We start from the raw sequence: 43,419 nt of genomic DNA on the forward strand, positions 1-43,419 counted from the left end.
GGGGGGGGGGGGGGCGGGGCGGGCGGGTGGGCCGCGCGGGGGGGGCGGGCCCGGCGCGGCCCCCCCCCCCCCGCGACCGCACCGGGGCACTGCCGCGGCGCTGCGCGGTGCCCACCCGTGCGGGGGGCTACGCGCGGGGGCTACGGGCGGAGGCTGATCGTCTCGCCGCGGGTGACGGGGCGCAGCTCGCCGGGCACCCGCCGCTCGGCCACCTCCCGCACGAAGTCGCCCAGCGGGCTGGCGAACCGGTCGTAGTCGTCGAAGTGCACCGGCACGGTGACCGGTGGCCGGAGCAGCTCGACCAGGTCGGCGCCCTGGCGGCCGTCCATGGTGACGGTGAAGCCCAGCGCCCTGGTGCCGCCGAGGTGCGGGATCAGGACGTCGAGCGGGCCGCAGCGCTGCAGGACCTCGGCCAGGTAGGGGCGGAACAGCGTGTCGCCGCTGATGTAGCCGCGCCAGCCGACCGTGCCCTCGCGGACCAGCTCCAGGACGCTGCCCATCACCGGGGGCAGCACCTTCGCCAGCAGGCCGGGCCCGTGCTCGCCGGGCACGGAGGTGATCCGCAGCGTCTCGGCCCCGCGGGTGATCTCGTGCCGCTGCCAGGGCGTCAGGTCCAGCGTCTGCCGGAAGCCGCGCCGCTCCAGCGCCTGCGCCGCCTGCTGCGTGGTCACCACGGGGGTGCTCTTGTCCAGGGTCCGGGTGGCGATCCGGTCCCAGTGGTCGGCGTGCAGGTGGGAGAGGAGGACGGCGTCCAGCGCCGGGAGTTGCGTCGGCTCGAGGGCCGGGTCGGTCAGCCGCTTGGCCCACAGCCCCTTGCCGAGGTAGGCCCGCTGCCCCCGGCGCAGGAAGTTCGGGTCGGTGAGCAGGGTGAACCCGCCGATCCGCAGCAGCGTGGTCGCGTTGCCGCCGAAGGTCAGCGTGACGTCGGCGGTGGGGACGGACGGGTCGGCGGTCATGGCGCCGGGCTTACCCCCCGGCGGTGCCGCGTGCACGTCGGCGGCTCGGGTGGCGGCTCGGGTGGCGGCTCGGGTGGCGGCTCGACGTGGCGGCTCGACGTGGCGGCACCGGCGGCGGCCGGAGCCCGGGGGACCTACCGTCGGCGGGGATCCGACCGGGCCGCGGTGCACGAAGACCCGTCATGCAGTGGAGGACGACCCCGATGACCATGCTCGCCCGTGCCCGCACGACCTGGCGGTCCCTGGCCGCCCGCACGCGACCGGTGCACCCGGAGACGGCGCGCGTCCTGGCCGAGCGGTGGGCGGCGCTGCCCGAGCACGTCCGCACGCCGGCCCAGACCCTCGGCCGGCACGCGGTGGGCTGCGAGGGCACCCACGGCGTCTTCCCGAGGTGCAACCTGACCTGCACGCCCTGCTACCACTCGGCCGACGCCAACAAGGTGCGCGTCGACGGCGCGCACACCGTCCGCGAGGTCGACGCCCAGATGGCCTTCCTGCGGGAGCGGCGCGGCCCGTACGCGCACGCCCAGCTGATCGGGGGCGAGGTGAGCCTGCTCGACCCCGACGACCACGCCGAGGCCCTGCTGACCATGCGCCGGCACGGCCGCTCCCCCATGTCCATGACCCACGGCGACTTCGACCCGGGCTACCTGCGCGCGCTGGTCACCGGGTCCGACGGCCGGCTGCGCCTGGACCGGGTGAGCTTCGCCGGCCACTTCGACTCGCTGATGCGCGGGCGGCGCGGCGCGGTGCGCCCCCGCACCGAGGCCGAGCTGCACCCCTTCCGGCGGCGGTTCGTGCAGATGTTCCGGGACCTGCGCGCCGAGACCGGGCTGCGGTACTACCTCGCGCACAACATGACGGTCACCCCGGCCAACCTCGGGCAGGTCGCCGAGACGGTGCGCGCCGTCCTGCCGATGGGCTTCTCGATGATGTCCTTCCAGCCCGCCGCGCACGTCGGGGACGACCGGCGGTGGACGGAGTCCTACGTCGACGTCGACGCCGACGCCGTGTGGGCGCGGCTGGAGGAGGCGCTGGGGCACGCCGTGCCGCACACCCCCGTCGAGTTCGGCGACCCGCGGTGCAACCGGATCGCCTTCGGCTTCCTGGCCGACGGCCGCTGGACGTCGTTCCTGGACCCGGCCGAGCCCGCCGACCTCGCCGCCCGCGACCGGTTCTTCGCCCACCACGGCGGGATCGCCTTCAGCGGGACCCCGCCGCTGCTCCTGGTCGGCAAGCTGCTGCGGGTCCTGGGCCGGCACCCCGGGGACCTGCCCGTCGCGGTCGGCTGGGCGCGCCGGCTGGTCCGCCGGGCGGGCGGCCTGCGCCGGCTGGTGCGGGCCGGGCGGGCCGGGACGCTCGGGCTGATGACGTTCGAGGTGCACAGCTTCATGGACGCCGCCCAGGTGGGCCCGGCCTGGGAGCTCATGCGGCAGGGCGTCCGGGCCGAGGACCCCCAGCTGCGGGCGACCCAGGAGCGGCTGGCGGCCTGCACCTACTCGATGGCCCACCCCGAGACCGGGGAGCTGGTGCCGGCCTGCGCCCAGCACTCGGTGCTCGATCCCGGGGAGAACGCGCAGCTGCGCCGCCTGCTACCGCTCACCGTGGTCGGCTGAGGGCTCCCGCTCGCGCGTGGCGCCGCCCGGACCGGGGGGCACCACCGCGCGCGCGTCCACCGGCAGGCGGAGACCGACCCGCTGCCCGGCCACCCAGTGCTCGCCCGGGCCGCTCTCGGCCTGCACCACGGCGGTCCCGCGGTTCCCCGGGACCTCCACCACGAGCAGCGCCCGAAGCCCGCGGGGACGCACCCGGACGACGACGCCACCGACGTCGGCGAAGGGGTCCCCGTCGCGGGTCACGACCACCGCCTCGGGGCGGATCACCAGTACCCCGGGGCCCTCGGGGACCGGTCCGGGCAGCCCCAGCTCGCCGAGCGCGGAGCGGTGCCGGCCGGACCGGACCGTTCCGTCCACCTCCGTGCGCCCGCCCAGCAGCCGGGCCACGGCGAGCGAGCGCGGCCGGGTGTACAGCTCGCGCACCGGGCCGTGCTGGAGCAGCCGGCCGGCGTCCAGGACGGCGACGGTGTCGGCGAGCGCGGCCGCCTCGGCCTGGTCGTGGGTGACCAGCAGCACGGTGGGGTCCAGGCGCATCCGCAGGTCGGCCAGCAGCTCGTGCATCTCCTCCCGCAGCGCGGCGTCGAGGGCGCTGAAGGCCTCGTCGAGGAGCAGGACGCGCGGCTCGGCGGCCAGCGCCCGGGCCAGCGCCACCCGCTGCTCCTGCCCCCCGGACAGCGCCCGCGCCGGGCGGTCGCCGAACCCGGCCAGCGCGACCAGCCCGAGGAAGTGCTCGGCCCGGGCCCGTGCCCGCCGCCGCGGGACGCCCCGCACCCGGTCGGCGAAGGCCACGTTGTCGCGCACCGACAGGTGCGGGAACAGCAGCGGGCGCTGGAACACCATGGCCATCCCGCGCCGCTCCGGCGGGACGCCGGCGAGGTCGGCGCCGTCGAGCCGAACGGTGCCCCGGGTCGGGGCGTCGAGGCCGGCGGTCAGCCGCAGCGCGGTGCTCTTGCCCGACCCCGAGGGGCCCAGCAGCGCCACGCACGACCCGGCGGGTACCTGCAGGTCCAGCCCGTCGAGCGCCGGCGGCTGCCCCGTGCCGTGGACGCGGGTGAGGTCCCGCAGCTCCAGCGCGCCGCTCACGCCGTCCCCCGGCGGCCGCGGCGCCCGAGCGCCCCGACGACGGCGAGCAGCGCGAGCGGCGGCAGCGCCGAGGACAGCGCCAGGACGGCGACCTGGGCGTCGTTGCCCGTGGCCGCCGCCGACGAGGCGAGCAGCAGCGGCAGGGTGACCAGCCGGGCGCCACCCACCAGGAGGGTGACCACGTAGTCGCTCCAGCCGACCAGGAAGGCCAGGAACGCCGCGCCGGCCAGCGCGGGAGCCACCAGCGGCAGCTGCACCGCCCGGACGGTCTGCCAGGCGGTGGCGCCGAGCGTGCGCGCCTCGTCCTCGAACCCGCGGTCGAGGGCGGCGTAGGCCGACCGCATCACGATCACCGTGTAGGGCAGCGCCGCGACCGTGAGCACCGCGACGACGCCGGCCTCGGGCGGGATCCGCAGCCGCAGCAGCAGCACGTCCAGGCCGAGCGCGACGGCGAACGGCGGCAGCACCAGCGGGGTGAGGAGCACCGCCAGCACCGCACCGCGCAGCGGGACCTCCCGGTCGGCCAGGGCCCGCCCGGCCAGGGCACCCAGCGGGGTGGCCAGCACGGCCACGGCCAGCCCCAGCAGCGTCGATCGCAGCAGCGCGCCGGGCGCCCCGGCGTCCAGCGCCGCGCGCAGGCCGGAGGCCCCCCACTCCTGCGGCAGCACCGCGGGCGCCGCCCACCGGTCGGCGACCGACCACAGCAGCAGCGGCACCAGCGGCAGGACCAGCCACAGCCCCAGCAGCCCCCGGCCGAGTCCCCGGCCCGCCCCCCGGAGGGGGCGCGTCGCGGCCCGGGTGCCGCTCACGCGTCGGCCGCCAGCCGCCGCAGCCAGCGCAGCGACAGCGCGATCGCGGCCAGGGCCAGCGCGGCGGTGGTCACCGCGACCGCCGCGGCCTGGGGGCGGGCGGCCAGGTCGATCGAGGTGGACAGCCGCACGGCCATGACCGGCAGCGGCTCGGGGTAGGGCCGGCCCAGCAGCGCCGCCACCTCGTAGGAGCCGAGGGCGTAGACGAAGGCGACCGCCGACGCGGCGCCCAGCGCCGGAGCGGCCAGGGGCAGGGTCACGAAGCGGAACCGCGCCCAGCGGCCGGCCCCGAGCAGCGCCGCGGTCTCGCCGTAGGAGCGGGTGCGGGTGGCCAGCACCCCGCCGACGACGAGCGCGACGAACGCCGACTCCTTCCAGGCGTACTCGGCCACCACCGCGATCCACCACCGGCCGCCGACCAGCGCCGGCCAGTCCTCCGGCGCGACACCGAGGAGCCGGGACAGGAACCCGGCGTCGGCCAGCAGCAGGCCCATCGCGGCCGCACCCACCAGGTGCGGGATCGGGAGGGTGAGCGCGGCGAGCGCGCCCAGCAGCCGGCTGCGCCGCACGGCCGCGGTCGCGGCCAGCGCGATCGCCAGGCCCACGACGGCGGCGACGGCGGTGGCGGCCGCGGCGATCGCGAGCGACAACCACACCGACGTGCCCAGGTCCGCCGAGCGCCAGGCGTCCAGCGTCAGCCGGGGCTCCCCCACCAGGGGCATGAGCCCCAGCGCCAGCAGGGCGGCCGACGTCAGGCCCGCGCCGACGACCGCGACCACCGGCACGAGGGCCGGCAGCACGAGCAGCAGCCCGCGGGACGATCGCGACGGCCGTCCGGTCACGGGGCGAGGACGGCGCGGCGCCACCCCTCGTCCAGCGCGGTCACCCACTCCGGCCCGAGCTCCGGGTCGGCGCCGGCCGACAGCTCCTCGTAGGACGGCACGATCGGCGATGCCGGCAGCCGGTCGAAGGCCGCCCGGTCCTCGGGCTCCAGCCGGTCGAGGTCGAGCACGGTGAACTGCCCCCAGGTGGCCGGGTCGGCCTTGGCCGCCTGCTGCCCGGGGGACAGCGCCAGGTCGGCCACGACCATCGCCCCCTCCTGGCTGCCCGACGTCGACGGGATCGCCAGGAAGCTGGCGTTGCCGATGGTGCCCTCGTCGAGGATCAGCACCCGCGTCGTCGCGGGGAACGTGCCGTCCTGCACCAGCTGGGTGAGCGTGGCCGGCCCGTAGGTCATGGTGACGTCGACCTGGCCGTCGGCGTAGAGCTGGTCGAGCTCCTGGAGGGTCTGCGGGTAGGTGTCCCCGCCGCGCCACAGCGCCGGGGCGAGCTCCCCGAGCCGATCGAACAGCGCGGGGGCCAGCTCGTCGTAGGCCTCCTGCGAGAACTCCAGCGGCACCTCGTCCGACCCGCCGGAGACGGTGGAGAGCACCTGCCGGACGAACACCGAGCCGGTGAAGTCCGGGGGCGCCGGGTAGGTGAAGCGGCCGGGGTTCTGCTCGACCCACTCCAGCAGCCCGTCGAGCGTCGTCGGGGGCTCGGGGACCCGCGCGGAGTCGTACACGAGGGTGAACTGTGCCTTGTGCCAGGGCGCCTCGCACCCGTCGACCGGCACGCCGAAGTCGGTGGTCAGCAGCGGGTCGTCGGGGTCGGTGTAGGCCATGCCGGGCAGCGCGTCGGTCCAGTCGCACAGCCACGCCCCGGCCTGCCGGCCGGTGGCGAAGTTGTCCCCGTTGACCCACACGAGGTCCACCTCGCCGTCGGTCACGCCGGCCCGCCGCTCGCTGAGGATCCGGTTGACCGCGTCGCCGGTGTCGGCCACCGGGACCCGCTCGAGCGTCACCCCCAGCTCGGCGGCCGCGGGCGCGAGGACGTCGTCGACGTAGGCGTTGCCCTGGTCGTCGCCTCCGTACATCCACATCCGGACGGTCTGCCCGTCGGCCTCGGCCAGCACCTCGTCCCACGGCCGGTCCTCGGCGGTGGGGGCCTCGGCCGCCGGCGCCGAGCAGGCGGTCGTCACGGCCAGGGCGGCGACGGCGAGGACGGCGGGCGCAGCGGCGGACCGCCGGCGGCGGGGACGGGGTGCGGACACTCGGCGGACCTCCAGGTGGGCGGACTCGGCGTGGGGCTCGACCGGCGTTCGGATCGGCGTTCCCGAGCGGATGCGTTCCCGGTCGGTCAGCAGGCAGGATCGTGCTCCACCGGGGGGCGCGCCGCCCGGGGGGCCGGCCGGCTCCGGTCACCGAGGAGGTCGCGCGTGCTCGACTCCGCGGCCCGGGCGCTGCTGGACGCCCCCCTGGCCCGCGTGGCGCAGGCGCTGGACCGCCCGTGGCTGACCCCGGACCGGCTCACCGTCGCCGGCCTGGTGCTGGGCCTGGCCAGCGCGGCCGCCGCGGCCGGGCGGCTGTGGACCCTCGCCCTGGTGCTGTGGCTGCTGTCCCGCGCCGCCGACGGGCTCGACGGCCCGCTGGCCCGCCGCCGCCGGGCGGCCGGACGGCTCGCCGACGCGGGCAGCGGGGGGTTCCTCGACATCACCGCCGACTTCCTCGTCTACGGCAGCGGGGTGGTGGGCGTGGCCGTCGGCGTCACGACCGCCCACGACGCGCCCTGGCTGCCCTTCCTGGCGGTGCTGCTCGCCTACTACGTCAACGGGACGGCGTTCCTGGCGTTCTCCTCGATCGCCGAGCGGGCCGGCCGCCGGATCGACGACGGCCGGTCCCTGTCGTTCCTCGGCGGCCTGGCGGAGGGCACGGAGACCATCGCCGTCCACGCGCTCTGGCTGCTGCTGCCGGCCGTGGCGTGGCAGGTGGCCTGGGTGTGGGCCGGCGTCGTGGGCCTGACCGCGGCCCACCGGGTGGTCGTGGGCTACCGCGCGCTGCGCTGACCGCCGGGCCCGGCGGTCGCGGCCCGGTCCAGCCACCATCCCCGCACCCGGACGGCCGCGCCCGCCAGGGTCCGTGCGACGGGCCGGGCGAGCCGCGCGCGGACGTCGTCCACCGCGGTGTCGACGACGCCGTCGTTGTACGTCGGGTACGGGTGCTGGGTCCCCGCCAGGTCCCGGGTGGTGAGGCCGCGCCGGACGGCGAGGGTCAGCTCGCCGAGCGTCTCCCCGGCGCGCGGGCCCACCACCGTGGCGCCGACCACCCGCCCGCGCCGGTCGAGGACCAGCGTGGTCGAGCCCGCCGTCTCGCCCTCGGCCACCGCGCGGTCCACCTCGGCGTGCGGGGTGCGCCGCACGGTGAGCCCGGGGCCGGCCTCGTGCGGGGCGATGCCGACCGCGGCGACCTCCGGTGAGGTGTAGGTGACCCGGGGGACGACGTCGTCGACCCGCCGCCGCAGCCCGAGGACGGCGTTGGCCGCGGCCAGGCTGCCGTGCACGCCGGCGGTGTGGGTGAACTGCGGGTGCCCGGTGACGTCGCCGGCGGCCCAGATGCGGGGGTTCGTGGTGCGCAGCGCGCCGTCCACGGTCAGGGTGCCGTCGTCGTCCAGGCCGACACCGGCGGTGTCGCAGCCCAGGCCCGCCGTGCGCGGCCGCCGGCCCACCGCCACCAGCAGCCGGTCGTAGGGGAGGGCGGTGCCGTCGTCCAGGTGCACGGTGCCGCCGTCCGGGGTGCCGGTGACCCGGGCGGCCTGCGACCCCAGGTGCAGGGTGACGCCGTCGCGGCGCAGCGCGTCGGCGACCACCTCCGCCGCGGCCGGGTCCTCCTTGCCCAGCAGGCGGTCGGCGCCGTCGACGACGGTCACCTGCGAGCCCAGGCGGGCGAAGGCCTGGCCGAGCTCGCAGCCGATCGGCCCGCCGCCCAGGACGACGAGCCGGCGGGGCAGCTCCTCGACGTCCCACACGGTCTCGCTGGTCAGCGGCCCTGCCTCGGCGAGCCCGGGGACCGGGGGGACCGCCGGCGCGGAGCCCACCGCGAGCAGCGCGGAGCGGAACCGGACCCGCCGGCCGCCGACGTCGGCGGTGTCGGGGCCGGTCAGCACCGCCTCGGCGGCCGCCACCTGCACGCCGGCCGCGCGCAGGGCGTCCGGGGAGTCGGCGGGCTCGATCGCGGCGATCGCGCCCTGCACGTGGGCGCGCACCCGGGCGAAGTCCACGGTCACCGACCCGGTCTCGACCCCGAGCCGGGCCGCGTCGCGGGCCTGCGCCGCGGCCGAGGCGGCGGCGAGCAGCGCCTTGGAGGGCACGCAGCCGGTCCAGAGGCAGTCCCCGCCGGTGCGCTCCCGTTCCACGAGGAGCACCCGGGCGCCCAGCGCGGCGGCCGTGTGCGCGCCCACGAGGCCGGCGGTGCCCCCGCCGACGACGAGCAGGTCCACGGTGTCGGGGGATGCGGTCCTCGCGCTCACCCGTCGCACCGTAGGGGTGCCGGCGGCAGGATGGCGCGCGATGGACCTGCCCGATGACCCCGTGGACGTGCTCGTCGTCGGCGCCGGGCAGGCGGGCCTGGGCACGGCGCACGCGCTGGCGCGGGCCGGCGTCCGCGACGTCCTCGTGCTGGACGCCGCCGAGGTGGGGAGCAGCTGGCTGCGGCGGTGGGACAGCCTGCGGCTGTTCACCGACCGGCGGTTCAGCCGCCTGCCGGGCCTGCGCTTCCCGCGCGGCGCGCACCGCTTCCCCTCCCGGCTGGAGATGGCCGCCTACCTGCACGACTACGCCGGCGCCCTCGACGTGCCGGTGCGCACCGGGACGCCGGTCGAGCGGCTGACCCGGGAGGGAGGCCTGCTCGTGGCCGCGACGCCGGCCGGGCCGGTGCGGGCCCGGCAGGTGGTGGTCGCCAACGGGCCGTTCCGCCGTCCGCGGGTGCCCGCGCAGGCGGCCGGCCTGGACCCGGCGGTGCTCCAGCTGCACTCGGCGGGCTACCGGCGCCCGGCCGACGTCCCGCCCGGCCCGGTGCTCGTGGTCGGCGGGGGCAACTCCGCCGCCCAGCTGGCGGTCGAGCTGGCCCGGTCCGGGCGCGAGGTGACCGTCGCCGCGCCGCGCGAGCCCTGGTACCGGTCGCAGACGACCCTCGGGATCAGCCTGCACCGGTGGCTCCTGCTCTCCGGCGTGCTGAACGCCGGCAGCCGCACGCCGCTGTCGCGGTACCTGCGCCGGCGGGGGGACGTCGTCGTCGGCCGGGAGCTGCAGCACGCACTCGAGGCGGGCGCCCTGCGACTGCTGCCGCACCGGCTGACCTCCGCGTCGGGAACCCGCACCGGCCTGGCCGACGGCACGTCGCTCGAGGTCGCCGCCGTGCTGTGGTGCACCGGGTTCCTCCCCGACACCGCCTGGGTGCAGATCCCCGGGGCCACCGACGCCGCCGGCACCCCGGTGCACTCCCGCGGTGCCTCGCCGGTACCCGGCCTGCACTGGATGGGCCTGCCCTGGCAGACGCGGGTCAACTCCTCGCTCGTCGACGGCGTGGACCGCGACGCCCGCCGCACCGCGGCCCGCATCCGCCGCGCACTGCGGGCCGGCTGACCCCCGCCGAGCTCGCCGCCGGTGGCATCCCCGACGAGATCTGCACACTCGTCGCCATCAGGCCCTGATGCCGACGACTGTGCAGATCTCGCGAGGGGTGGCGGCTGGTAGACAGGGGCCGTGGCCGGACAACGCGACGTCGACGCGTCCTTCCTCGCCCTCCCGCTGTCCGCCCTCACCGAGGCCGCGCTGACCCGCGCGCGTGACCTGGGCTGCGAGCACGCCGACCTCCGCGTGGAGCGCATCCGCACCCAGTCGATCAGCCTGCGCGACGCCCGCCTGGAGAGCCTGGCCGACGGCGAGGACCTCGGCCTGGCCGTCCGCGTGGTGCACGAGGGCACGTGGGGCTTCGCCGCCGGCGTCGTCCTCACCGCCGCCGAGGCGGTCCGCCTGGCCGAGGAGGCGGTGGCGGTCGCACGCGTCTCCGCGGCGCTGGCCACCGACCGGGTGGAGCTGGCCTCCGAGCCGGTGTACCCGGACGGCGTCTGGGTCTCCGAGCACGACGTCGACCCCTTCACGGTGCCGGACGCGGAGAAGACGGCGCTGCTGACCGAGCTGTCCGAGCGGCTGATGGCCGCCGACGGCGTCGAGCACGTGCAGTCGGGGTGCACCGCGGTCAAGGAGCAGAAGTACTACGCCGACACCGCCGGCACCCGGACCCGCCAGCAGCGGGTGCGCATCCACCCCGCGTTCACCGCGCTCACGGTGGACCGGGCCACCGGCGCCTTCGAGAGCATGCGGACGCTCGCCCCGCCGGTGGGCCGCGGCTGGGAGTACCTCACCGGTACCGGCTGGGACTGGGACCGCGAGCTGGCCGAGATCCCCGAGCTGCTGCGGGAGAAGACCAAGGCGCCCAGCGTCGAGGCCGGCCGCTACGACCTCGTCGTCGACCCCTCGAACCTGTGGCTCACCATCCACGAGTCGGTCGGCCACGCCACCGAGCTCGACCGCGCGCTGGGCTACGAGGCCGCCTACGCCGGTACCTCGTTCGCCACCGTCGACAAGCTGGGCACCCTGCAGTACGGGTCGCCGCTGATGCACGTCACCGGCGACCGCACCGCCGTCCACGGGCTGGCCTCGGTCGGGTGGGACGACGAGGGCGTGCGGTCCCAGCAGTGGGACATCGTCCGGGACGGCGTCCTCGTCGGGTACCAGGTCGACCGGAACATGGCTCGCCTGCGCGGCATGGAGCGGTCCAACGGGTGCGCCTTCGCCGACTCGCCGAGGCACGTCCCCGTGCAGCGGATGGCGAACGTGTCGCTGCGGCCGGCCGCCGGCGGCCCGTCCACCGAGGAGCTGATCGCCGGCGTGGACCGCGGCATCTACGTGGTGGGCGACAAGAGCTGGTCGATCGACATGCAGCGCTACAACTTCCAGTTCACCGGGCAGCGCTTCTACCGGATCGAGGGCGGGCGGCTGGCCGGGCAGCTGCGCGACGTCGCCTACCAGGCCACGACGACGGACTTCTGGGGCTCGATGCGCGCGGTCGGCGGCGAGCGGACCTACGTGCTCGGCGGGGCGCTCAACTGCGGCAAGGCCCAGCCGGGACAGGTCGCGCCGGTCAGCCACGGCTGCCCGTCGGCCCTGTTCGAGGGCGTCACCATCCTCAACACCGTCCAGGAGGGGGGGAGATGAGCGAGCTCGCGAGCTCATCCCGGAACGGAGCACCCCGGGGCGCGGGGGCGACGAGCGCCGGCGAGGAGGCCTCGTGACCCGCGCGCAGGACCTCGTGGAGAAGGCGCTGGCCGCCTCGACCGCCGACGGGCAGGTCGCCTTCGTCGTCGACAGCTCGGAGGCCAACCTCCGCTGGGCGGGCAACAGCCTGACCACCAACGGCTCGATGCGCTCGCGGCAGGTCGTCGTGATCTCCTTCGTCGACGGCGGAGCGGGCATGGCCGCGGGCACGGTCGCCCGCTCCGGCACCCCCGACATCGCCGAGCTGGTCGCCGCCAGCGAGCAGGCCGCCCGCGACGCCGGCCCGGCCGAGGACGCCGTTCCGCTGGTCTCGGACCCGCCGCCGGGCTCCGGCGACTGGGACGCCGACCCGGCGGAGACCTCGATCTCGGTCTTCGAGGAGTTCGCGCCGGCGCTGGGCGTCGCGTTCGGTGCCGCGCGCGACCGCGGCGACCTGCTGTTCGGCTACGCCGAGCACTCGATGTCGACCACCTACCTCGGGACCTCGACCGGGCTGCGGCTGCGCCACGACCAGCCCACCGGCCGGGTGGAGCTCAACGGCAAGAGCAGCGACCTCGCCCGCTCGGTGTGGACCGGGGTCGGCACCCGCGACTTCCTGGACGTATCGGTCGCCGGGCTGGCCGCCGAGGTCGACCGCAAGCTCGCGTGGTCGCAGCGGAGGATCGACCTGCCCGCCGGCAACTACGAGACGCTGCTGCCGCCCTCGGCGGTCAGCGACCTCATGATCTACGCCTACTGGACGATGGAGGCCCGCGACGCCGACGAGGGCCGCAGCGTCTACGCCCGGCCCGGCGGCGGCAGCCGGATCGGCGAGCGGCTGGCCGCGCTCCCGCTGACCCTGCGCAGCGATCCCTCCGCCCCCGGCCTGGAGACCGCTCGCTTCCAGGTGGTCGGCGGGTCCTCCGGCGCGGCGTCGGTGTTCGACAACGGGATGGCGGTGCCGGCGGTCGACTGGATCCGCGACGGGGTCCTGACCAACCTGGTGCGCCCGCGCGCGTGGGCGCTGCGGACGACGGCACCGGCCACGGCCGCCGTCGACAACCTGATCCTCGAGGACCCGAACGCCACGGCGAGCCTCGAGGAGATGGTCGAGTCCACCGAGCGCGGGCTGCTGCTGACCACGCTCTGGTACATCCGCGAGGTCGACCCGCAGACGCTGCTGCTCACCGGGCTCACCCGCGACGGCGTGTTCCTCGTCGAGGGCGGCGAGGTGACCGGCGCGGTCAACAACTTCCGGTTCAACGAGTCGCCGGTGGACCTGCTCGGCCGGATCACCCAGGCCTCGCGGACCGAGCGCACCCTGCCCAGGGAGTGGAACGACTGGTTCACCCGGGCCGCGATGCCCGCCGTCCGCGTGCCCGACTTCCACATGAGCTCGGTCTCGCCGGCCAGCTGAGCCCCGGGGACCGCTGGGACACGAGTGGCCGGTGCGGCCGGGGTGGGGAGAACCGCTTCAGTTACCGCAGGGGAGTGCCGTTGAAACACGGCATCGGGGATATTTTTCTCCGGCACAGCACGCGGGCCCCTGCGGGGCCGTCGAGGGGAGCCTTCCCGATGAGCAGGATGCAGAAGCCGTCGGTCTTCCAGGTCGGTCAGGTGTGGGACGACGGCCGCACCGTCGTCGTCTCGGGATGGGGTCTGGGGCTGTGCGTCTCGGGCTGCACCTGCCACCGGCACCCGTCGGCGGGGCACCTCGCCATCGACGAGGACCAGGCGGCGGGTCGCCTCGGCCTGGTCAGCTACCGCGAGGGCGGCTGCGACTGCTGCGAGGCGTGGACGGCCGACGAGCTGTCCGCCGTCCTGCGCGACTTCGCCTCGGTCTCGGCGCTCGACGCCCAGGAGCCCCTGGCCGGATGAACGCCCTCGCTGGCCCCCGACCCTCGCGGGCTCGGGTCGGGACGCAGCGGGGCCGACGTCGGCCGGTTCCGGTGCCTGCCTGCGGGTAGGTGGCGGGCATGCTGGGACGCGCTGCTCTCCGCGGGGCACTGGCCGGCCTGGCCGGCACCGCGGCCATGACCCTGGCCGAGAAGGTGGAGCAGCACGTCACCGGCCGGCCGGACAGCTATGTGCCCGGCCGGACGCTGACCGCGCTGACCTCCGGGCGCCGGCTGCCGGAGCGGGCCCGACCGCCGGTGCGCAACCACCTCATGCACTGGGGGACCGGAGCGCTGGTCGGGGCGCTGCGCGGCGTGTGGGCGGCGGTGGGGCTCCGCGGCTGGCGGGCGTCGGCCTGGCACGCCTCCGTGCGGCTGGCCACCGACCAGACGTTGGAGAACGCCACCGGCGTCGGCTCCCCGCCGTGGACCTGGTCGCGGCACGACCGGGTCGTCGACCTCGGGGGCAAGGCCGTCTACGCGTTCGTCACCGGCGCGGTCGCCGACCGGCTGGTGCCCCTGGCGGCCGACCGCGGTCCGGACGGCACGGCCCGCGGACCCCGCGGGGACCTCTGGCGCTGATCGCGAGGTGCCGGGTGGGCCCGTCCCGCCCGTGACCGGTGTGACGGAGGGGTTCACCCTCCGGGGCTCCTGAAACCTCCCGGGCCGCCCGGGGCTGCTGTGACGGGCGGGGTCGATCGAGCCTCCTCCGGGCCCGCGTGCCCCGCTCACGTGTCGACACGTCGTCCTTACCGTCCGTACGGACGCGCAGGACACCGCCCCTTCCCCGGGCGGGGCGCGGAGCACACGAGGAGCTGACGATGCAGCGCAACCGGACGACGAGCCGCCGCTGGGCCGGTGCCGTGCTCGCGGCCGCCGCAGCCGTCGGCGTGGTGCTCGGGCCCGGCACCGCCACCGCCGCGCCCGGCACCGCCGACGAGGCCGCCGAGCTGGTGGCGCAGGCGGGCCAGGAGCTCACGCAGCTCGACGAGCAGGTCCACCAGGCGGTGCTGACCGTCGCCGAGCTGCAGCAGGCCGCGGCCGACGCCCGCGCCGCCGCCGAGACGGCGGACGCCGAGGTCGCCCGGTACGAGCCGCAACTGGTGGCCATCGCCCAGACCGGCTACACCTCCGGACCCACCTCCGGCCTCGCCGCCTTCCTCACCAGCGAGTCCGCCGAGGACTTCGTGCAGCAGATGACGACGCTGGACGTGATCGCCGCGCACACCGACAGCGTGCTGGTCCAGGTCTCCGCCGCCCGCGAGCAGTTCCTGGCCGCGCAGGCGCAGGCCGAGGCCACCGCGGCGGAGGCCGAGGCGGCGCTGGCCACCCTCCGGGAGCAGCAGGCCGAGGTGCAGGCCCGGGTCGACCGCTACGAGGCCGACTTCGCCCGCCTCACGGCGGCCGAGCAGGCCGTCGTGACCACGACCCTGGCCGGCCCGGTGCTCGACGTGCCCGCCACCCTGGCCCCGCCGCCGTCGGCCGCCGCCGGTGCGGTCGTCGAGGCCGCGCTCGCCCAGGTCGGCGACCCCTACGTCTGGGGCGCGTCCGGGCCCAACGGCTTCGACTGCTCGGGGCTCACCCAGTTCGCCTACGCCGCCGTCGGCGTCTCGCTGCCGCACTCCAGCCGCGCCCAGGCCGGGATGGGCGTCGCGGTCTCCCGCGCCGAGCTGCAGCCGGGCGACATCGTGTACTTCTACTCACCGGTCAGCCACGTCGGCATCTACATCGGCAACGGCGCGATGGTGCACGCGCGGACGTTCGGCCAGCCGGTCGCGGTCACCTCGGTCGACATGCGCGGCTACGCCGGCGCCCGCCGCATCCTCTGACCCGGGGCCCTGCCCGTCGCGACCGGGGCGCCCGCCGCGGCCGCAGCGCGGGTCAGCCGGCGGCCGCCGTCTCCACGGCGGCGGTGATCCGCCGGGCCCGGGTCTCCGGCGTGGCGGCGGTGTGCACCCGCCACAGCAGCGAGTACCGGCTCTGGGCGTCGAGGGCGTCGAAGGCCGCCCGCGCGCCGGGGACGGCGGCCAGGGCCGCGGCGAGGTCGTCGGGGACCGTCATGTCCGCGCTGCCGGGGTAGGCGCGGTCCCACCGGCCGTCGGCCTGTGCCGCCTCGACCGCGGCCAGCCCCGCCGGGCGCATCCGGCCGGCCTCGAGCAGCCGCCCGACGGTGCCGACGTTCTTCTGCGACCAGACGCTGCGCGCCCGCCGGGGCGTGATCCGCTGCAGGTAGGTGTCCTCGTCCAGCCGGTTGGACCGCCCGTCGATCCAGCCGAAGCACAGGCAGCTCTCGACCAGCTCGGGATAGCTGACCGACGGGATGCCCGAGCCCTTCTTGGCCAGCCGCACGTACAGGCCCGGCGCGGAGTCGCCCTCGGCCGCCAGCCAGGCCTCCAGCGAGGCCTGGTCGGGGAAGGCCAGCACCGGGAGGTCGGTCGGCAGGGTCATCCCAGCTCCCGGCGGAGGGTCGCCGCGGCCAGCGCCAGGGAGCGCATCTTCCCGGCGGCCGACGCCCGCGGCAGGTACTTGAGCCCGCAGTCGCTGGTGAGCACCAGCCGCTCGACGTCCACCTCGGGCAGCGCCCGGCGCACGCGGTCGGCGACGACCTCCGGCGTCTCCACCTCGGGCGTGGACAGGTCGAGGACGCCCAGCGCGATGCCCTTGCCGCGCAGCGGCCGCAGCTGCGCCGGGTCCAGGTGCGACTGCGCCGTCTCCACCGAGACGGTGTCCACCGGGGTGTCGGCGAGCTCGGGGAGGAAGGAGTAGCCCTCGGGCCGCTCGGAGACCATCGCGGCGTACCCGAAGCACAGGTGCAGGTGCACCGGTCCGGGCGCGCCCTCCACGGCCCGGGTGACGGCCTCCGCGCCGTACCGGCGGGCGACCTCCGGGCGGGCCTGCAGCCAGGGCTCGTCGATCTGGACGACGTCGGCCCCGGCGGCGAACAGGTCGGCGATCTCCTGCCGCACGACGTCGGCGTAGGCCAGCGCGAGCACCCGGTCGTCGCCGTAGTGCTGGTCCTCGGACTGCTGGGCCATGGTGAACGGCCCCGGGACGGTGATCTTCACGGTGCGGTCGGTGGCCGCCCGCAGGAACCGGACGTCGTCGGCCTGGATCGGTCGCGGCCGGGTGACCGGCCCGACCACCCGGGGCACCGGGATCGGCCTTCCCGAGCGGTTGAGCACCGTGCCGGGGTGGTCGACGTCCACCCCGGCCAGCGCCGTGGCGAAGTGGTTGGAGTAGGACTCCCGGCGGATCTCGCCGTCGGTGACGACGTCGAGCCCGGCGTCCTCCTGGGAGCGGATCGCGAGCAGGGTGGCGTCGTCCTGCGCCTCGGCGAGCTGGTCGGGGTGGACCCGCCAGATCTCGCGCGCCCGCACCCGCGGGGGGAACTGCCCGGCCAGCTTGTCGTGGTCGACCAGCCACCCGGGCTGGGGCAGGCTGCCGACGATCGAGGTGGGCAGGGCGGGTGGCATCGGTCCTCCCGGGGACGGCGGTGTCGGCGGGGAGTCTGCCCGACGGGTGCGACACCGGCACCGCTGTGCTGAGGTGACCCGGTGGCGGAGAACTACATCGGCGAACTGGACTTCGGTGCACCGCGGATCGACCCGGAGGCGTTCGTGGCGCCGACCGCGGTCGTCGTGGGCGCGGTGACGCTCGGCCCGCAGGCCAGCGTCTGGTACGGCGCCGTCCTCCGGGCCGACGCCGAGGTGATCGAGATCGGCGCCGGCTCGAACGTGCAGGACGGCAGCACGCTGCACTCCGACCCCGGCTTCCCGCTGGTCGTCGGGGCGGGGGTGACGGTCGGGCACCGGGTGGTCCTGCACGGCGCGCGGGTCGACGACGACGTCCTGGTGGGCATGGGCAGCATCGTCATGAACGGCGCCCACATCGGCTCGGGGTCGATCGTGGCCGCGGGCGCCGTCGTCACCCAGGGCAAGCAGTTCCCGCCGCGCTCGGTCATCGCCGGGGTCCCGGCGAAGGTCGTCCGGGAGGCGACCGACGACGACCTGCTGCACATCCGCGGCAACGCGCTGGCCTACAGCGAGCGGTTGCCCTCGGCGCGGAGGGTGCGCCCCGTCATCCGCGGGAAGCTGCCGGCCGCCGGCCTCGTCCCCGGCGACGCCGCCGACTGACCTCGCGACGAGATCTGCACACTCGTCGCCATCGGCCGCTGATGGTGACCACTGTGCAGATCTCGTCGCGGCTCGGGTCTCGCGGCGGGGTGCGGCGCGGAGGGGTCCGGACGGCGCCGTAGCGTTCCCCGCGTCCGGTGGACGACGCGAGGAGCGTGCAGTGGTCGACGAGGTGCCTGCGACGGTGCAGGGGATCTACGAGGAGGTCCTCCGGCGCAACCCGGGGGAGACGGAGTTCCACCAGGCGGTCCGGGAGGTCCTGGAGTCGCTGGCCGTGGTGCTCGACCGGCACAGCGAGTACGCCGAGATGAAGACGGTGCAGCGGATCTGCGAGCCCGAGCGGCAGATCATCTTCCGCGTGCCCTGGCAGGACGACAGCGGCGAGGTGCAGATCAACCGGGGGTTCCGGGTCGAGTTCAACTCGGCCCTCGGTCCCTACAAGGGCGGGCTGCGGTTCCACCCGTCGGTGAACCTGGGCATCGTCAAGTTCCTGGGCTTCGAGCAGATCTTCAAGAACGCCCTCACCGGCATGCCGATCGGTGGCGGCAAGGGCGGCTCCGACTTCGAGCCCAAGGGCCGCTCCGACGCCGAGGTCATGCGCTTCTGCCAGTCGTTCATGACCGAGCTGTACCGGCACCTCGGCGAGTACACCGACGTGCCGGCCGGCGACATCGGCGTCGGCGCCCGCGAGATCGGCTACCTGTTCGGCCAGTACAAGCGGATCACCAACCGCTACGAGTCCGGCGTCCTCACCGGCAAGGGGCTGGGCTGGGGCGGCGCCCTGGTGCGCACCGAGGCGACCGGCTACGGCGCGGCGTTCTTCGCCGACGCGATGATGCAGGCCCGCGGGGACTCCTTCGACGGCAAGCGCGTCGTGGTGAGCGGCTCGGGCAACGTCGCCGTCTACGGCATCGAGAAGGTCCACCAGCTTGGCGGCACCGTCGTCGCCTGCTCGGACTCCTCGGGCTACGTGGTCGACGAGAAGGGCATCGACCTCGAGCTGCTCAAGCAGGTGAAGGAGGCCGAGCGGGCCCGGATCGACGTCTACGCGCAGCGGCGGTCCTCGGCGTCCTTCGTGGCCGGGGGCAGCGTCTGGGACGTGCCCTGCGAGGTGGCCGTGCCCAGCGCGACGCAGAACGAGCTCGACGCCGCCGCGGCCGCGACGCTCGCCCGCGGCGGCTGCCGCTACGTGGTCGAGGGCGCCAACATGCCCACCACGCCCGACGCCGTCCGCGTGCTCCGCGAGGCCGGCGTGGCCTTCGCCCCCGGGAAGGCGGCCAACGCCGGGGGCGTGGCGACCTCCGCGCTGGAGATGCAGCAGAACGCCTCGCGCGACCGCTGGACCTTCGAGCACAGCGAGGCGCGGCTGGAGGAGATCATGCGGTCGATCCACGCCCGCTGCCACGCCACCGCCGAGGAGTACGGCGCCCCGGGCGACCTGGTGCTCGGCGCGAACGTCGCCGGCTTCCTGGAGGTGGCCGAGGCGGTGCACGCCCACGGGCTGATCTGAGGTCCCGCACGCCGTCAGGCGGGGAGGACGTCGCGCCAGCTGCGGGTCGGCCGCCAGCCGAACAGCCGCTGCGCCTTGGCGCTGCTGATCGCCGAGGCGTCGGCGCGCGGCAGGTCGCGGACCTCCAGCCCGGGGTGGACGGCGAGGGCGGCGGCGCGCAGGTCCCGGCCGGTGAAGTTGTCGGCGGCCGCGGCGCACACCACCTCGTGCCCGGGGGTCGGCGTCTCGACCGCGGCGACGACCAGGTCGGCGAGGTCGGCCACGTCGACGTAGGACCAGAACATCGGGCTGTGCAGGGCGGGGTCGGCCAGGAACGGCCCGACCGAGGTCGCGTAGGTGTCCGGTGTCAGCACCCAGGTGGGCCGCAGCGAGACGGCGGTGCAGTCGCTGCGGCGCACCAGCGCGTCGCAGAGCAGCTCGGAGACCTGCTTGGACAGCGCGTACGGGTCCTCCGGCGCCTCGGGGTGCTCCTCGTCGATCGGCAGGTACGCCGGCGGGGCGGGCTCGCGGGCCCAGGTGATGCCGCAGACGCTGTCCGAGGAGAGGTTGACCAGCCGCCGGACCCCGCCGACGGCGCACGCCCCGGTCACGTGCGCGCTCATCGCCACGTTGGTCGTGAAGACCACCGCGTCCGGGTGCAGCCCCGGGCGGGGGATCGCCGCCGCGTGCACCACCGCGTCCACGTCGCGGACGACCGACAGGGCCTGCCCGGCGTCGGTGAGGTCGGCGCAGACGTACGGGGCGGCACCCGGCGGCGGGTCGTGGTCGGGCTGTCCCAGGTCGGTGCCGGTGACCCGGTGCCCGCGCGCGGCCAGCGCCCGCACGGCCGCCGCGCCGACCTTGCCCCGCGCGCCGGTGACCAGCACCCGCAGCGGCGCGGTCACCGGCCCAGCCGGTGCGCGGCGAGCCAGTCGTCGTCGAGCGCCACGCCGAGCCCCGGGCCGGTCGGCACCGGCAGGGCGCCGTCGACCAGGGCGTCGATGCCGGAGCCCGGCAGCAGCGGGTCCAGGTGGTAGGGGAACTCGACGACGTCGACGGCCGCCGACGAGCCCGCCACGTGCAGGTTGGCCGCCATCGAGACCAGGCCGCCGTGGTGGTGGCAGGCCACCCGGGCCCCGCGATCGCCCGCCGTCCGGGCGATCGACCGGGCCGCCTCGATGCCCCCGGCGATCGCGGCGTCCGGCTGCACGACGCTCATCTCCCCGGCGACGAGGGCCGACAGGGCGGCGTCCGGTGAGGAGAAGTGCTCGCCGTAGGCCAGCGGGACGGCGACCCGGCCGGCCAACCGGGCGATCGCCTGGTGCTGGTCGTGCGGCAGCGGCTCCTCGAACCAGGTGACCCCGACCTCGTGCAGCCGCTCGGCGATCGCGACGGCCTGCGGCAGCGTGAAGAACTCGCTGCCGTCGACGGCGATCTCGACCTCCGCGCCGAGCAGCCCGCGCAGGTCGGCGAGCACGTCCACCGCCCGCCGCCAGTCGAGGCCGACCCGCATCTTGACCATGTCCACGCCGCGGTCGAGCAGCGGGCCGAGCCGGTCGGCGTGCTCGGTGGCCGGGCCGGACTCCAGGAACGGGCTGCTGCCGACGTAGACCCGGATGCCGTCGCGCACCCGGCCGGCGAGGTCGCTCACCGACCGGCCGGCGGCCTGCGCGACCAGGTCGGCCAGCGCGATCGCCACCGCGCTCCGGGCCTGCCCAGCCACCCCGCGGTCCCCGAGCGTCCGCCGGGTGGCCCGGTGCACGCCGTCCAGCAGCGGCTCGGGCGCGGTCAGCTCCGCGCCGAGCAGCAGCGGTGCGTACACGTCGTCCACCACCGCGGCGACCACGGTGGGGTGGGAGACGCCGAAGCTGTCGCACGCCTCCCCGAACCCGACCAGGCCCTCGTCGGTGGTCACCCGGACCACGAAGAAGGTCATCGTCTGCTGCAGCGTGGTCAGCCGCAGCGGGAACGACTCGATGCCGGTGATCTTCACCCGGCGCTCGGGCTGACGAAGGAGGACGGGTCGTAGGCGATGGACTCGTCGATGAACTCGTTGGTGTAGAGGTCCTCGGCGGTCAGGTCCTCGGCCAGCTCGGTGCCCAGGTCGGCGAAGACGCCGGTGAGGAGCTCGGTCATCTCCGCCATCCGGTCGGGGTCGAAGGAGCCGAGGACGCCGTCGGGCCCGTTGGCGACGATCCCGTCGTCGTTCAGCGAGTCGGTGATGGCGTCGGCGCGCTCGGGGGTGATCTGGAAGAACTGGTCGATGTCGGTGAGGTACTGCGAGATCGCGGTGTTCACCGGCTCCGGGTCGGCCATGTAGTCGACCTGCCCCTGCTGCAGCAGCGGCACCAGCTGGGCCAGGCAGCCGGCGTTCTCCTCGACGCTCTCCGGGACCCCGGCCCACGCCGAGGGGTAGATCCGGTACCCGGCGTCGTCCAGGGAGAGGTAGTCGATCTCCCGGGCGAACTCGGGGACGTCGTTGACCAGCCGCCACGGCTCCTGCGTCACGTAGCCCTGCATGACCACGTCCTCGCCGACGACCAGCCGGGTCAGCGAGCCGTCGAAGGACCCGTCGAGCTGGTCGGGCCGCACCCAGCCCTGCTGGACGAGGTAGTCCATGTAGGTCTGGCCCTCGAAGTAGAGGACCGTGGCATCGCTCTCGGCGATCTGCTCGAAGGAGTCGAACGAGTACTTCTCCGGGTCCCACAGCAGGATCTGCGGGGTGATCTGCAGCGGGGTCACCACCGCCCGGGTGGGCAGCTCGGCCGACAGCCGCACCGACTCGTCGGTGTCGACCATCCCGAGCATGATGTCTCGGTCGGAGTACAGCAGCGCGCTGTTGGTCTGGAAGCCGATGAACGGGCCGCCGGCGCGGATCTCGACGGTGACCCGGTCGTCGGCCAGCGCCGGACCGCGGTAGACGCCGGCGTCCGGGTCGGGCTCCGCCCGCTCGTGGTCGATCAGCTGGTAGGCGGCGGAGTGCTCCGGCTCGGGGAACCAGTTGGTCTGCAGGACGACGGTCGCCGGGCAGTCCGAGAGGGCGCCGTCGCCGCCGACGGCCTCGGTCGAGCCCTCGTCGTCCGAGCCGCAGGCGGCGAGGGCGAGGACGCCGGCGAGGGCGGCGGCCGGGACGGCACGGGATCGGTGCGGGCGCATGGGGGCTCCCCGGGACGGCGCGATATTGACCTGGTCAATGTCGCGGCGAGAGGTTTCCCCCGGATGTCGGCGAGGTCAGGTCCTCGTCACCGTTGGCCGGCCTGCACGACGAGGACCCGCGCGGGCCCCGGTCCGAGGGTGCGGAAGCGGTGCGGGACCGCGCCGGAGTAGTAGAGGCAGTCCCCCGGAGCGAGCTCGCGCAGGCCGTCGTCGTGCAGGTCGACCTCGATCCGGCCGTCGAGCACGTAGATCAGCTCGGCCCGCTCGTGGGCGAAGTAGTCGTCGAAGTCCGGGCTGGTGACCGTGAACTCCAGCGGGAGCAGCTCCGCGCGGCCCTGGACCAGCGACCGGGTCGAGCCCGCCGCGTGGTGGACGGCGGTGCCCGCCCCGGCGCGGACCAGGCTCACGCGCGGGCCCTCCGGCCCGTCCCCGTCCCCGGCCCCGTCCCCGGCGCCGTCCCCTGCCATCAGCGCCGGGGTCGTCGTCCCCAGGGACCGGGCCAGGCGGTGCAGCGAGGCCATGCTCGGCTGGGCCCGTCCGCGCTCCAGCTGGCTGAGGAAGGGCTGGGAGAGGCCGGCCCGCTCGGCCAGGGCGACCAGGGTGAGCCCCTGCCGCAGGCGGCGGTCGCGGATGCGCCGGCCGAGTCCGTCGTCGTCCGCCCCGCACCCGCCGGCCACGCGCCCATCGTGCCGCACCGGGGATGCCGGTCAGCCGATCGCGATGGACTCCAGCCGGGAGCGCAGGAAGCCGCCGGCGGTCACCGGCTCGTAGTCGGTGGGGCCGGCGGCCGCGGTGGGCAGCGGCTCCACCACGACGTCGGGGTCGGCCTCGTGGAAGAACACCAGCGACAGCAGCTCCTCGGTCGGGATGCCGGCCGGCGGCGGCAGCACCCGGTGCATCGTCGAGCGCCACCGGTCACCGGTCCAGCGGGCCAGCAGGTCTCCGGTGTTCACCGTGAGCGCCCCGGGCACGAACGGCGCGTCCACCCACTCCCCGGCGGGCGTGCAGACCTGCAGGCCACCCGCGCCCGGCTCCCGGTCCAGGATCGTGAGGGTGCCGAAGTCCGAGTGCGGCCCGATCCGGAACTGGCCGTCGGCGACCGGGCCCACCGCGGCCCGCGGCGGGTACCAGTTCAGGTTCACCGACCAGGGCGGCGCGGCGCAGCGGGAGGTGAAGAAGTCCGCGGGCAGCCCGAGCGCCGTGGCGAACACCTCGAGCAGGTCGTCGGCCAGGGCGCCGGCGGCCGCGGCGAACGCCTCGCCGGCGGCCCGGAGGCCGGGCAGCTGGCGGGGCCACACGTTGTGCCCGTACCAGCCCGCCTCGAGGGTGCCGGCCAGCCGGGGCGGGAGCGCGTCGGGCCCGAAGGTCCAGGACTCCTTGAGGTCCGGTGGGGTGTCCAGGCCCTCGGAGGCGCCGTTGGACTCCGCGCCGGGCGGGATCCAGCCACGGCCGCCGACCCGGCAGGCGTGGCGGACCTTGGCCTCCACCGGCAGGGCGAAGAAGCGCCGGGCCTGGGCGCGGACACCGGCCAGCAGCTCCGGCCGCAACCGGTGCCCGGTGACCAGCAGGAAGCCCACCTCGGCGAGCGCCCGGTCGACCCGGTCGGCGACCCGTGCCCTCCCGGCGGCGTCCCCGCCGTACCAGTCGGTCAGGTCGACGAACGGGACGGTGGGTTCGGGCACGGGGGTCTCCTCGCGGACGGCGGTGCTGCCCCGCGATCGTGCGCCGCTCGTGTTGCCGCCCCGTTGACGCAGCGAGACCCCTGCGTTGCGACCGGCGCCGGGCCGCGCGAGATCTGCACACTCGGCGCCATCAGCGCCTGATGCCGACGAGTGTGCAGATCTCGTCGAGGAGGCCTCAGGTGCCGAGGAGCTCGCGCACCAGCGCGCCGACGGCGTCGATCTCGATGAGGAACCCGTCGTGGCCGTAGGGGGAGGAGATCACCCGCAGCGGGACGCCGAGGCCGTCGGCCACCCGCCGCTGCAGCTCCAGCGGGTACAGCCGGTCGCTGTCGACGCCGGCGACGACGGCCCGGGCGGTCACGCGGGCCAGGGCCGCCTCGACGCCCCCGCGGCCGCGGCCGACGTCCCAGGTGTTCATCGACTCGGTGAGCACCACGTAGCTGCCGGCGTCGAAGCGGGCGGCCAGCTTGTCGGCGTGGTGGTCGAGGTAGGAGGCGACGGCGAAGCGGCCGTCGTCCTGCACCACCTGGCCGAAGCGCTCCTCCAGCTCCAGCGCGCTGCGGTAGGTGAGGTGCGCGATCCGCCGGGCCACGCCGAGCCCGGCGACCGGCCCGGGACCGGGCAGGTGGTCGCCGCCGGCCCAGGCGGGGTCGCTGCGGATCGCCGCCTGCTGCGTGGTCTGCGTGCCCAGCTGGTCGGCGGTCACCGCCGCCCCGGAGGCGAGGAAGACCAGACCGCCGACGCGGTCGGGGTGCGCGACCGCCCACTCCAGCGCCCGCATGCCGCCCATCGAGCCGCCCGTCACCGCGGCCCAGCGGCCGACGCCGAGCGCATCGGCCAGCGCCGCCTCCACCGCGACCTGGTCGGCGACGGTCACGGCGGGGAAGCGCGAGCCCCAGGGGGCGCCGTCGGGCGCGGTCGAGGACGGGCCGGTCGTGCCCTGGCACCCGCCCAGCACGTTCGCGCAGACCACGAACAGCCGGTCGGTGTCCAGCGGCGCGCCCGGCCCGACCAGGCCGTCCCACCAGCCCGGGGTGGGGTGCCCCGGGCCGGCGGGCCCGGCCGCGTGGCTGTCGCCGGTCAGCGCGTGCTCGACCAGCACCGCGTTGCCGCCGTCCGGGGCGAGCGTCCCCCACGTCTCGTACGCGACCCGGACCCCGGGCAGCACCCCGCCCCGCTCCAGCGCGATCGGCCCGTCCAGGTCGAGGAAGAGCCGGTCCCCGACCGGGTCGCCGTCCCGCCAGCCGCCGGGGCGCGCGAGGGTCCGGGGCGCGCGCCCGGCGTCCCGGACCCCGGTCACCTCACGCCTCCCCGCTCACGACGACTTGGCGGCGCGGAAGCCGGCCTCCAGGTCGGCGAGGATGTCGTCGATGCCCTCCAGGCCGACCGCGAGGCGCACCAGGCCCGGGGTGACGCCCGTGGTCAGCTGCTCCTCGGGGGTCAGCTGCGAGTGGGTGGTCGACGCCGGGTGGATCACCAGGCTGCGGACGTCGCCGATGTTGGCCACGTGGCTGTGCAGCTCGAGCGCGTCGACGAACCGCTTGCCGGCCTCCACCCCGCCGTGCAGCTCGAACGTGAGCACCGCGCCGGCGCCGCGCGGGGCGTACTTCTGCTGGGCCGCGTGCCACGGGGAGGACTCCAGCGCGGGGTAGTTCACCCGGTCGACGGAGTCGTGCCCCTCGAGGAAGCGGGCCACGGCCAGGGCGTTGGAGACGTGCCGCTCCATGCGCAGCGACAGCGTCTCGATGCCCTGGACGACGAGGAACGCGTTGAACGGGCTGATGGCCGGGCCGAGGTCGCGCAGCAGCTGCACCCGGGCCTTGAGCGCGTAGGCCGGGGCGCCGAGGTCGGCGTAGACGACACCGTGGTAGGTCGGGTCGGGCTCGGTGAACCCCGGGAACTTGCCGCCGGTCCAGTCGAAGTTCCCCGAGTCGACGATCAGCCCGGCGATGGCGGTGCCGTGGCCGCCCAGGTACTTGGTGGCCGAGTGGACGACGACGTCGGCGCCGAACTCGATCGGCCGGATCAGGTACGGCGTGGCGATGGTGTTGTCGACGATCAGCGGCACGCCGTTGCGGTGCGCGACCTCGGAGACCGCGCTGATGTCGAGGATGTCGCCCTTGGGGTTGCCGATCGTCTCGGCGTAGAAGGCCTTGGTGTTCTCCCGGACCAGCGACTGCCAGTTCTCCGGGTCGTCGGGGTCCTCGACGAAGGACACCGTGACGCCCAGCTTCGGCAGCGAGTGGTGCAGCAGGTTGTAGGTGCCGCCGTACAGCGACGCCGAGGCCACGACGTGCGACCCGGCCTCGGCGATGTTGAGGATCGCCAGCGTCTCGGCGGCCTGGCCGCTGGAGACGGCGAGCGCGGCGACGCCGCCCTCGAGCGACGCGACCCGCTGCTCGAGCGCGTCCTGCGTCGGGTTCATGATCCGCGTGTAGATGTTGCCCATCTCGGCCAGCGCGAACAGGTCGGCGGCGTGCTGGGCGTCGCGGAACTGGTAGCTGGTCGTGGCGTAGATCGGCAGGGCGCGGGCGCCGGTCGTCGGGTCGGGGCTCGTGCCGGCGTGGATCTGCCGGGTCTCGAAGCTCCAGCTCTGCGGGTCGGTCATGCGCCGGTCTCCTCTCGGTCGGGAGACCCGGCGGCGCACCGGAGACTCCGTCTTGCCGGGCGGCGGGCGCCGTCCGACCGGCTCTTCCCCTGGAGCACCTCGGACGGAGTAGAGGTTGCCGGGCAGCCAGCCAGGTGCTTGTCACTGCCTCTCGTGAGCCACCTCAGAACATAACGCCCCACGCGCCCCGCCCGGTACAGGGGTCGGACGGATCAGCCCGTCGGCGAGGGCCCGCCGGTACCCGTCGGCGTGCCGGTCCCTCCCGGTTCCGCGGGGGTCCCCGTGGGCGTGGTGGGCGCCCCGGTCGGCACCCCGGTCGGATCCGTCGGCTGCCCGTCCTCCTCCTCGGCGCCCTCGCCGGTGCCGGTCGGGGTGGGTGCCGGCGTCGTCGTCGTGCCCGGAGCGGGCGCCTCCGTCGTCGGCGCGGTCGTCGTGGGCTCGGTCGGCGTCGGGTCCAGGGGCGCGGGCACCACCGGCACCTCGCCGGTGTCACGGGCCGGCGAGGTGCCGGTCGTCTCCGGCCGGACGTACAGGTAGAGGATCCCGAGCGCGACGAACAGCACCGCCAGGACGACGGTCGACGTGCGAGCGCGCCCCAGCCGGCGCGGGATCGCGGCCCACCAGCGGCGCGGTCCCTCGGCGGGGGCGGTGCTCACCTGCGGTGCGGGGGCGGTGGGCCGGGTCCCGTCCGCGCGCGGGCGGTCGGCGCTCACCGCTGCTCACCGGCGCTGAGCGCGCCGGGCTCGGCCGAGCCGTCGGAGGCGGTCGGCGGTGGCACGCTCAGGCCCTGCCGGCGGAAGGCGAGCACCACCCGGGCACGCAGGTCGCGGCCGACCTCGAACTGCTTGCCCGGCAGGGTCCGGGCGACCATCCGCACGTTGACCTCGTCCAGACCGAGGCTCTCCACGCCCATGACCGACGGCGGGTCCAGCAGCAGCGGGTGCAGGCGCGGATCGTCGAAGGCCTCCCGGCCGACCGTCCGGAGGATGTCGTTGACCTGGTTGACGTCGACGCTGGCCGGCACCGGGACGTCGACCACCGCGCGGGCCCAGTCCCGGGAGAGGTTCACGACCTTGACGATCTGACCGTTGGGCAGCGTGACGACCTCGCCGTCGGGCGAGCGCAGCCGGGTGACCCGCAGCGTGACGTCCTCGACGGTGCCGGTCGCCGGGTCGCCGCCGCCCACCACCTGGATGGAGACGACGTCGCCGAAGCCGTACTGCCGCTCGGTGATGATGAAGAAGCCGGCGAGCACGTCCCCGACGATCCGCTGGGCGCCGAAGCCGAGGCCGACGCCGAGCACCGTGGCCGGGGCGACCAGCCCGGTGACCGGGACGCCCAGGCGGTCGAGCACGAAGAAGACCGTGACCGCGTAGATCAGGACGACGAGCGTCCAGGTGATCACCTGGGTCAGCGAGTGCCGGTGCTTGGCGGCCTCGGAGCGCACCAGCGCGTCACCGCCGGTGGACCGGCGGTCGATGCTGTCGGTGATCTTGCTGCCGGTCCAGGCCACGAAGCGGGCGAGCAGGACCGAGGCCAGGATGATCAGCACGATCTCCAGCCCGCGGCCGGCGAGCCACTCCAGCAGGTCCTCCAGCGGTTGCACGCCGGTCCTCTCAGCAGTCGGGTACGCCGTCGTCCACCCTCCCGCCCTCCCGCCGAAGTGGCCACTCCGGCGGGAGGCGCTCAGCGGGGTTCGACGAACAGCGAGGCCGCGGAGCGGCCGATGCGGCCGGTGGTGTCGAACAGGTCGGCGAAGCACTGCGCCACCCCGCCGGGCCCCAGCGAGCTGGTCGCGTCCATCGCCAGCCACTCGCCGGCGGGCTGCCGGTACAGCGACACGGTGAGGTCGACGTTGGCGAAGGTCGCCCGCGCCCAGTCCTGCTCGGCGGAGATGCCGCTGGCCGCGTCGGTCATCACCAGCAGGTGCTCCAGCGGCGTGATCGGCTCGCCGGCGACCAGCGGGACCAGCGGCCGGGTCCAGGCCGCGGCGGGACCGGGGGAGTCGAAGGAGCCGGCGGTGAACCGCCACTCCAGCGCCCGGTGGTAGGCGACGTCGGTGCGGAAGACCCCGGGGACCTCGGCGCGGCCGGCGTCGGGGCCGGTCGGGTGCGGCGCGTCCGGGGCCAGGACGTCGACGGGGGAGACTGGGCGGGTGCGCATCCGCCAGGCGGTGGCGCGCATCCGCGCCACGCCGCCGGCCGAGAGGGTGGCCTCCACGAGCTCCACCCGCCGGCCGGGGCGCAGCACCCGCCCGCCGACCCGGACCGGGCCCACCGGCACCGGCCCGAGGATGTCGAAGGCCAGCCGGACGGTCTGCGCGCCGGGCACGGTGCCGGTCCGCTCGACCTCGCGGGCGAGCAGCGCGGCCGGTGGGCCGGCGTGCTGGACGTCGTCCTCCCAGGGGCCGATGGTGAGGGCGGTGGCCAGGAGGTCCTCGCCGCCGGGGTGGCGGCCGTCGGGGAGGTAGAGGGCAGGGGGCAGGTCCACCGCGGCAGTGTCGCCGGTCAGGCGGTCGGCCCGTCGCGGCGGGCCAGCCACAGCGCGGCCCCGACCCACGCCGCCGCGGCCAGCGTGGCGAGCACCCAGATCCAGCGCAGCGGTTCCCCGGCGGTCGACAGCACGAGGAGGACGGCGACCACGAGGACCGCGCCGGAGAGCGTCAGGGACCGCAGCAGGACGTCGACCGTCCCGGGCCCGGGGACGGCGACGAACACGACGACGGCGACGACGAGGAGGAAGGCCGCGAGCGCGGCCAGGAACACCGAGGCGACGCCGTACTGCGCCGGCAGCGCGATGCCGGCCAGCCCGAACAGGACCGCGGCCAGGGCCAGGAGCAGGAGCGTGCGCCGCCGGCGGGGCGACCACGGCGGGCGCGGGTAGGTCACGGGTCGAGGGTCCCTGCTGCCGGCGCGCGGCGCATCAGCCCACGGGCCGGGACACGGGCGCACCCGACGGGCGGCTCGCCGGGGCGGTAGGGGGCACGGGACAGGACGGGGACTACATTTCCGCGGTGCCCACCGCCGTCCGTCCCGGGCTCGGCTACGCGGCGACGATCGGGGCGGCTGCCCTGTTCGGCGTCAACGGGACCGTGTCCACCCTCGCCCTGCAGGCCGGTGTCGAGCCCACCCGGCTGGTGGCGCTGCGCTGCGGCGGCGCCGCCCTGGGTCTGCTCGCGCTGCTGGCGGTGCTCGCCCCGGACCGGTTGCGGCTGACCTGGCGGGAGGTCCCGTTCCTCGCGCTCTTCGGCGTGGTCGGCGTCGCCCTCACCCAGTTCCTCTACTACGTGGCCATCGACCGGCTGCCGGTCGGGATCGCGCTCGTCTTCGAGATGACCGCCCCGGTGCTCATCGCGCTGTACGTGTGGCTGGTGCGCCGCGAGCAGGTGCGCAGCCGGCTGTGGGCGGCGCTGGGGCTGTCGCTGTCGGGGCTGCTGCTGGTCGCGCAGGTGTGGGAGGGCGGCGGGTCGCTGTCCGCCACCGGGGTCGCCGCCGCGCTGGGTGCCGCGGTCTGCCTGGCGACGTACTACCTGATGGGGGAGCGGGGGACGACGAGCCGCGATCCGGTCGCGCTGACCTGCTTCAGCTTCGTCGCCGCGGCCCTGTTCTGGTCGGTGGCCGCACCCTGGTGGGAGTTCGACGCCGGCGTGCTCGCCGAGCCGGTGCCGGTCTCGGTCGGCTCGCTGGAGGTGCCGCTCGGCGTCCTGGTGGGCTGGATCGTCGTGTGCGGGGCGATCCTGCCGTTCTGGCTGTCGATCGGTGCGCTGCGGCACCTCCCGCCGACGACCGCCGGGCTCGTGGCCACCGTGGAGCCGGTGTTCGCGTCGGTCGTCGCGTGGCTGTGGGTCGAGCAGGTGCTGACCGGCTGGCAGGTGCTGGGCGGCCTCGTCGTCCTCACCGGGATCGGCCTGGCCCAGACCGCGCGATCGGTCCCCGAGCCCGCCGTCCCCGAGGTCGCGCCGTCCTGAGCGGGGTTCCCTCCACGGCCCGCGGCAGGTTAGCCTCGCCTAACACGCCGTCCGGACCGGGGCCGGCCGAGGAACGGGGACCGCTCGTGACCACCACCCAGGCCACCGCCGAGGTCGCCACCGCCCAGGCCGTGCCGGTGGAGGCGCCGGGCTGGCGCTTCTTCGACACGGTCGTGACCGCGACCCGCCGCCTGGGACCCAGCACCGTGCGCCTGACCCTCGGCGCCCCGGAACTGGCCTCCTTCGGCGTGGCCGGGAACGACCAGCGGATCAAGTTCGTCCTGCCCCGGCAGCCGGGCACCGACGTCATGGAGCTCCTCGTCCCCGGGCCCGAGTGGTACACCGCCTACTGCGCGCTGGCTGACGACGTCCGCCCCCACCTGCGCACCTACACGGTCCGGGCGGCCCGGCCCGACCGTGCCGAGGTGGACGTCGACGTGGTCCTGCACGGGGTCGAGGACGGCCACGCCGGGCCCGCCGCCACGTGGGCAGCCGGCGCCGTCCCGGGCGACCGGCTGGTGCTGCTGGGCCCCGACCGCCCCGGCACGGGCCGCATGTGGGGAGTCGAGTGGGCGCCGCCGGCGACCGCGCACACGCTGGTGCTCGCCGCCGACGAGACCGCCGTCCCCGCCGTCGGCGCGATCCTCGAGGGGCTGGCGCCGGGCCGCCGCGTCGCGGCGCTGCTCGAGGTCCCCGAGCCCGGTGACGAGCAGGCGCTCGACGTGCCCGACGGCGTCACGGTGCGCTGGCTGCCGCGCGCCGGCCGGGCCCGCGGCGAGCTGCTCGTGCCGGCCGTGCAGGACGCGATGCGCGAGCTCGGCATCGCCCGCCCCGAGGTGCACCAGGACGTCGAGGACGTCGACGTGGACGCCGGGCTGCTGTGGGAGGTCCCCGAGGTCGACGGCACCGCCGGCTGCTACGCCTGGCTGGCCGGGGAGGCCGGCGTGGTCAAGCGGCTGCGCCGGCACCTGGTGACCGACCTCGGGGTGCCGCGCAACGAGGTGGCGTTCATGGGCTACTGGCGGGTCGGCGTCGCCGGCTGACGGGGCGGCGTCAGCGCAGGCGGCGGACCGGCACCACCATCGGCGTCCCGGCCACCGGGTCGGGCACGATGCGGGCGTCGAGCTCGAAGACGTCGGCCATCAGCTGCTCGGTGAGCACTTCTGCGGGCGTGCCGGACGCCACGAGGACGCCGTCGCGCATCGCCACCAGCCGCCGCGCGTAGCGCGCCGCCAGGTTCAGGTCGTGCAGGACGACGACGACCGTGCGCCCGCGCTCGGCGTGCAGCCGGGCCACGAGCTCCAGGACGTCGATCTGGTGGGCCAGGTCGAGGTAGGTCGTCGGCTCGTCGAGCAGCAGCAGGTCGGTGCCCTGCGCCAGCGCCATGGAGATCCACGCCCGCTGCCGCTGCCCGCCCGACAGCGCCTCCACCGGCCGGTCGGCGAGCTCGGTCATGTCGGTCCAGGCCAGCGCCTCGGCGACGGCGTCCTCGTCCCCCCGGGACCACTGGCGCAGCCAGCTCTGGTGCGGGTGGCGGCCCCGCGCGACCAGGTCGGCGACGGTCAGCCCGTCGGGGGCGACCGGCGTCTGAGGCAGCAGGCCGAGCACCTTGGCCACCTCGCGCGTCGGCGTCCGGGCGATCGACCGACCGTCGAGCACGACCTCCCCGGCGGTGGGGCGCAGCAGCCGCCCCAGCGCCTTGAGCAGGGTGGACTTGCCGCAGCCGTTGGGCCCGACGATGGCGGTGAACGAGCCGTCGGTGAGCTCCAGGTCGACGTCGTGGACGACGACGCGTTCGTCGTAGCCCAGGCGGACCGCCTCGGCCGCGAGCCGGACCGGTCCGTCCGGTGTCGCGGTGGCGGGGGCGGTCTCGCTCGCCGTCAGGTGTGCGGTCACAGCGTCGATCGCCGCCTTCCACGGAGGAGCAGGTAGATGAGGTAGGGCGCCCCGACGATGGCGGTGAGGATGCCGACCGGCAGCGCCGCGGGCAGGACGGTGCGGGTGAGCAGGTCGGCCGAGACGACGAGCAGCGCGCCGAGCAGGCCGGAGGCCAGCAGCGGCGGCCGCGAGCCGCCGGTCAGCCGGACGGCGATCTGCGGGACGACGAGCGCCACGAACGCGATGGGGCCGGCCGCGGCGACTGCGGTGGCGGTCAGCGCGACGGCGATGAGCACGACCACCGCCTGGGTGCCGGCGAGGCGGACGCCGAGCCCGCGCACCGTCTCGTCGCTGAACTGCAGGACGCCCAGCGCGCGCGATGCGGCCAGGGCCAGCGGCACCAGCACGAGCAGCGACAGCGCCAGCGGGACGGCGTGGTCCCAGGTGCGGGCGTTGAGCGAGCCGGTGATCCAGACGTAGGCGGCCGCGGCGTCGTAGATCTCCGCGCGGGTGAGCAGGTACTCGACGGTCGCGCTGCCGAGCGACCACAGGGCGATGCCGACGAGGACCAGCCGGAAACCCTCGATGCCCGCCCGCCAGGCGAGCACGAACAGCAGGGACCCGGCCACCAGCGCGCCGAGCAGTGCCGACAGCGGGATGCCCAGGCCGCCGAGGAGCTGACCGGTCGTCGTCGAGCCGCTGAGGACGATGGCCGCGACCGCGCCGACGGAGGCGCCCTGGGTGATGCCGAGGACGTCGGGGGAGGCGAGCGGGTTGCGCGCGAAGGTCTGGAACAGCGCGCCCGCGATGCCCAGTGCCAGCCCGACGAGCAGGCCGACCACGATCCGCGGCGCCCGCAGCTGCAGGACGATGAACTCGGAGCTGCCCTCGCCGAGCCCCACCAGCGTGCGCAGCACCTCGGCCACGGGGATCGGGAAGTCGCCGCGGCCCAGGCTCACGGCCGAGACGAGCACGAGCGCGGCCGCCGCGGTCAGGGGGACGACCAGCTGCCGCCAGCGGATCCGCGCCGAGGCCGGCCCGATGCGCACGACCGTCGTGCCGCGGCGGGCCGGGACGGTGGCCGGGCGCTCCTGCGTGGCGGTCACGGCCCGGCCAGCCGGCGCCGCCGGATCAGCGCGATGAAGAACGGCGCGCCGACGAAGGCCAGCACGATGCCGACCTGCACCTCCCCGGGCCGGGCCAGGATCCGGCCCAGGACGTCGGCCGACAGCAGCAGGACGGCGCCCATCAGGGCGGAGCCGGGGACCAGCCAGCGGTGCCGGGCGCCGGTGAGGGCCCGCACGACGTGCGGCACGACCAGGCCGACGAAGGCGATGGGGCCGCAGGCGGCGGTCGCCGCGCCGCACAGGAGGGTCACGCCGGCCAGCCCGACCAGCCGGGCCAGCCAGATGCGCTGACCGAGGCCCCGGGCGACGTCCTCGCCGAGGCCGAGCAGGTCGAGCGCCGGGGCGTTGACGAGGGCGAGGACCAGGCCGGCGACGATGAACGGAGCGACCTGGCCGGCGATGCCGGTGTCCCGGCCGGCCAGCGAGCCCACCACCCAGAAGCGGTAGCCGTCGAGGGTCCGCTGGTCGCTGACGAGGATGGCCTGCACCAGCGCGTAGAGCAGCGCGGTCACCGCGGCGCCGGCCAGGGCGAGGGTCACCGGGGTGGCCCCGCCGCGCCCGGCCGAGCCGAGGGTGAAGACGACGACGCTGCCGGCCAGGGCGCCGGCGAAGGCGAACCACACGTAGCCGGCGGGAGTGCCGATGCCCAGCAGCCAGATGGACAGGACGACGGCGAACGACGCGCCGGCGGTGACGCCGAGCAGGCCCGGGTCGCCCAGCGGGTTGCGGGTGTGGCCCTGCGTGAGCGCGCCGGCCGCGCCGAGGGCCATCCCGACGAGGATCCCCAGCACGGTCCGCGGGACCCGCAGCTCGCGGATGATCACCGCCTCCTCGGTGCCCAGGCCCGGGGTGGTCAGCGCCTCCCACACCGCGCCGAGGGGGATGGGCCGCGAGCCGACCGCGATGCTCGTCCCCGCCGCGACCACCAGCAGGGCCAGCAGGACGAGGAGCGTGGTCGCTCGGCCGCCGGTCCCCCGGAGCAGTCCGCGGCGCTGGTCGGCGACGGCCGCGGCCGCCGGGGCCTGGGCGTCGGTCACGGCGCTCACGGCGGCTCCCGGGCGGACGGCGACACGGATCCTGATCAGGGAAGGCTCACCTTACTGGCGGGGTGCCGCTCGCGGCACCCCCGGGGACGACCGGGCCGGCCCCGGCGGCCCCGTTCAGCCGAGGCCGCTGATGTCGTCGGGGACGTCGACGGCGTGCTGGCGCAGCGCGGCCAGGGGGACGACCTCGAGAGCCCGGGCGTTGGTGGCCGCCAGGACGACACCGGCCGCCGCCCCCGCCTGGTAGGCCTGGAGCCAGCGGACCGCCACCACGCACCAGCGGTCGCCCGGTACGAGGCCGGGGAAGCCGTACTCCGGCCGGGGGGTCGTGAGGTCGTTGCCGAGCTCGCGCTGCAGGTCCAGGAACTCGGCCGAGACGACCGCGCAGACGGTGTGCCGGCCGAGGTCGTCGGGGCCGCTGCGGCAGCACCCGTCGCGGTAGAAGCCCGTCATCGGCTGCGTGCCGCACGGTTCGAGCGGCCCGCCCAGCACGTTGCGCTCGTCGCCCGGTCCGCTCACCGCCCGGTCACCTCCGTTGCCGCCGGCTGCCGCCGTGCCAGTCCTCCTCCTCGCCCACCTCGCCGGGTCCGACGCCGAGCGCGAGCAGCTGCGGGCGCTCGCGCAGGCTCCGCTTCAGCTCGGCGAACCCGGGGAAACCGGCCAGCCCGACGACGTGGTCCCACAGGGCGAGGGCGTCCTCCTCGTCGGGCAGGCGGCTGATCACCGGCCCGAAGAACGCCGTCCCCCCGGGTGGCCGGAAGTGCAGGATCGGCGTCCCCACGTCCCGGCCGGTCAGCCGCAGCGCCTCGTCGGTCTCGGCCTGCAGCACGGCGTCCCACGACGGGTCGTCGAGCGCTGCGGCGAGCCCGGCGGGGAGGCCGAGCTCCGCGAGCACGGGGCCGACGAACTCCGGAGTCCCGGCGGCGCCGGCCGCGGGTCGCTCGGACCCGGGCACGGAGAAGATCCGCGCCCCCAGCGCGCGGTAGAGGCGGTCGACCGCCTCCGGACCGTGCTCGTCCCGGACGCGCGCTGCCACGCGGAGCAACCGCAGGCCGTCGGTGTGCCCGGCCTCGTAGTCCGGCGGGAACTGCGCGGCGTAGTCGACGTGCGCGTTGAGCAGGCGCAGCGAGACGAAGCGCCACTCCACGACGTAGCGCCGACGCGCGGCGACGATCCGGACCCACTCGCCGGTCAGCCAGGCGAAGGGGCAGACCGGGTCGAAGTAGAAGCGCAGGTCGGCGTCCGCCACCGGTGGACCGTAGCGCCGGACGCGCCCGGCCGCCGGGCGTACCGGCACCGGCGGCCGGGCCCACGCGGAGCCCGGCCGCCGGCCTCGACGCCGTCAGTCGCCCGCGGCCCGCTCCGGTCGGCGGCGCAACCCGACCACGGTGCCCAGCCCGGTGACCACGCACAGCACCGCGACGAGCAGCCAGGACGCGACGTCGGCGCCGGTGTACGCGAGCCCGCCGACCGGGGCCGCGGTCGGCGCCGATCCGGCCGGGGTGCCGCCCGACCATGCCGCCGCAGCGGGGGCCGCCGGCCCGCCCGGGGTACCCGGGTGGCCGGGGACGCCCGGCGCGCCGGGGCCGCCGGGCTCGTGGGGCGTGGCGGGCCGGTCGGGCGTGCCGGGCTGCTCCGGGCCGCCGGGGTCGGTCGGCCCGCCGGGGTCGGTCGGCCCGCCGGCGGTGCACTCGCCCGAGCCACCGCCGAGCAGCCCGATCCCGGTGCCGCAGACGGTCACCGGCAGGTCGACGTCGATCCCCGGGCCGCCGGAACCGGGGCCGCCGGAACCGGGGCCGGCCGTGCCGGGCGTGCCCGGAGCGGAAGTGCAGCCCCCGGCGGCGTCGCCGAGCAGGCCGATCCCGTTGCCGCACACCGTGACCGGGACGGAGACGCCGAGCAGGCCGCCGTCACCGCCGGGCGGGGTGGGCGCGGTGCCCGACGCGGTCGCGTCGCCGAGCACGCCCGCGGCGTTGCCCGCGACGACGACCGGGACGGACACGTCGGCCGGCGCGGCCGCCGGTGGGGACGCGGGCTCCTGCTGGGCGTTGCCGCCCAGCAGCCCGACGCCGTTGCCCCCGACGGTGACGGGCACCGACACCGACACCGCCCCGAGGTCGACGCCGAGATCCGCCTCGAGCGCGGGCAGGGGGACGCCGGGGCCGGGGACGTCCCCGAGCACGGCCAGCGCGTTGTCGGTCACGGTGACCGGCACCGAGACGTCGAGGCCGTCGTCCGCGGACGCGACCCCCGTCCCGACGGCCCACAGGCCGCCGGTGAGCAGCGCGGCCTCCAGGCCGCGACGGATCCAGGTGTGCATGCGAGTACCTCTCCTGACGAGTGGGTCCCCGGTCCCGGCGGGACGGGGGATGGCGCCGTGCCGGCACGAGGGCCGGCGGCGCCGCACTCAGTCGGGGGAGGTGGCGGGGTCCGCCCCGGGCGAGGCGGGCAGGTCGCGGTCCTGCGGACGGGCGAGCGCCGCGTCGGCGCTCCCGGGCACCGGCGCGGAGCAGGGGAGGGCCGCGGGGGGCTGGTCGGCGCCGCCGGCGCCGGACCCGGCGCCCGTGCCCGGTCCCGGGACGGCGGGGGTGCCGGCCGTGAGCGGCAGCGGCGGCGCGACGGGCGCGGGGGAGCCGCCGACCACCGCGGGCGGCTCCTGCCCACCCGCCGCCGCGCGTTCGGCCGGCGCGGCGGGGGCCGGCGCGGCGGGGGACGGCGTCGCGACGACCGGCGCGGCCTCCGCGGCGGGAACGGTCCCGGCGGACGGCGCGGCAGCGCCCGGCGGCGGGGCGTCCGGCGGCTCCGGGGCGGCCGCCGGCGGGGCCTCGGTCGACGGGACGCCGCCCACGAGGTCGACCACGGGCGGGACGACGACGTCGACCACCGGCGCCACGGGCGTCCGGTCCAGCAGGTCGACCACGGGTGCCGTCGCCGACCGCACGACGGGGGCCAGGACGTCGTCCACCACCGGACGGAGCGCGGGCGGGGCGATTGCCGCGACCGGCGGCACGGCGTCGAGCACGGGCGCGACGACCGCGTCGACCACGCTCGAGACCCCGGGGAGCACGCCGGTGGACGGGCGCTCCGCGGCCGAGGCCGGCTGCGTCGCCGCCAGGTGCCCCGCGATCCAGAGGCCGGCGCCCAGCGCGGTCACCGCGAGGCCGCGGGCGGCGAGCCGGCGCAGCAGGGCACGCCGCACGCCCGCACCGCTCTCCGCCGCCATGACCGACCTCTCTGCGTCATCGGATCACTCCACAGAGTGGGACAGGCGGCGGCGGGTGGGCGAGCCGGAACGCGTCCCCCGATGGGCTGGTCCTCGCCGCGGCCGGTCACCGTGGGTCACGCGCACCGGGCGCGGCTGTGCCACGTGAAACGTCCGGGACGGGGGTGGCAGGGTGCGGATCCGGAACGTGCGCGCCGCGGCACCGGCCGCACGACGCACCGACGGCGAGGAGGCCGCGTGACCGAGCACGACCCCGACGTCCTCTGGCGGCCCACGCCCGGGTCCATCCGCGCCACCCGCCTCGCCGACTTCGCCGCGCGGGTGCAGCGGCGGCGGGGGGTCGACCTCGGCGACCCGGCGGACTACGACCGGCTGTGGAACTGGTCGGTCGGGCACCTCGAGGCGTTCTGGGCCGAGGTCGCCGACTGGAGCGGTGTCCTGCCCGGCGTGCCGGACGACCGCGTGCTCACCCGGCGTGCGATGCCGGGCGCGGAGTGGTTCCCCGGGACGACGGTCAACTACGCCGAGCAGGCCCTGCGGCACGGCGGCGACGCGTCGCCCGCGCTGATCGCGGTGACCGAGGAGGTGCTGGCCGGGGAGGCCGAGCCGGTGGAGATCGGCCGGGCCGACCTGCGCCGGCGGGTCGGCGCCTTCGCCGCCACGCTGCGCCGGCTCGGGGTGCGCCGCGGCGACCGCGTGGCCGGCTACCTGCCCAACGTGCCCGAGGCGGTCGTCGCCTTCCTCGGCGCGGCCTCGATCGGCGCGGTCTGGTCCTCGTGCGCACCGGACTTCGGCACCCGCAGCGTCCTCGACCGGTTCGCCCAGATCGAGCCGACGGTGCTGGTCGCGGTCGACGGCTACCGCTTCAACGGGCGGGCGCACGACCGGCGCGAGGTGGTCGCCGAGCTGCGGGCCGCGCTGCCGAGCGTGCGGACGACGATCGCCGTCCCCCGGCTCTTCCCCGGTGAGCTGCCCGCCGGCGGTCACGGCGAGGTGCTGTCGTGGGCCGACGCGGTGGCCGACGCGCAGGAGCCGGTGTTCGAGCCGCTGCCCTTCGACGCGCCGCTGTGGATCGTCTACTCCTCGGGCACCACCGGCCTGCCCAAGGGCATCGTGCACGGTCACGGCGGCGTCGTGCTCGAGCAGCACAAGCAGCTGGCGTTGCACGGCGACGTCCGCCCCGGGGACCGCTTCTACTGGTACGCCTCGACCGCCTGGATCATGTGGAACATCGCCACCTCGGCGCTGCTGGTCGGCGCGACGGTGGTGGTCCACGACGGCGCACCGGCGTACCCGTCGGTCGACGCGCAGTTCGCCCTGGCCGAGCGCACCGGGGTGACCTACCTGGGCACCAGCGCCGGCTACCTGACCGCCTGCGAGAAGGCGGGCATCCGGCCCGGGGAGCGCCACGACCTCTCCCGGGTGCGGGCGATCGGCTCGACGGGCTCGCCGCTCCCGGCGAGCACGTTCCGCTGGGTCTACGACGCCGTCGGCCGGGACGTGTTCCTGGGCTCGCTGTCGGGCGGCACGGACGTCGCGACCGGCTTCGTCGGCAGCTCCCTGCTCCTGCCGGTGACCGCCGGCGAGCTGCAGCGGCCGATGCTGGGTGTCGCGGCCGCCGCGTGGGACGAGCGGGGCCGGCCGGTCGTCGGCGAGCTGGGGGAGCTGGTCGTCACCGAGCCCATGCCCTCGATGCCGCTGCGCTTCTGGGCCGACCCCGACGGCAGCCGCTACCGGGAGGCCTACTTCGAGCCCTGGCCGGGGGTCTGGCGGCACGGCGACTGGCTGGAGGTGACCGAGCGCGGCACCTGCGTCATCACCGGCCGGTCGGACTCCACGCTCAACCGCGGCGGGGTGCGGATGGGCACCGCCGACATCTACGCGGCCGTCGAGTCGATCCCGGAGGTCGCCGACTGCGTGGTGCTGGGCGTGGAGCAGCGCGACGGCGGCTACTGGATGCCGCTGTTCGTGCAGCTGGCCCCTGGCCGCGACCTCACCGACGACCTCGTCGCCCGCATCCGGGAGGCGATCCGCACCCAGGCCAGCCCGCGGCACGTCCCCGACGAGGTGCTCGCCGTCCCCGGGGTCCCGCACACGAGGACCGGAAAGCGGCTGGAGGTGCCGCTCAAGCGGCTGTTCCAGGGCGTGGACCCGCGGAAGGCGGTCAACGCCGGCGCGGTCGACGACCCGTCGCTGGTCGACCACTACGTGGCCCTGGCACGCGAGCGCGGCACCCGCTGACGGAGAGGGGATCTGGCGTCACGCCGCCGGATCTCCTCCACGGGAGAACGGGCCGTGCAGCACCGCCCACTGCAGCAGCATGATCGTCTTCGCGTCCGCGATCCGGCCGTCGCCGACCATGGTCAGCGCCTCGTCGACGCCGAGCTCCAGGACCTCGATGTCCTCGCCCTCCTCGGCCAGCCCGCCGCCGGCCGAGATCCGGTCCGCGGGGGTGTACGGCGCGGCGAAGAAGTGCAGCCGCTCGGTGACCGAGCCCGGGCTCATGAAGACGTCGAACACGTGGGTGAGCCCGCCGACGGCGACGCCGAGCTCCTCCTCGGCCTCGCGGCGGATCGCCGACTCGGGGTCCTGGTCGTCGAGCGGGCCCGCGGCCGCCTCGACCAGCAGCCCGTCCGGGTGCCCGTTGACGTAGGCGGGGTAGCGGAACTGCCGGGTGAGGAGGACGGTCCGCCGACCGGTGTCGTACAGCAGCAGCGTGGCGCCGTTGCCGCGGTCGTAGGTCTCCCGCCGCTCGGTGGTCCAGCGGCCGTCGCGGCGGCGGTGGTCGAAGGTGGTCCGGCGCAGCACGTGCCAGGCGCTGGCCACCAGTTCCACGTCGCGGACGACGACGTCGGGGTTCCCGGTCAGGTCGCGGCCGGTCAGGTGCAGCCCGGTCCGCCCGCGGTCGTCCGGGACGTCGACGCCCCGGACGCCGACGGTCCCGGCGTCCACGGCTGTCACCGCGCCACCCCCGGCACCTCGTCCAGGCTGCGGTAGACCGCGGCGCCGCGGGCCCGGGCGAGCGCGACCATCTCGTCGGAGCCGGCCGAGGTGCCGGGTAGGCGCAGCACCGCGTCGCAGCGGGCGACGAGCCGGCGGCCCACGGGGTGGAACACCTCGTCGAACGCGGCGTCGCCGACCCGGGTCGACCCGGCCAGCGCCGCGAGCGGCAGGGCGAGGTCCTCGCCGTTGACGGCGAGGTGCCCGGCGCGGAAGAGCGCGAGGCAGGCCTCCTGGATCGCCCGGTGGTTCGCCGCGATCAGCGCCGGATCGTCACCGGTGCCCCCGCGGTAGGGCCCGGCGACCAGGATCAGCAACGGCTCGTTCACGAGGACACGACCTCCACACCGGCGGATTCGAGCGCGGCGAGGGTGTCCTGCGCCGCGGGGGAGAGCTGGGGGTCCCGCGCGCTGGGGTCGGTGACCAGGCGGCCGACCGCGGCGAGGGGGGCGACGGCGGCGAACGCGCGCACGCCGAGCTTCGCGGCGTCGGCCACCACGAGGGTGGACCGGGCCGAGGCGAGGCCGGCCTGCTTGACCGCGGCGTCCTCGAGCGTGAACTCCGACCAGCCGGCCTCGGCGCTGACCGCACCGATCGACATCACGAACAGGTCGAAGGTCAGCTGCCGGAGCACCGATGCGGTGAGCGGCCCCGACAGGCTCTGCTCGCCGGGCCGGGACTCCCCGCCGACCACGAGCAGGCGGACGCCCGGCCGGTCGGCCAGCGCCGCGGCGACGGGCAGGCTCAGCGCCGCGACGGTCAGCGGGCAGTCTCCGGTGGCGGCGCGGCCGGCCAGTGCGCGGGCGACGTGCACGGTCGTCGTCCCGGCGTCGAGCAGGACGGTGGATCCCGGCTGGACCAGCCCGGCCACCACCCGGCCGAGCCGGTCCTTCACCCCGGTCTGCCAACCGGCCCGGGCGGCGAAGCCGGCCGCGCTCTCCGGCTGGGCGACCGCCACGGCGCCGCCGCGGACGCGCTCGACGAGCCCGCGCGCCTGCAGGGCGTCCAGGTCCCGGCGCACGGTCATCTCCGACACGCCGAGACGGGCGGCGAGGTCGGCGAGCGAGACCCGGCCGCGGTTGCGCACCAGGCGGAGGGTCACGTCGAGCCGGTCGGGGAGCACCACGGGACGATTCCTACCATCAAGCTGTTAGATCTGTGAAGTATGTGTGAGATGCGTGGTGTCGATCACGATCACGGGTGGCCGTGCCGCGCGGCGGGAACGCCCTCCGGCCAGAGTGATTCCCGACGCCGGCCGAGCAGGGAGCGACGATGACGTCGAGCGAGAGCGCCACCGGGGGCACGACCGACCTGAAGGAGGCCCGCCCGCCGGACCTCCCGCCGCCGTGGCACACGCCCGAGCGGGAGCGGCTGCAACTGCAGGCGCGCCGGTTCGCGATGGACGAGGTGCTGCCGGTGGCCGACGAGCTGGACCCGAAGAAGGGGCTCATCCCCGCCTCGCTGCTGCAGCGGCTCGCCGAGCTGGGCTACTTCGGCATCACCGTCCCGGCCGAGGACGGCGGCCTGGGCCTGGGCGTCTTCGAGTACTGCATGGTGTCCGAGGAGCTGGCCCGCGCCTGGATGAGCACCGCCAGCATCCTCGCCCGCGCGCAGGGGCTGGGGACGTCGCTGGCCGACGCCGGCCGTCGGGCGGAGCTGCTGCGCCGCAGCGCGCGCGGCGAGTGGATCGGGGCGATCGCGCTGTCGGAGCCCGACGCGGGGTCCGACCTCGCCGGGGTCTCCACGCGCGCCGTGCTCGAGGGCGACGAGTGGGTCGTCACCGGGCGCAAGCGCTGGTGCGGCAACGCCGAGGCCGCCGACTTCATCCAGGTGCTGGTCCGGGAGCGCGACCCCGAGGAGGGCGAGCCGCGCTCCCGCGGGCTGCGCACCCTGCTGCTGGAGAAGGAACGGGGTGCCTTCCCCGAGGGTCTGTCCGGTTCCCCGATCGACAAGGTCGGCTACCACGGCTTCCTGACCTGGGACCTCACGTTCGACGGCGTCCGGATCCCGGCGGAGAACGTGCTCGACGACGCCAACGCCGCCGGCGGCGGAGGAGACGGGTCGGCGCGCGCCGGCATGCGCAAGGCCAAGGAGTTCCTGGACACCGCCCGGGTGCACACCGCCGCCCGCGCCGTCGGCCTGGCCCGCGCGGCGCTGGAGGACTCGGTCGTCTACCTGCAGGAGCGCGAGCAGTTCGGCCACCCGATCGCCGACTTCCAGGCGCTGCGCTTCGCCGTCGCCGAGATGGCGTCCCAGATCGAGCAGAGCCGCGCCTTCTACCGCCAGGTCGCCCACCTGCTCGACGTGGGGGTCCCCTGCGACCGGGAGGCCGCCATGGTCAAGCTCGAGGCCACGGAGATGGCCGTCCGGGTCACCAACCAGGCCATGCAGCTGCACGGTGGCAACGGCTACACGACCGAGCGCCAGGTCGAGCGCCACTGGCGCGATGCCCGGCTGACGACGATCTTCGAGGGGACCAGCGAGATCCAGAAGCGGATCATCAGCGACCGGATCCTGCCCCGCTCACCCCTCGCGTGACCGGAGTGGGGGGGGGGGGGGGGGGGGGGGGGGGGGGGGGGGGGGGGGGGGGGGGGGGGGGGGGGGGGGGGGGGCGGGGGGGGG

At 76.2% G+C, this 43,419-nt stretch carries 43 protein-coding genes and 1 riboswitch; of the genes, 14 read left to right on the forward strand and 29 right to left on the reverse strand.

Annotated elements, in window-relative coordinates; genetic code table 11:
- Window positions 1-140: 140 nt before the first annotated feature.
- Window positions 141-956 (reverse strand): MBL fold metallo-hydrolase, encoded by an 816-nt coding sequence (locus ACK586_RS18410; RefSeq protein WP_409331950.1) that lies wholly within the window; start codon window positions 954-956, stop codon window positions 141-143.
- A 203-nt stretch (window positions 957-1,159) separates the two neighbouring features.
- On the opposite strand from ACK586_RS18410, the gene ACK586_RS18415 reads away from it, so the two are divergent.
- Window positions 1,160-2,572, forward strand: a complete 1,413-nt coding sequence (locus ACK586_RS18415; protein ID WP_409331951.1) for a radical SAM domain-containing protein — start codon at window positions 1,160-1,162, stop codon at window positions 2,570-2,572.
- On the opposite strand, the gene ACK586_RS18420 is transcribed toward ACK586_RS18415, so the two are convergent.
- From ACK586_RS18420 to ACK586_RS18435, 4 genes are read right to left on the reverse strand one after another with little or no spacing between them, the layout of a single operon-like run.
- Complete coding sequence (locus ACK586_RS18420; protein ID WP_409331952.1) at window positions 2,549-3,655, reverse strand: ABC transporter ATP-binding protein; 1,107 nt, start codon at window positions 3,653-3,655, stop codon at window positions 2,549-2,551. The genes ACK586_RS18415 and ACK586_RS18420 overlap by 24 nt on opposite strands.
- Window positions 3,652-4,464, reverse strand: a complete 813-nt coding sequence (locus ACK586_RS18425) for an ABC transporter permease (RefSeq protein WP_409331953.1) — start codon at window positions 4,462-4,464, stop codon at window positions 3,652-3,654. Before ACK586_RS18425 ends, ACK586_RS18420 begins: the two co-directional genes overlap by 4 nt.
- Window positions 4,461-5,306 (reverse strand): ABC transporter permease subunit, encoded by an 846-nt coding sequence (locus tag ACK586_RS18430; RefSeq protein ID WP_409331954.1) that lies wholly within the window; start codon window positions 5,304-5,306, stop codon window positions 4,461-4,463. Before ACK586_RS18430 ends, ACK586_RS18425 begins: the two co-directional genes overlap by 4 nt.
- Window positions 5,303-6,556 carry an ABC transporter substrate-binding protein gene (locus ACK586_RS18435; RefSeq protein ID WP_409331955.1) on the reverse strand — a complete coding sequence of 418 codons (1,254 nt, stop codon included), beginning with the start codon at window positions 6,554-6,556 and terminating at the stop codon, window positions 5,303-5,305. Before ACK586_RS18435 ends, ACK586_RS18430 begins: the two co-directional genes overlap by 4 nt.
- Before the next feature lie 165 nt (window positions 6,557-6,721).
- Here ACK586_RS18435 and ACK586_RS18440 point away from each other — a divergent pair, with 165 nt between their 5' ends.
- Window positions 6,722-7,348 carry a CDP-alcohol phosphatidyltransferase family protein gene (locus ACK586_RS18440; RefSeq protein WP_409331956.1) on the forward strand — a complete coding sequence of 209 codons (627 nt, stop codon included), beginning with the start codon at window positions 6,722-6,724 and terminating at the stop codon, window positions 7,346-7,348.
- Here ACK586_RS18440 and ACK586_RS18445 read toward each other — a convergent pair.
- Window positions 7,330-8,808 carry a dihydrolipoyl dehydrogenase family protein gene (locus ACK586_RS18445; RefSeq protein ID WP_409331957.1) on the reverse strand — a complete coding sequence of 493 codons (1,479 nt, stop codon included), beginning with the start codon at window positions 8,806-8,808 and terminating at the stop codon, window positions 7,330-7,332. The genes ACK586_RS18440 and ACK586_RS18445 overlap by 19 nt on opposite strands.
- Window positions 8,809-8,848: 40 nt before the next feature.
- Here ACK586_RS18445 and ACK586_RS18450 point away from each other — a divergent pair, with 40 nt between their 5' ends.
- The 6 genes from ACK586_RS18450 to ACK586_RS18475 all read left to right on the forward strand — a co-directional run bounded on the left by ACK586_RS18450 (window position 8,849) and on the right by ACK586_RS18475 (window position 15,320).
- Window positions 8,849-9,922: a flavin-containing monooxygenase gene (locus tag ACK586_RS18450; protein ID WP_409331958.1), complete on the forward strand. Its 1,074-nt coding sequence runs from the start codon at window positions 8,849-8,851 to the stop codon at window positions 9,920-9,922.
- A gap of 120 nt (window positions 9,923-10,042) precedes the next feature.
- Entirely contained in the window at window positions 10,043-11,557 is a 1,515-nt protein-coding gene (locus ACK586_RS18455) for a TldD/PmbA family protein (RefSeq protein WP_409331959.1), read from the forward strand.
- Window positions 11,558-11,630: 73 nt separating this feature from the next.
- Window positions 11,631-13,013, forward strand: coding sequence for a metallopeptidase TldD-related protein (locus ACK586_RS18460; protein ID WP_409331960.1), 1,383 nt, complete (start codon window positions 11,631-11,633; stop codon window positions 13,011-13,013).
- A 158-nt stretch (window positions 13,014-13,171) separates the two neighbouring features.
- Window positions 13,172-13,474, forward strand: a complete 303-nt coding sequence (locus ACK586_RS18465; RefSeq protein ID WP_409331961.1) for a hypothetical protein — start codon at window positions 13,172-13,174, stop codon at window positions 13,472-13,474.
- 98 nt (window positions 13,475-13,572) lie between these two features.
- Window positions 13,573-14,073: a hypothetical protein gene (locus ACK586_RS18470; RefSeq protein ID WP_409331962.1), complete on the forward strand. Its 501-nt coding sequence runs from the start codon at window positions 13,573-13,575 to the stop codon at window positions 14,071-14,073.
- A gap of 239 nt (window positions 14,074-14,312) precedes the next feature.
- Entirely contained in the window at window positions 14,313-15,320 is a 1,008-nt protein-coding gene (locus ACK586_RS18475) for a C40 family peptidase (protein ID WP_409331963.1), read from the forward strand.
- Between the two features lie 52 nt (window positions 15,321-15,372).
- On the opposite strand, the gene ACK586_RS18480 is transcribed toward ACK586_RS18475, so the two are convergent.
- Together ACK586_RS18480 and ACK586_RS18485 are read right to left on the reverse strand one after the other, a co-directional pair.
- Window positions 15,373-15,939 (reverse strand): YdeI/OmpD-associated family protein, encoded by a 567-nt coding sequence (locus ACK586_RS18480; protein ID WP_409331964.1) that lies wholly within the window; start codon window positions 15,937-15,939, stop codon window positions 15,373-15,375.
- Complete coding sequence (locus tag ACK586_RS18485; protein WP_409331965.1) at window positions 15,936-16,964, reverse strand: uroporphyrinogen decarboxylase family protein; 1,029 nt, start codon at window positions 16,962-16,964, stop codon at window positions 15,936-15,938. Before ACK586_RS18485 ends, ACK586_RS18480 begins: the two co-directional genes overlap by 4 nt.
- A gap of 81 nt (window positions 16,965-17,045) precedes the next feature.
- On the opposite strand from ACK586_RS18485, the gene ACK586_RS18490 reads away from it, so the two are divergent.
- Window positions 17,046-17,624 carry a gamma carbonic anhydrase family protein gene (locus ACK586_RS18490; protein WP_409331966.1) on the forward strand — a complete coding sequence of 193 codons (579 nt, stop codon included), beginning with the start codon at window positions 17,046-17,048 and terminating at the stop codon, window positions 17,622-17,624.
- 160 nt (window positions 17,625-17,784) lie between these two features.
- Window positions 17,785-19,134, forward strand: a complete 1,350-nt coding sequence (gdhA, locus tag ACK586_RS18495; RefSeq protein ID WP_409331967.1) for an NADP-specific glutamate dehydrogenase — start codon at window positions 17,785-17,787, stop codon at window positions 19,132-19,134.
- Between the two features lie 14 nt (window positions 19,135-19,148).
- Here the strand turns inward: gdhA and ACK586_RS18500 are convergent, their stop codons facing one another.
- From ACK586_RS18500 to ACK586_RS18550, 11 genes are all read right to left on the reverse strand, one after another.
- A complete protein-coding gene (locus tag ACK586_RS18500; RefSeq protein WP_409331968.1) occupies window positions 19,149-20,018 on the reverse strand; it encodes an NAD-dependent epimerase/dehydratase family protein in 870 nt (289 codons plus the stop codon).
- On the reverse strand, window positions 20,015-21,106 hold the full coding sequence (locus ACK586_RS18505; RefSeq protein WP_409331969.1) for a mandelate racemase/muconate lactonizing enzyme family protein: 1,092 nt from the start codon (window positions 21,104-21,106) through the stop codon (window positions 20,015-20,017). The genes ACK586_RS18500 and ACK586_RS18505 overlap by 4 nt, the downstream gene beginning before the upstream one ends.
- Entirely contained in the window at window positions 21,103-22,269 is a 1,167-nt protein-coding gene (locus ACK586_RS18510) for a hypothetical protein (protein ID WP_409331970.1), read from the reverse strand. Before ACK586_RS18510 ends, ACK586_RS18505 begins: the two co-directional genes overlap by 4 nt.
- 86 nt (window positions 22,270-22,355) lie before the next feature.
- Window positions 22,356-22,946: a helix-turn-helix domain-containing protein gene (locus ACK586_RS18515; protein ID WP_409331971.1), complete on the reverse strand. Its 591-nt coding sequence runs from the start codon at window positions 22,944-22,946 to the stop codon at window positions 22,356-22,358.
- Window positions 22,947-22,976: 30 nt separating this feature from the next.
- A complete protein-coding gene (locus tag ACK586_RS18520) occupies window positions 22,977-23,951 on the reverse strand; it encodes an isopenicillin N synthase family dioxygenase (protein WP_409331972.1) in 975 nt (324 codons plus the stop codon).
- 175 nt (window positions 23,952-24,126) lie between these two features.
- The gene (gene metX, locus ACK586_RS18525; RefSeq protein WP_409331973.1) at window positions 24,127-25,251 is read right to left on the reverse strand and encodes a homoserine O-acetyltransferase MetX; all 1,125 of its coding nucleotides are present in this window, start codon (window positions 25,249-25,251) and stop codon (window positions 24,127-24,129) included.
- Window positions 25,252-25,266: 15 nt separating this feature from the next.
- Window positions 25,267-26,559: a bifunctional o-acetylhomoserine/o-acetylserine sulfhydrylase gene (locus ACK586_RS18530; protein WP_409331974.1), complete on the reverse strand. Its 1,293-nt coding sequence runs from the start codon at window positions 26,557-26,559 to the stop codon at window positions 25,267-25,269.
- Window positions 26,560-26,602: 43 nt separating this feature from the next.
- Window positions 26,603-26,718, reverse strand: a riboswitch (SAM riboswitch).
- A 53-nt stretch (window positions 26,719-26,771) separates the two neighbouring features.
- Entirely contained in the window at window positions 26,772-27,272 is a 501-nt protein-coding gene (locus ACK586_RS18535; protein WP_409331975.1) for an Rv3103c transmembrane domain-containing protein, read from the reverse strand.
- A complete protein-coding gene (locus ACK586_RS18540; RefSeq protein WP_409331976.1) occupies window positions 27,269-28,165 on the reverse strand; it encodes a mechanosensitive ion channel family protein in 897 nt (298 codons plus the stop codon). Before ACK586_RS18540 ends, ACK586_RS18535 begins: the two co-directional genes overlap by 4 nt.
- Before the next feature lie 80 nt (window positions 28,166-28,245).
- Window positions 28,246-29,049, reverse strand: coding sequence for a thioesterase family protein (locus ACK586_RS18545; protein ID WP_409331977.1), 804 nt, complete (start codon window positions 29,047-29,049; stop codon window positions 28,246-28,248).
- Between the two features lie 17 nt (window positions 29,050-29,066).
- Window positions 29,067-29,447, reverse strand: coding sequence for a hypothetical protein (locus ACK586_RS18550; protein ID WP_409331978.1), 381 nt, complete (start codon window positions 29,445-29,447; stop codon window positions 29,067-29,069).
- Between the two features lie 125 nt (window positions 29,448-29,572).
- Between ACK586_RS18550 and ACK586_RS18555 the strand changes: the two genes are divergently transcribed.
- Window positions 29,573-30,526: an EamA family transporter gene (locus tag ACK586_RS18555; RefSeq protein ID WP_409331979.1), complete on the forward strand. Its 954-nt coding sequence runs from the start codon at window positions 29,573-29,575 to the stop codon at window positions 30,524-30,526.
- An 86-nt stretch (window positions 30,527-30,612) separates the two neighbouring features.
- On the forward strand, window positions 30,613-31,569 hold the full coding sequence (locus ACK586_RS18560) for a siderophore-interacting protein (protein ID WP_409331980.1): 957 nt from the start codon (window positions 30,613-30,615) through the stop codon (window positions 31,567-31,569).
- Between the two features lie 10 nt (window positions 31,570-31,579).
- Here the strand turns inward: ACK586_RS18560 and ACK586_RS18565 are convergent, their stop codons facing one another.
- The 7 genes from ACK586_RS18565 to ACK586_RS18595 form a co-directional block, all read right to left on the reverse strand.
- Window positions 31,580-32,422 carry an ABC transporter ATP-binding protein gene (locus ACK586_RS18565; RefSeq protein ID WP_409331981.1) on the reverse strand — a complete coding sequence of 281 codons (843 nt, stop codon included), beginning with the start codon at window positions 32,420-32,422 and terminating at the stop codon, window positions 31,580-31,582.
- Window positions 32,419-33,510, reverse strand: a complete 1,092-nt coding sequence (locus tag ACK586_RS18570) for a FecCD family ABC transporter permease (protein ID WP_409331982.1) — start codon at window positions 33,508-33,510, stop codon at window positions 32,419-32,421. Before ACK586_RS18570 ends, ACK586_RS18565 begins: the two co-directional genes overlap by 4 nt.
- The gene (locus tag ACK586_RS18575; RefSeq protein ID WP_409331983.1) at window positions 33,507-34,577 is read right to left on the reverse strand and encodes a FecCD family ABC transporter permease; all 1,071 of its coding nucleotides are present in this window, start codon (window positions 34,575-34,577) and stop codon (window positions 33,507-33,509) included. Before ACK586_RS18575 ends, ACK586_RS18570 begins: the two co-directional genes overlap by 4 nt.
- A gap of 114 nt (window positions 34,578-34,691) precedes the next feature.
- Window positions 34,692-35,093, reverse strand: coding sequence for a DUF2237 family protein (locus ACK586_RS18580; RefSeq protein ID WP_409331984.1), 402 nt, complete (start codon window positions 35,091-35,093; stop codon window positions 34,692-34,694).
- A 7-nt stretch (window positions 35,094-35,100) separates the two neighbouring features.
- Entirely contained in the window at window positions 35,101-35,823 is a 723-nt protein-coding gene (locus tag ACK586_RS18585; RefSeq protein ID WP_409331985.1) for a mycothiol-dependent nitroreductase Rv2466c family protein, read from the reverse strand.
- Window positions 35,824-35,916: 93 nt separating this feature from the next.
- Window positions 35,917-36,894, reverse strand: coding sequence for a hypothetical protein (locus tag ACK586_RS18590; RefSeq protein ID WP_409331986.1), 978 nt, complete (start codon window positions 36,892-36,894; stop codon window positions 35,917-35,919).
- A gap of 87 nt (window positions 36,895-36,981) precedes the next feature.
- The gene (locus ACK586_RS18595) at window positions 36,982-37,797 is read right to left on the reverse strand and encodes a hypothetical protein (RefSeq protein ID WP_409331987.1); all 816 of its coding nucleotides are present in this window, start codon (window positions 37,795-37,797) and stop codon (window positions 36,982-36,984) included.
- Between the two features lie 237 nt (window positions 37,798-38,034).
- Here ACK586_RS18595 and ACK586_RS18600 point away from each other — a divergent pair, with 237 nt between their 5' ends.
- Window positions 38,035-40,038 carry an acetoacetate--CoA ligase gene (locus ACK586_RS18600; protein WP_409331988.1) on the forward strand — a complete coding sequence of 668 codons (2,004 nt, stop codon included), beginning with the start codon at window positions 38,035-38,037 and terminating at the stop codon, window positions 40,036-40,038.
- A gap of 18 nt (window positions 40,039-40,056) precedes the next feature.
- On the opposite strand, the gene ACK586_RS18605 is transcribed toward ACK586_RS18600, so the two are convergent.
- From ACK586_RS18605 to ACK586_RS18615, 3 genes are read right to left on the reverse strand one after another with little or no spacing between them, the layout of a single operon-like run.
- Window positions 40,057-40,758 (reverse strand): NUDIX domain-containing protein, encoded by a 702-nt coding sequence (locus ACK586_RS18605; protein WP_409331989.1) that lies wholly within the window; start codon window positions 40,756-40,758, stop codon window positions 40,057-40,059.
- A complete protein-coding gene (locus tag ACK586_RS18610; RefSeq protein ID WP_409331990.1) occupies window positions 40,755-41,126 on the reverse strand; it encodes a DUF4406 domain-containing protein in 372 nt (123 codons plus the stop codon). The genes ACK586_RS18605 and ACK586_RS18610 overlap by 4 nt, the downstream gene beginning before the upstream one ends.
- Entirely contained in the window at window positions 41,123-41,923 is an 801-nt protein-coding gene (locus ACK586_RS18615; protein WP_409331991.1) for a DeoR/GlpR family DNA-binding transcription regulator, read from the reverse strand. Before ACK586_RS18615 ends, ACK586_RS18610 begins: the two co-directional genes overlap by 4 nt.
- Window positions 41,924-42,069: 146 nt before the next feature.
- Here ACK586_RS18615 and ACK586_RS18620 point away from each other — a divergent pair, with 146 nt between their 5' ends.
- Complete coding sequence (locus ACK586_RS18620) at window positions 42,070-43,335, forward strand: acyl-CoA dehydrogenase family protein (protein WP_409331992.1); 1,266 nt, start codon at window positions 42,070-42,072, stop codon at window positions 43,333-43,335.
- Window positions 43,336-43,419 lie beyond the last annotated feature (84 nt).

This window comes from Trujillonella humicola, from assembly GCF_046233715.1.
GTDB classification, from domain to species: Bacteria; Actinomycetota; Actinomycetes; order Mycobacteriales; family Geodermatophilaceae; genus Trujillonella; species Trujillonella humicola.

Excerpts from the sequence above, each read along its gene's own strand:
- ACK586_RS18410 (WP_409331950.1), bottom strand. The coding sequence starts at position 956 with ATGACCGCCGACCCGTCCGTCCCCACCGCCGACGTCACGCTGACCTTC.
- ACK586_RS18415 (WP_409331951.1), top strand. The coding sequence starts at position 1,160 with ATGACCATGCTCGCCCGTGCCCGCACGACCTGGCGGTCCCTGGCCGCC.
- ACK586_RS18450 (WP_409331958.1), top strand. The coding sequence starts at position 8,849 with ATGGACCTGCCCGATGACCCCGTGGACGTGCTCGTCGTCGGCGCCGGG.
- ACK586_RS18465 (WP_409331961.1), top strand. The coding sequence starts at position 13,172 with ATGAGCAGGATGCAGAAGCCGTCGGTCTTCCAGGTCGGTCAGGTGTGG.
- ACK586_RS18470 (WP_409331962.1), top strand. The coding sequence starts at position 13,573 with ATGCTGGGACGCGCTGCTCTCCGCGGGGCACTGGCCGGCCTGGCCGGC.
- ACK586_RS18475 (WP_409331963.1), top strand. The coding sequence starts at position 14,313 with ATGCAGCGCAACCGGACGACGAGCCGCCGCTGGGCCGGTGCCGTGCTC.
- ACK586_RS18480 (WP_409331964.1), bottom strand. The coding sequence starts at position 15,939 with ATGACCCTGCCGACCGACCTCCCGGTGCTGGCCTTCCCCGACCAGGCC.
- ACK586_RS18485 (WP_409331965.1), bottom strand. The coding sequence starts at position 16,964 with ATGCCACCCGCCCTGCCCACCTCGATCGTCGGCAGCCTGCCCCAGCCC.
- ACK586_RS18510 (WP_409331970.1), bottom strand. The coding sequence starts at position 22,269 with ATGCGCCCGCACCGATCCCGTGCCGTCCCGGCCGCCGCCCTCGCCGGC.
- ACK586_RS18530 (WP_409331974.1), bottom strand. The coding sequence starts at position 26,559 with ATGACCGACCCGCAGAGCTGGAGCTTCGAGACCCGGCAGATCCACGCC.
- ACK586_RS18590 (WP_409331986.1), bottom strand. The coding sequence starts at position 36,894 with ATGCACACCTGGATCCGTCGCGGCCTGGAGGCCGCGCTGCTCACCGGC.
- ACK586_RS18595 (WP_409331987.1), bottom strand. The coding sequence starts at position 37,797 with ATGGCGGCGGAGAGCGGTGCGGGCGTGCGGCGTGCCCTGCTGCGCCGG.
- ACK586_RS18620 (WP_409331992.1), top strand. The coding sequence starts at position 42,070 with ATGACGTCGAGCGAGAGCGCCACCGGGGGCACGACCGACCTGAAGGAG.